Annotated in this window: 46 protein-coding genes and 2 riboswitches (1 of these 48 only partly in view); of the genes, 24 read left to right on the top strand and 22 right to left on the bottom strand. The window is 62.5% G+C overall.

The window, feature by feature from the left end:
• Nucleotides 1–1,198: the 3' portion of a hypothetical protein gene (locus JSS27_00960; protein MBS0207499.1), read on the top strand. 575 nt of this gene lie to the left of the window's left edge; only the last 1,198 of its 1,773 coding nucleotides appear in the window; its start codon lies beyond the left edge, outside the window; it ends in the stop codon at nt 1,196–1,198.
• Between the two features lie 69 nt (nt 1,199–1,267).
• Nucleotides 1,268–1,414 (top strand): hypothetical protein, encoded by a 147-nt coding sequence (locus JSS27_00955; protein MBS0207498.1) that lies wholly within the window; start codon nt 1,268–1,270, stop codon nt 1,412–1,414.
• Nucleotides 1,415–1,575: 161 nt separating this feature from the next.
• Here JSS27_00955 and JSS27_00950 read toward each other — a convergent pair whose 3' ends face one another.
• Nucleotides 1,576–2,079, bottom strand: a complete 504-nt coding sequence (locus tag JSS27_00950; GenBank protein MBS0207497.1) for a hypothetical protein — start codon at nt 2,077–2,079, stop codon at nt 1,576–1,578.
• A 131-nt stretch (nt 2,080–2,210) separates the two neighbouring features.
• Between JSS27_00950 and JSS27_00945 the strand changes: the two genes are divergently transcribed.
• On the top strand, nt 2,211–2,513 hold the full coding sequence (locus JSS27_00945) for a hypothetical protein (protein ID MBS0207496.1): 303 nt from the start codon (nt 2,211–2,213) through the stop codon (nt 2,511–2,513).
• Here JSS27_00945 and JSS27_00940 read toward each other — a convergent pair.
• The 9 genes from JSS27_00940 to JSS27_00900 all read right to left on the bottom strand — a co-directional run bounded on the left by JSS27_00940 (nt 2,506) and on the right by JSS27_00900 (nt 14,172).
• Nucleotides 2,506–3,348: a hypothetical protein gene (locus JSS27_00940; GenBank protein ID MBS0207495.1), complete on the bottom strand. Its 843-nt coding sequence runs from the start codon at nt 3,346–3,348 to the stop codon at nt 2,506–2,508. The genes JSS27_00945 and JSS27_00940 overlap by 8 nt on opposite strands.
• Nucleotides 3,349–3,605: 257 nt before the next feature.
• Entirely contained in the window at nt 3,606–4,769 is a 1,164-nt protein-coding gene (locus JSS27_00935) for a transporter (protein ID MBS0207494.1), read from the bottom strand.
• Nucleotides 4,770–4,940: 171 nt separating this feature from the next.
• Nucleotides 4,941–5,186 carry a hypothetical protein gene (locus tag JSS27_00930; GenBank protein ID MBS0207493.1) on the bottom strand — a complete coding sequence of 82 codons (246 nt, stop codon included), beginning with the start codon at nt 5,184–5,186 and terminating at the stop codon, nt 4,941–4,943.
• Nucleotides 5,187–5,245: 59 nt separating this feature from the next.
• Nucleotides 5,246–5,431 (bottom strand): Flp family type IVb pilin, encoded by a 186-nt coding sequence (locus tag JSS27_00925; protein MBS0207492.1) that lies wholly within the window; start codon nt 5,429–5,431, stop codon nt 5,246–5,248.
• Nucleotides 5,432–5,651: 220 nt separating this feature from the next.
• A riboswitch (cyclic di-GMP riboswitch) is annotated at nt 5,652–5,741 on the bottom strand.
• A 303-nt stretch (nt 5,742–6,044) separates the two neighbouring features.
• A complete protein-coding gene (locus JSS27_00920; protein ID MBS0207491.1) occupies nt 6,045–7,628 on the bottom strand; it encodes a hypothetical protein in 1,584 nt (527 codons plus the stop codon).
• Between the two features lie 15 nt (nt 7,629–7,643).
• Entirely contained in the window at nt 7,644–8,345 is a 702-nt protein-coding gene (locus tag JSS27_00915; GenBank protein ID MBS0207490.1) for a hypothetical protein, read from the bottom strand.
• Nucleotides 8,346–8,719: 374 nt separating this feature from the next.
• On the bottom strand, nt 8,720–10,093 hold the full coding sequence (locus tag JSS27_00910) for an FAD-binding oxidoreductase (GenBank protein MBS0207489.1): 1,374 nt from the start codon (nt 10,091–10,093) through the stop codon (nt 8,720–8,722).
• Between the two features lie 16 nt (nt 10,094–10,109).
• Nucleotides 10,110–11,012 (bottom strand): DMT family transporter, encoded by a 903-nt coding sequence (locus JSS27_00905; protein MBS0207488.1) that lies wholly within the window; start codon nt 11,010–11,012, stop codon nt 10,110–10,112.
• Nucleotides 11,013–11,124: 112 nt separating this feature from the next.
• The gene (locus tag JSS27_00900; protein ID MBS0207487.1) at nt 11,125–14,172 is read right to left on the bottom strand and encodes a serine/threonine protein kinase; all 3,048 of its coding nucleotides are present in this window, start codon (nt 14,170–14,172) and stop codon (nt 11,125–11,127) included.
• Between the two features lie 544 nt (nt 14,173–14,716).
• Between JSS27_00900 and JSS27_00895 the strand changes: the two genes are divergently transcribed.
• From JSS27_00895 to aroQ, 4 genes are all read left to right on the top strand, one after another.
• Nucleotides 14,717–16,528 (top strand): adenylate/guanylate cyclase domain-containing protein, encoded by a 1,812-nt coding sequence (locus tag JSS27_00895; protein ID MBS0207486.1) that lies wholly within the window; start codon nt 14,717–14,719, stop codon nt 16,526–16,528.
• Between the two features lie 97 nt (nt 16,529–16,625).
• Complete coding sequence (locus JSS27_00890) at nt 16,626–17,249, top strand: carbonic anhydrase (protein MBS0207485.1); 624 nt, start codon at nt 16,626–16,628, stop codon at nt 17,247–17,249.
• A 44-nt stretch (nt 17,250–17,293) separates the two neighbouring features.
• Nucleotides 17,294–18,796, top strand: coding sequence for a mechanosensitive ion channel (locus JSS27_00885; GenBank protein ID MBS0207484.1), 1,503 nt, complete (start codon nt 17,294–17,296; stop codon nt 18,794–18,796).
• A gap of 14 nt (nt 18,797–18,810) precedes the next feature.
• On the top strand, nt 18,811–19,404 hold the full coding sequence (gene aroQ, locus JSS27_00880) for a gamma subclass chorismate mutase AroQ (GenBank protein ID MBS0207483.1): 594 nt from the start codon (nt 18,811–18,813) through the stop codon (nt 19,402–19,404).
• 33 nt (nt 19,405–19,437) lie between these two features.
• Here aroQ and JSS27_00875 read toward each other — a convergent pair whose 3' ends face one another.
• The 3 genes from JSS27_00875 to JSS27_00865 all read right to left on the bottom strand — a co-directional run bounded on the left by JSS27_00875 (nt 19,438) and on the right by JSS27_00865 (nt 23,053).
• Complete coding sequence (locus tag JSS27_00875) at nt 19,438–20,739, bottom strand: HD domain-containing protein (protein ID MBS0207482.1); 1,302 nt, start codon at nt 20,737–20,739, stop codon at nt 19,438–19,440.
• A 311-nt stretch (nt 20,740–21,050) separates the two neighbouring features.
• A complete protein-coding gene (locus JSS27_00870) occupies nt 21,051–22,541 on the bottom strand; it encodes a hypothetical protein (GenBank protein ID MBS0207481.1) in 1,491 nt (496 codons plus the stop codon).
• Nucleotides 22,538–23,053, bottom strand: a complete 516-nt coding sequence (locus tag JSS27_00865) for a hypothetical protein (GenBank protein ID MBS0207480.1) — start codon at nt 23,051–23,053, stop codon at nt 22,538–22,540. The genes JSS27_00870 and JSS27_00865 overlap by 4 nt, the downstream gene beginning before the upstream one ends.
• 131 nt (nt 23,054–23,184) lie before the next feature.
• Here JSS27_00865 and JSS27_00860 point away from each other — a divergent pair, with 131 nt between their 5' ends.
• The 3 genes from JSS27_00860 (at nt 23,185) to JSS27_00850 (ending at nt 27,152) form a co-directional block, all read left to right on the top strand.
• Nucleotides 23,185–24,072 carry a radical SAM protein gene (locus JSS27_00860; protein ID MBS0207479.1) on the top strand — a complete coding sequence of 296 codons (888 nt, stop codon included), beginning with the start codon at nt 23,185–23,187 and terminating at the stop codon, nt 24,070–24,072.
• Between the two features lie 117 nt (nt 24,073–24,189).
• Nucleotides 24,190–25,299: an aminopeptidase P family protein gene (locus JSS27_00855; GenBank protein MBS0207478.1), complete on the top strand. Its 1,110-nt coding sequence runs from the start codon at nt 24,190–24,192 to the stop codon at nt 25,297–25,299.
• 182 nt (nt 25,300–25,481) lie between these two features.
• Nucleotides 25,482–27,152, top strand: a complete 1,671-nt coding sequence (locus JSS27_00850; protein ID MBS0207477.1) for a tetratricopeptide repeat protein — start codon at nt 25,482–25,484, stop codon at nt 27,150–27,152.
• A gap of 105 nt (nt 27,153–27,257) precedes the next feature.
• On the opposite strand, the gene JSS27_00845 is transcribed toward JSS27_00850, so the two are convergent.
• Nucleotides 27,258–28,277, bottom strand: a complete 1,020-nt coding sequence (locus JSS27_00845) for a peptidylprolyl isomerase (protein ID MBS0207476.1) — start codon at nt 28,275–28,277, stop codon at nt 27,258–27,260.
• Complete coding sequence (locus tag JSS27_00840; GenBank protein MBS0207475.1) at nt 28,274–29,539, bottom strand: hypothetical protein; 1,266 nt, start codon at nt 29,537–29,539, stop codon at nt 28,274–28,276. Before JSS27_00840 ends, JSS27_00845 begins: the two co-directional genes overlap by 4 nt.
• Nucleotides 29,540–30,420: 881 nt before the next feature.
• Here JSS27_00840 and JSS27_00835 point away from each other — a divergent pair.
• Together JSS27_00835 and JSS27_00830 are read left to right on the top strand one after the other, a co-directional pair.
• Nucleotides 30,421–31,053 carry a response regulator transcription factor gene (locus JSS27_00835; GenBank protein ID MBS0207474.1) on the top strand — a complete coding sequence of 211 codons (633 nt, stop codon included), beginning with the start codon at nt 30,421–30,423 and terminating at the stop codon, nt 31,051–31,053.
• A gap of 376 nt (nt 31,054–31,429) precedes the next feature.
• On the top strand, nt 31,430–31,927 hold the full coding sequence (locus JSS27_00830) for an acetolactate synthase (GenBank protein ID MBS0207473.1): 498 nt from the start codon (nt 31,430–31,432) through the stop codon (nt 31,925–31,927).
• Between the two features lie 45 nt (nt 31,928–31,972).
• Here JSS27_00830 and JSS27_00825 read toward each other — a convergent pair whose 3' ends face one another.
• A complete protein-coding gene (locus JSS27_00825; protein ID MBS0207472.1) occupies nt 31,973–32,773 on the bottom strand; it encodes a hypothetical protein in 801 nt (266 codons plus the stop codon).
• 358 nt (nt 32,774–33,131) lie between these two features.
• Here JSS27_00825 and JSS27_00820 point away from each other — a divergent pair, with 358 nt between their 5' ends.
• Nucleotides 33,132–33,821: a hypothetical protein gene (locus JSS27_00820; GenBank protein MBS0207471.1), complete on the top strand. Its 690-nt coding sequence runs from the start codon at nt 33,132–33,134 to the stop codon at nt 33,819–33,821.
• A gap of 26 nt (nt 33,822–33,847) precedes the next feature.
• On the opposite strand, the gene JSS27_00815 is transcribed toward JSS27_00820, so the two are convergent.
• Both JSS27_00815 and JSS27_00810 read right to left on the bottom strand, forming a co-directional pair.
• Entirely contained in the window at nt 33,848–34,915 is a 1,068-nt protein-coding gene (locus tag JSS27_00815) for a DUF362 domain-containing protein (protein MBS0207470.1), read from the bottom strand.
• Complete coding sequence (locus JSS27_00810; protein ID MBS0207469.1) at nt 34,916–35,797, bottom strand: hypothetical protein; 882 nt, start codon at nt 35,795–35,797, stop codon at nt 34,916–34,918.
• 322 nt (nt 35,798–36,119) lie between these two features.
• Nucleotides 36,120–36,207, top strand: a riboswitch (cyclic di-GMP riboswitch).
• A gap of 334 nt (nt 36,208–36,541) precedes the next feature.
• On the opposite strand from JSS27_00810, the gene JSS27_00805 reads away from it, so the two are divergent.
• The 9 genes from JSS27_00805 (at nt 36,542) to JSS27_00765 (ending at nt 46,954) form a co-directional block, all read left to right on the top strand.
• Nucleotides 36,542–36,727: a Flp family type IVb pilin gene (locus JSS27_00805; GenBank protein ID MBS0207468.1), complete on the top strand. Its 186-nt coding sequence runs from the start codon at nt 36,542–36,544 to the stop codon at nt 36,725–36,727.
• A gap of 379 nt (nt 36,728–37,106) precedes the next feature.
• Nucleotides 37,107–37,670, top strand: coding sequence for a prepilin peptidase (locus JSS27_00800; GenBank protein ID MBS0207467.1), 564 nt, complete (start codon nt 37,107–37,109; stop codon nt 37,668–37,670).
• 363 nt (nt 37,671–38,033) lie between these two features.
• The gene (gene cpaB, locus JSS27_00795) at nt 38,034–38,999 is read left to right on the top strand and encodes a Flp pilus assembly protein CpaB (GenBank protein MBS0207466.1); all 966 of its coding nucleotides are present in this window, start codon (nt 38,034–38,036) and stop codon (nt 38,997–38,999) included.
• A 106-nt stretch (nt 39,000–39,105) separates the two neighbouring features.
• On the top strand, nt 39,106–41,133 hold the full coding sequence (locus tag JSS27_00790) for a pilus assembly protein N-terminal domain-containing protein (GenBank protein MBS0207465.1): 2,028 nt from the start codon (nt 39,106–39,108) through the stop codon (nt 41,131–41,133).
• 131 nt (nt 41,134–41,264) lie between these two features.
• Nucleotides 41,265–42,494: a response regulator gene (locus JSS27_00785; protein MBS0207464.1), complete on the top strand. Its 1,230-nt coding sequence runs from the start codon at nt 41,265–41,267 to the stop codon at nt 42,492–42,494.
• A gap of 372 nt (nt 42,495–42,866) precedes the next feature.
• Entirely contained in the window at nt 42,867–44,174 is a 1,308-nt protein-coding gene (locus tag JSS27_00780; protein ID MBS0207463.1) for a CpaF family protein, read from the top strand.
• Between the two features lie 54 nt (nt 44,175–44,228).
• Complete coding sequence (locus JSS27_00775; protein ID MBS0207462.1) at nt 44,229–45,191, top strand: type II secretion system F family protein; 963 nt, start codon at nt 44,229–44,231, stop codon at nt 45,189–45,191.
• 31 nt (nt 45,192–45,222) lie between these two features.
• Nucleotides 45,223–46,176 carry a type II secretion system F family protein gene (locus tag JSS27_00770; GenBank protein ID MBS0207461.1) on the top strand — a complete coding sequence of 318 codons (954 nt, stop codon included), beginning with the start codon at nt 45,223–45,225 and terminating at the stop codon, nt 46,174–46,176.
• A 199-nt stretch (nt 46,177–46,375) separates the two neighbouring features.
• Entirely contained in the window at nt 46,376–46,954 is a 579-nt protein-coding gene (locus JSS27_00765; GenBank protein ID MBS0207460.1) for a hypothetical protein, read from the top strand.
• 127 nt (nt 46,955–47,081) lie between these two features.
• On the opposite strand, the gene JSS27_00760 is transcribed toward JSS27_00765, so the two are convergent.
• The 3 genes from JSS27_00760 to JSS27_00750 form a co-directional block, all read right to left on the bottom strand.
• Nucleotides 47,082–49,613: a DUF1553 domain-containing protein gene (locus JSS27_00760; protein ID MBS0207459.1), complete on the bottom strand. Its 2,532-nt coding sequence runs from the start codon at nt 49,611–49,613 to the stop codon at nt 47,082–47,084.
• Nucleotides 49,614–49,644: 31 nt separating this feature from the next.
• Entirely contained in the window at nt 49,645–52,020 is a 2,376-nt protein-coding gene (locus JSS27_00755; GenBank protein MBS0207458.1) for a PPC domain-containing protein, read from the bottom strand.
• 76 nt (nt 52,021–52,096) lie between these two features.
• Nucleotides 52,097–53,548 (bottom strand): DUF1501 domain-containing protein, encoded by a 1,452-nt coding sequence (locus tag JSS27_00750; GenBank protein ID MBS0207457.1) that lies wholly within the window; start codon nt 53,546–53,548, stop codon nt 52,097–52,099.
• Nucleotides 53,549–53,848: 300 nt separating this feature from the next.
• On the opposite strand from JSS27_00750, the gene JSS27_00745 reads away from it, so the two are divergent.
• Both JSS27_00745 and JSS27_00740 read left to right on the top strand, forming a co-directional pair.
• Nucleotides 53,849–55,348 carry a DUF1501 domain-containing protein gene (locus JSS27_00745; protein MBS0207456.1) on the top strand — a complete coding sequence of 500 codons (1,500 nt, stop codon included), beginning with the start codon at nt 53,849–53,851 and terminating at the stop codon, nt 55,346–55,348.
• A 474-nt stretch (nt 55,349–55,822) separates the two neighbouring features.
• Entirely contained in the window at nt 55,823–56,641 is an 819-nt protein-coding gene (locus JSS27_00740) for a hypothetical protein (protein MBS0207455.1), read from the top strand.
• A gap of 17 nt (nt 56,642–56,658) precedes the next feature.
• Here JSS27_00740 and JSS27_00735 read toward each other — a convergent pair whose 3' ends face one another.
• The gene (locus tag JSS27_00735; protein MBS0207454.1) at nt 56,659–57,648 is read right to left on the bottom strand and encodes an LOG family protein; all 990 of its coding nucleotides are present in this window, start codon (nt 57,646–57,648) and stop codon (nt 56,659–56,661) included.
• Nucleotides 57,649–57,671 lie beyond the last annotated feature (23 nt).

Genomic DNA, 57,671 nt, shown 5'->3' with positions numbered 1-57,671 from the left:
GGGCCTGCCGTCGCCGACGAGCGGCCAGGATGCCGCGACGAAGGCTTACGTCGACGCCAGCCTGACGAGCCTGCTTGACTTCAAGGGGAACGAAGACGCTTCGGCGAATCCGAGCTACCCGGCCGGCACAAAGGGCGACGCCTACTATGTCTCGGCAGCCGGCAAGGTCGGCGGCGCCAGCGGTAAGGCCGTCGAAATCGGCGACCTGCTGGTTTGCGCGGCGAACAATGCCGGCGGCGACGAGGCGACCGTAGGGACGAATTGGTTCGTACTCGCGCATCATGTGACCGGCGCGCTCGTCGCGAGCAACAATCTCTCCGACCTGGCGAGTGTCGCGACGGCCCGTAGCAATCTGGGGCTGGTCGCCTCGGCGACGACCGACACGACGAACGCGAGCAACATCACAAGCGGCACGCTTGGCGACGCGCGGCTCAGCACGACAGCCGTCACGCCAGGCAGTTACACCTCGGCGAATATCACGGTCGATGCGAACGGGCGAATCACGGCCGCGGCCAACGGCTCGGCGGGCGGAGGATCGCCCGGCGGTAGCAATCGCCAGCTTCAGTACAACAACGCTGGCGCATTTGGTGGAGATAGCGTCGCGACGACCGATGGCGCTGGCAATCTAGTCGTCAATACTCTTTCCGCATTGACATTTTCAAGTCCCGTCGGCGACCCATGTACCATCAACGCGGGGTCCGCCAACTCGGGCGGAAGCCAAGGCAACGACGTTAATGTCTACGCCTCTGCCGCTAATGGCGACGACAGCGGCAACCATAACGGCGGCAATCTCAGCTTCAATGCCGGCGCAGGAACAGGGCTAGGGGTCGCTGGGACGGTGACATTTGCTGGCTCTAGCTTCACGTTCAACCCAAGCTCCGCCGTAACAGGGAACGCAGGCGGCGCTTTTAACGTCTCTTCTCAAGTGGGCGGTGACGCCAGCGATGGGCTGTCGCTCGCCGCCGGCGCAGGCGGCAATTGCTACCTGGCGGCAAGTACCGGCGGCGCAGGAACAGGTACTCAAGTTAGCGGCAACGGCGGGAATCTTTATCTTAGCACCGGCGCTGCTGGTTTAGACGGCGGTGCAGGGGCTGGAACACCGGGCAATCTGTTCATCAACGGCAATGCTGGGTTCAGTGGCAGCGGTGTGTTTACTACGTTCACGTTTGTTAATGGAATTTGTGTGTCGGCTAGCTAGGAGCAAGCAATGGACGAATTGACTTCGGCGCATGTTGTCGTCGGACGGCAGACGATCAGGATTGCGGTTTTGGAACAGCAGCGCGACGCGCTCGCGAACCGCTGCGCGCAGCTTGAACGCGAGCTGTCGAAGCTGACCGGCGATTCGGAGCCGAAAGGCGATGGCGAAGAAAACGAGTCGCCGACAGTTCCGTTTGAATCGCCAGCGGTTCTCTAATGCTCGACGCGCTGCTGACCCTACTGGCTAGCGTCGGGCTGGCGATGATCGTTGTCGAGTCGTACCTGTTGCGACCGCTGCGCGACGCCCTCCCTGGCCCGCTGCGAACACTGGTCAAGTGTTACCAGTGTTCTGGTTTCTGGGCAGGCGTCGCCTGCGCGCTACTCGTCGTCAATATCGAACAGCCAGGCGTCGTCGTCGCCTACGGGCTCGCCGGCAGCTTCCTGACCGTGCTTGCGGCCAGCGTACTCGAAAGGCTCGCCCGCGGGCTGTGATTCGCAGTAGCGGGCGAAGTGCGCGGCCTGCGTGTTGAGCCGCCGGGCTTCCATGCGAAACACGTTCTTGACGACCTGCGTAATCCAGCCGAGCAGACTGCGCTTCCTGAAGCGGTCGTATTTGTGAATGTTGCGCACGACGTGCAGTACGGCCGTTTGCGTGAAGTCGTCGGCATGTTCGCGCAACTCTTCGCGAATGAACTTGCCGGCGACGCGATCGCAAACGGCGTAGACGGCGACGGCGAGCTGTGATTCCAGGTCGTCGACCTGTTTCGATAAGGCGGCAGCTTCAGCGTCGAAGCGATCGCGCGATGCTTTGCTTTTGAGCGATTCCTTGCGCTCGTTCGCCATTTGCCGCGCGATCTTGCAACCGCGAAGTTTCGCGATCACTTCCCCGACTGCGCGGCCGTCGAAATAAGACAAGCCGTTCCGTGGCTGCTAATTGAACCTTGCCCCCTGCTCGGCGTACTATACGGAGCGGCGGCAGGGTTCGTCAACTAAAAAAACTTGAAGGGGACACGATGAAGCGCTTCGCATTCGCGCTAACCGCGCTGGTCGTCATTGGTTGCGGCTCGGGAAAAAAGTTTGACGGCCGCAGCAAAGCGGCCGGCGAGAAGTCGACGCAAGCAATGACGGCCGATATGGCGCAGCCCGAGCGGGAGGCGTTCGGCAAAGACGTAATGATTATCGCAACGGGCGGCACGCCAGGCGGTCTAATGAAGATCGGCAAGGAACCTGACGCCATGTTCACGCCGCTGGACGGCATGACGCTGGAACAGATTCGCGCCAAGGCTGCCGAGCTGCGCAGCAGGCAGGCTAAATAAGCGATTCCTGCGCCGGCCGGGCTGACTCGACAATCGACAGGTCGAGATAATGCTTTTCAAAGACTGCTCGCGTGTTGCCTAGCAGTTCATGGCCGCGGCCAGGGTGGCGCAGTTCGTAATCAGTTCCCGTCGACGCGCGCAGCATTCCAATCGAGCCGCGCAAGCCCGCTAGCGCAATCAGCCTGGCGGCTTCGCGGCGCCATATTTCTCCCGACCCCCACAAGGGGAACACAAGTTCCCGACGCGGCGCCGACGCGCAGTCGATCGCGTGCATCGTCGTCGGCGTGAATTGCGCGACGATGCGCTTTCCCGTCTTATGCTGGACGACGACCGCCCGACCGTTCGAAGCGACGCCCGAGAACTTCAGCCGACGAAGATCGACGCCGCGTAGCGCACTATCCCAGGCGCAGAGAATCCAGGCGCGCCAGTAGTCGGCCCGAGCGACGCCCGTCGAATGCTGCCCTTTCAATCCCTGGCAGGCCGGCAAAAGCTGCTGTGTAACCTGCGCCCTGGTCCAAGCTGTTGTAACGCGATCGGCGACGCGACACGGCAGCAGCTTTCGTCGCCGCGGCGGCGCTATCAGTTCGTCGTCGGCGGCCGCATTCCACAACACAAGCAGATTCGTTTTCCGCCCCTTGCGATAGCTGTCGCTGTAATCGGCGGCGCGCAGTTCGGCTAAGTGCGCGTTCAGCGATTCGGCGCAGAGGTCGTCGAGCATGGCAGGCCGGCGCAGCGATTCACTGAACGCGCGCACGGCGACGGCGAGCTGGTGACGGTAGCCGGCCGAGCCTTCGACCCGCTGGCAGTATTCGTCGGCGAAACGCTGCAACTTCATGGTGGCTATCGAACCCCTTGCAAGGGCAACGGTAGTTCATCCATGCCGCACAAGCGGAGCGCATTTGCTGTTTGCGCGTTCGCCGCAATCCATCCCGCCCCGCTCGTTTATTTCAACCGCTACAGGCGGCCGCTCGCTGTTCAATACAGCATCGGTCTACGGAACCGAAGGTTACAGGTTCGAACCCTGTGGGGTGTACTTTCTCTTCGCTCGGACGGTCTCGTCCGAGCCGTCGCAGCCAGTTCAGCCCGCGAGCGCTACCGCTTCTTTTTAATCCCGCCGGTGCGGTACGAAATGCCCGCCCCGGTGAAGTATTCCTGCACGTCGCTCGGGAATCGCCAGCCAATGCGGGCGTCGAGCTGCAGATTGGGTGTGATGTAGTAGTACAGGCCGTAGTTGTGGTAATGGTCGGGCCGGTTGTCGGTCAGACCGCTGTGGAACAGCGCGAACCACTCGACATACATGCCCAGCCGCGGCGCAATCTGAAAGTACGACGAGATCGACTGAAAGCCTTGCACGTTGTACGTGCGCGAGTAACTGATGACCCCCTGCCCCGGATCGCCGAACACCGGGTTGGCCGAGGTCAGCCAGTCGCAGCCGGTGCTGCCACGGATGAACCACCATTTGCGGACTTGCCAGTTGTAGATGTACGTCACGCCCGGCTGCAGCGTGTTAGCCGTGTAAGCCGGCGAGCCGGTCGGCACGTCGGTGCGGAGGATCAGCGTTTGGAGGGGAACCCAGTTGTCCTGGTTCTTGACGATGTACTTGATGCCCAGCGTCGTGTCGGACATCCCTTCGACGTACTGCGATTGGCCCGTCGCGGCGTCCGAGTAACGGGTGTTCGTATAGCCGAGGTCGGTCTTGATGCGCAGCTCAAGCCGATCGCTGACGCCAACACGCAACAGCGACTCGGGCAGCGTGTTCCGCGCGTAGGTCGTGCTGGGGTCGACGTGATAGCGATAGGTCCAGCCGTTTTCCGATTGCACCACGCCGGTGCCGACCACAGTGGCCACGTCCGTAAAGTCGGGGCGGTCGGTGTTGATGATCTTCATCGCGTCCCAATCCTTGTCGACCGGCATGTTGAGGATATTGGGACGATTGGTGTACCAGAACCGGTTCGGGTTCCAGACGTCGGTCGAGTAGATGTGCGGGTACTCTTCGCGCCCGGGCGCCGTCTCGCGGCCAGCGGTCGACCATTCCAGATCGCCCAGCACCGGCTGATCGCTGAAGATACGGCCGGGTTGATTGGCGGGCTGCACCTGCACGCGGCGCGGCAGGGCGCTCGGTTCGCTGAGCGTCGGCACGTCGTCGTCAGCCAGCAAGTCGCCGCGCGACTCAGCGCCCCAGGCAGCCGATGACCACGCAGCGTGCCAGCCGGCGATGACCAGCAGCAGCAACGGAATGCGTCGAAGAGTCATCATGACATGTGCCCTAGGCAGTGCCCCGAGCAACTCAACGGCCACTCGGTGGTATCCTTACCAATGCGATCGCATGCTAGCACTTGCGCGGCCGCGCCGATCACCGCCTAGCGCTCTTTTCGTCGCTGGCGGTGTCGCCGCTCGAAATGTTAACTTTCAACCCTCAGGGCTTCGCTAATCGGCAGCCGGTAACCCGGCGCTGGGGCTTTCGACGGCGACCGTCGGTGCCGGCGTCCCCTGCTGGGACTTGGGCTTGGCGTTGGAGTTGCCGGGCAACACCAGCAGCAAGACGTAACCAATGAACGTAATGATGGCCGAGCCGCCTTTGGGAATCAGAATGTCTCTCGGCGGAATGAATAAAATGTAATTTGCAGCGCGGTGCTGGCACGAGAACCTGGCCGTGCCGGCGGCGGCGCACACCGCCGGTCGGCGGGCCGGTGCGCGAGCGGTTTGCCGAGCCTGGCGTAAAGTGTGGTGTTCTAGCTTGACGCCGATTGCAGTTGCGAGGCCACATTCTGGAACACCGCGTTGGCGTTCGTGCCGACGGTTTGGATCGCCGTCAAACAGACCACGACGATCAAGGCCAGCATCACCGCGTACTCGACGGCGGTGGGGCCGTCCTCCGAACCAAGAAACTTGCGCAGTTGGGCAGCGACACGACTCATGGGTTCATCCTTTCTGGCGCCGCGGGAGCCAGACGACGAACCCGTCGCGCTGGGCCGCAAGGCCAGCAATGTGCGCTCGTCGACGGCCGCGCGAACAATGCTTCTCTAGCCCGGCGCGGGCGGTGGCGATGGCAAGGTTGAAATCAATTGCCTCAACGCACTTCCTCGGATGAAGGGTGGCCGCCCCGCCCCACGCGAGCGACCCATCGAGCTACATCCCTTCGGTAACCAGGCTGCCGTGGCGATGGTTGACCGCCCCGGCCCTATGGCTTTGCGTCCCGGCCTTGCGACCGGTTTGCCCTTGTCGGAGGACGTAGAGGCAGCGGGCCAGAGTCTCCTCAAGAGAAGAAGGTGATCGGGAACAACGGCCGAGAGGCGGCAAGGGCCGGAACCGGCCAGAGAACGACGTAGAAAAGATGAGCGAACTAAAGATAATGTCGCGGCGAGCTCGTCAACTTCGCCATTGAAACCCTAGTTCAGAATCATCCTGGTGGCAAAACGAGCAGCGCGATTTGTAATCTGCCGGCGCAGTCCATGACAAAACAAAGCCACCTCGCCCCCCGTGAGGGGCGAGGTGGCGGGAATGGCACAGTTCGTCTTGGTGCGCCGCTTGCTATTGCTGTGCGACCAAATCGGTCGGCGGGGCTTCCTGTCGCACCAACTGCCACGCGGTGGCGCTCTTGGCGACCGGGTCATAGACATTGACCAGCGACGTCGACTGGCTCAGGTTGGGCACCGAGCTTTCAAACTGCAGCGAATCATCTCCCTCGGGGGCGAAAGCCAATCGCAGCGTCGACATGTCGATCGAGCCGTTGACTTGCTCTGCTTGGTCCGACGCGATCTCGATGATCGTGCCGCGGAGGATGCCGTAGCGCGTCGAGGCCAACTGTAACATGTACACCACGTCTTCGCTGTCGGGTGGAATCAGTCCGTAGACGCCCAACGGCTGCCACTTCTCATCATCCGTCAGCGAAATGTTCTGGCCGTTTTCAACCAGCGGTTGGACATCGGCCAATCCTTCGACATAAGAATTGCCAACGACGGTCGTCCCCACGTAATAGGGAACCGGGTCGACGTAGGTGCCCGAGTTGTACCAGCCGGCGCCGACCCACGAAGCCAAGCCAACGGCGCCAACCGTCCCCCAAACAAACCAGGGATTGTAGTTCCCCCACCAGTTATGGCAGCCATGCGATCCCCACCAGCTTCCGGTGCAAGGGGCACAGCCGCGATTCTTGCAATACGTGCCCGTGCAACCGGTCATTCGATCGAGAAGTTGCGCCCGGGTATGGCCATGCCACGTTCCGACGGTGGATGGGTGCCCGGTTCGGTTGCCGGCCATGGTAAGGCTGCCGGTTCCGCTGTGATTGACCGTGGTTGGCGTCCGGTGCTGGCCACCGGCGCCGGCATGCGAACCGGTGAAGGTGTGGTGGTGAGTGCCATTGGCCACCAGGCCGGCGTTGTTCCCGCCGTGCAGCCCAAAGCTATTGTGCGAACCGGTGGTGGTGTGCGATCCCGTACCGGTGTGGCTGGTGCCATGCATGCTACCCACGTGCGAGTTTGAATTGTTCATACCTGGCAGCCCCGTGTTCGAGTGCGAGCTTGTCGCGGTATGACTGCTGCCGTGCAGACCAGTGCTCGAGTGTGAACCGGTGCCAGTATGACTTGTGCTGCCAAGCCCGGGATTATGAGTGCCAGTGGCACTCCCATGCAGTCCGGACACATGCGAAGCAGAGTTCAAACCTGAGTTGCCAAAAGTCCCCGTGTGCGAGAATTGATTAGTACCTGAGCTGCCAGTAACCGGCGTATGGTGCAATCCGCTGACGCTGGTTCCCGAGTTCGAGTGCCCCGTATTCATTGACGACGAGGAAAAGCCATTGGACGAGGGGTGAAAGCCGCTGCCGCTCGAGCTGTGCAGACTGCTGGTCGAGTGCGACGTGTAATTGTGGTTGGAATACGACGGCGAGCTGACGCGAGATGCGCCGCCGCTCGACAGATGCGACGAGTTGCCCGAGTATGCGGGGCGCGACGACATGCCGCCGGTATGAACGGCCCCACCGCCTCCGCCATGATAGCCACCGCCACCTCCACCGCCGCCGCGCGAGCTGCCCCCCGTCTTAGCGCCAAAGGCGGCGACGGGCATCAGGTTGAACAAGGTCAGGTAAATGGCCAGGATCGATATGAAAGGACGAAGTCTCATGATGAGCTCACGTGGTTAGCGGTTTTTTTCGTAGCTGACGACTTCCAGGAACCCGACCAGTTTGCGGTCGATGTGCGAGCGTTGCAGAGCAGCCGGATCGACCGAGAAAAACTGATAGTTCTGGTGCAGTTCCAACGTCCCGTCGCCGTGGCGGCGCAGCGAGATGGTCTCGTCCTCGCTGATCGGCTCGCCACCCGGCGCTTCGTGGTACACGGCGTCCGAGAAATCGAGCACGGCGGTGTGCGGATCGCTCGAATGTTCGACGAACACGGCCGAGACCGCCCCGGTTGGATCGCCTTGCGAATCCTTGACGTGCCGCGCAAAGCCCACGAGGTGGCCGGTGTGCTTCTGCTCGGCCAGCTCAACGCGCCGCACCAGCGTGCGCGAGACGCTGCGTTCCTGGTTGTCGGCCGGCGTCGACGGCTTGTGGCTGTCGCTTGATGGAATGACGCGGTGCGTGCGGGTGCTCTTGGTGGTGATGTCGAACGTCAGCCCGCGCTCGGTCAGGCGCACGTTGGAAAAAGTGGTCACCTGTTCCAACTGCATTTCCCGGTTCTCTTGCCGAACGATTACGTCGCCGTGCGTGATAAAGGCCCTGTCCTGCAAGTGCGTGCGTAAGAAGTCGGCAAGTCTGGCGCGCTCGGAACGGGGCTCGTCGGCCCAACCTGATTGTGCGGCCAGCCAAAGCGCGGCCGCCGTGAAAATTAACCTTCGCATAGAGTCTCCTTGCTGTCGGACGCCAAAGGAAATCGCGCAAAACGCCTGGAATTCGTGCGATCGCGCTCGGGTAGCGCGGCTGCGATGTGGCACGTCAAGACCGCCAGCAGGAGTGAACGGCAACGAACGAAAACCTGGCGACGAGCGTTGGCTCGTCAAAGAACATGCCGCTCGGAGATCGGTGAAAAGCTGCCCGTGATTTGCCCTGCCTGAAGCTGCCCTGCCATTGCTGCCCGCAACGAGGCTCAACTCTAAAAGTGTTTGCTGGGCAATGCAAGAAAAAATCGGCCAGGTTGCGCAGCGTCACGAACGGTCGGACATCAAGCGTTAGTCCGGCCGTTCGGAATCGTTTGGCGCCGAACTGGTAATGCCACTCAAACGATTCCCACGCGCCGCGCTTGCGAAGAGCTGAACCGTTGATGAGGGTCAACTTGCCGCTTGATCGCTTGGAACTCGGCCAACCGTGGGTACATGGCCCGGAACGTCGCGGCGTCGGTCAGCGCGTCCTTGGCCAGGTACAAGCGACCGCCGTGACGGAGCAAGATGCGATCGAGTTCGCGCGTCAGTTGTCGTAAATCGTTGCCAGTATCGGCCAAATCGAGGGCCAGCGTATGGCCAGGGTACATATACGACAGCGGCCCCGGCGACGCCGGACCCGATCGTTTGAGCACGGCTAGGAATGGTGCGCGACCCGTGTGGGCAAGCTTTCCGAGTAGCTCGCTTAGCCCCTGGCGGGACGTCTCGGGCGGGAACAGCGCCTGGTATTGGACAAACCCGCGGCGGCCATAGGCACGATTCCAGTGTCGCACGCGATCGAGCGGATAGAAGAACGAGGCATAGGGTGCGACGATATGACGCGGTCGATGTCGCAAATAGTAGAGCGCATTGAACGCACGAACCGTCCAGCGATTGAGCGCCAGCGCAGGCAGATTCCACGGCAAATCAAACTCGCGGCGCGGCGACCAGGCATGCGGCTCGTGCCGAAACCGGCCGGGCAAATCGCCGATCGCCGCATCGTTGGCCAGCATGACGACCGAGCGCCCAAGTTTGCCGCCCCTGGCAAGGCAATCGACCCAAGCGACTGAATAGGCGTAATCGTTGTTCGTCGCATCGAAAAGGGTAAGCGTCTGGTCCAAGTCGGCCGTTCGCTCGTAGCGAACCTGGCAGAACGCGCTCGGCACGCGCTGCATCCGCAGGCTGGCGCTGACGATTACTCCCGTGAGCCCCATCCCCCCCAACGTGGCCCAGAACAGCTCGGCATGTCGCTCGGGCGAGCAGTCGAGCACCTCGCCGCTGGCGATTTGCAGTTGTAGGCCCGCCACGAAATGCGCGATTGACCCGACGCGATGATGGTTTTTGCCATGCACGTCGGCGGCCAGCGCGCCGCCGACGGTGACGAATCGTGTACCCGGCGTGACGGGCAGGAACCAGCCGCGCGGCAACAGTCCGCCGATGATCGTGTCGAACGAAATCGCTCCGTCACAATGCAGCAGGCCTTGCGACTCGTCGAACTCGAACATTCGCGGCAGCGCCAGCAAGTCGAGCACGCCGGCATCGCGGTTCAGCGCGCTGTCGCCATAGGCGCGTCCCAAGCCACGTGGCACGTAGCTGGCGCATGCTCCCGAGCGGATTGCCGTGGACAGCGCCTCGCCCGAAGCGGGCGAGACCACGCGGCAGGTCTCGACCGGCGAGCGGCCCCAGCCGCCGAGAACTTGCCAATGATGATCGAGTTGCGTCTGGTCGGCCATCGCTATCGACGGTCCATTAAATAATGCCGCACAGCAAGCCGAAGACCGATAATGCCAGGGCGGCAAAGTATCGGCTCATATCGACCGGTTCCGAGTGTCGAGCCCAACGGGGGCTGCGCTGTTGCAAGGCACGTTCGCCGACGGCGACCCAAACCGCCTGTGAAGTGCCAAAGGCGTTGACCAGGCTGACCGATCCCAGGCTGATGGCGTATTTTGTCAGAAAATCGGCCAGAGCGTCAAAGCCGTAACTGATTGCCAGCAGCCCGAGCACGCCCAGACGCAAGTCGGGTAGCTCGAACTTCAATTGTCGAAACGTGAGCGAGAATACCACCAAGGAAACCAGCGTGGCCCCCAACGCCATGAACATGATGATCGTGGAAAATCGGGCGTAATACCCCAGCAGCTTTTGTCCGACGGCGACCGTGGCCGAGAACATGCAGCCGGGCACGATCAGCCCCATGGCGCGCCCGAACGATCGCCACTGGTCCCCCAGCAACAAGGGAATCGTGCTGGCTACCATCGCCACGATGCCGATCCATTGCCAGCGGTTCAACTCTTCGTCAACCAACAGAACTGCCAGGCAGACGACGAACAACGGCTTGAAGTTGCACAGCAGGATCACCAGCGATGGGCTGCTGACCCTAATGGCATGAAAGTAGAGCCAATAGAAAACCAGTTGCAGCGCGCCCAGTCCCATCGCCGCCGCGGCAATCTGCCATCCCGGCCAGTGCAGCCCCGTGGCGGCCAGTGCGAGCCAGCCTGGAATCGCCAGAATCAGCCCGGTGGGCAACAACATGGCCAACGGCGAAAGATAGTCTCGATCCATCAACGATCGATCGGCCAGGTTGGTGCTCGCCCACAACAGGGGCGCCAGCAGCGCGGGAACCACCCACCAAAGCGAATCTTGCGCCAAATCCATTCATGCCTTTCGCGAGATCAAGCCGTGTTTGCCGTGAAGAACCTAGCAAATCGCCGGTGGCCCCGGAACGTCGATTTTCACATGGCGGCGATCAGCGTCGCGGGTTGCGGCGCTAGTTCGCCGCGGCGCTGCTGCTTTTGATGTAATTGACCAGATCGTTGAAGCTGGCGGAGCTGCGCAGCATTTTGAACGCGCGATCGCGAGCCAGCAGGTCGAGATCAGCGAACCGCTGCCGGCTGGCGCGCTGCAACAACAAGGCGGCTTCCTTGAGCAATGTTTCCGAGTCGGCGCTCAGCTCCGCGCGCATGGCTTTGGCCTGGGCCAATAAATACAGCTCTTCCCCTTCGCCGGCGCTGCGCTTGGTTGAGTTCGACGCTGAGTTTTGTGTAAGGTCCGCTTCGGCCGTTGCCAGGTGCTTGCGGGCCTGTTCAAGGTGGGCGTCGACATTGCCGGCCGGGGTGTCGGGCTGGTCCTTGGCCAGCGCCAAGTCGCACTTAGCCAGGTTGATCGCCGATCGAGCGCGGCCGCGGCGAAAGTCAGGCACTTCGGCGTCCCCTTGCACCAGTCGGTTGTAGATCTCGAACGCCTTGCGCGAGGCGTCGAGCCCTTCGGTCAGGTCGCCCGTGTCGATGCACAACGAGCCGTACATGGCATAGGTGTAGCCCAGGTCGTCGCCGTACCAGCGGTTGGCCGGCTTTTGCTCGCGCAGCGTCAATTGCAATGCGATGGCCTTCTGAAAGTGTTCCTTGGCCAGGGCGAAATTTTGGACGGCCTCCTGGTCCTGGCGATGTGACCGGCAATGCAGGAAGGCCATGTTGCGTTCCGCGCGCGCCAGTTGGAACTTGGCCTCGAGATCGTCCTTGTTTCGCTCCACCACGTCGGCGCGGAGCAGCTTGGAATCGAGATAGGCTTGCTGCGCCTTGTTCCACTGGTTGGCGTCGAGGTAGTAGTCGCCGATGTAGCCCCAACTGGCCGCCAACGCCAGCACGTTTTCGCGGCTGTCTCGGTTCAGGTTGTAAAGTTGTTGTCGGAGCTTTCGGCCATTTTCATAGGCTTCGATAATCCGCTGCTGGGTCGTGCTTTGCTCGGTGTTCGAGAGCACGATGCCCAGATTGTGCCAGGCCTCGGCCAGCAGGGACTTGAGCGACAAATCGCTGGGACGCTCATCACTCAGCCGCTTCAACTCATCGCGGGCTTTGGTCAATTGTTCTTCCGCCTGGGAGTATTCTCCCAGTTCATACATCACGTTCCCTTGCTGGATGGCGATGTTCGCCAGGTCACGCTTGCGGGCCGCGTCGTCCGGGGCCGCTCGCAACATTCGCTCGTAAACTTTCTGCGCCTTGGCGTAATAGTCAAACGCCTCGTTCTTGGTTTCCGTGGCGCGGGCGATCTTGGCCATTCGCATCTGGGCGTCGGCATATTCTTGCAACAGCGTCGAGTCGTCTCCGACCAGCCCGGCGTGGTGCTTGTAGTATTCCAACAGCGTGATGCGAATCGATTGCAACGAGGGCTCGTCAAGCAGCTCGTCGGTGCTGACGTTGTCGAAGACGCGGTTCACCGTTTTCATGGCGATTTCCGCTTCGTCGCGCACGGCCTGGGCGTGCGTCCGCTGGTTCCACATCAGTCCGCCCGAAATGGCGACCGCCGCCAGCAGCATCGTGGTCGCCAAGGCAACGCCGCGGTGCCGGCGCACCTTGCGCCCGGCGCGGACCCAAAATGACTCGGGAAGTGCCAAGATCGGCTCATCAGCCAGCCAGTGTTCCACGTCGTCGGCCAGCGCCTCGGCCGAGGTGTAGCGGTCTTCGGGGGCCTGGGCCATCGCCTTCAGGACAATCGCTTCCAGCGCCGTCGAGACCGCGCGGTTCAGTTCGCGAGGGCGCTTAAAGTGGCCGCGGCGCACATCCTCGATCATCCGCTCGACAGAATCACGCCCATCGAAGGGGGACTTGCCGACCAGCAGGGTAAATAGCACCGCCCCCAGGCTATAGATGTCCGTCGCCGGGCCCAGCTTGTCGTTCCGTCCTTGGGCTTGTTCGGGGCTCATGTACTGCGGAGTGCCGACGACGTTTCCCAACCGGGTATGGCCCGAGCTGGAGCTTCCCGTCATGGTCACGATGCGCGAATGGGAATGCCGCGTGGGTTCGGCCTGGTCCAGCCGTTTGGCCAGCCCCCAATCGACGACCAGGGTTTCACCAAAGTCCCCCAGCATGATGTTGCTGGGCTTGAGATCGCGATGGATAATCCCCTGGCTGTGGGCATATTCCACGGCTTCGCAGACCGTGATGAACCGGCTGAGCAGCTTACGCAGCTCGAGACCTCGGCTCCCTTCGCTGCGGCCTTGCGATTCATTGGCTTCGTGAAACCGTTCAATGGCCTCTTGTAACGTCTGACCTTCGATAAACCGCATGGCGTAATAAGGCCGGCCATCCGGATACTGACCCAGGCTATAGACCGGCACGATCGCCGGGTGTTCGAGACTGCCGGTGATCTCCGCCTCGTTGACGAATCGTTCCCGGCTTGACAGCTCGTCGGCGTGGACGGGCTTGATTTGCTTGAGCGCCACTTCGCGGCGCAACTCTTCATCGACCGCTAGGTAGACCTCGGCCAACCCACCGGAACGATGCAGGCGGACGATGTGATAGCGGTCGGGGCTTCCCTGTGGCTCGGCCTCGCCGATCATTCGCGTGGCCAGGGCGTCGTTCGGGTCGGGCGCCGGTTCGGCTTGATAATTCTGAGTAGCCTGGTCGCGCTGGGACAATGGCGCCACGTGCTGGGGGGCCGCGCCGGCGCGAAGCGAAGGTTCCGGCTGCGGCGCATCGAACGTGGCGCGTGCGGCTCGCGAGACGTGCGGCGCGGGAATAGGCGGCGCCGGCAGCGGCAAACCATTCGCGGCGGGCTCAAGGGTGGCTGGCCCGTCACCAAGTTCCGGAATCGCGTTCTTGGCGTGGGGCGACTCCGTCACCTTGCCAACCAGCCGTTCGAGCGCCTGGCGGTCGGGTGCCTGCAATCGCTTCTGCTCGACAAGAATCTCGCCCAGCGATCGGCTTTTGTTCAAGGTCCAGACGTGCGCGGCGGCGATCAGCTCGTCGCGCGTGATCAGCTCGAGCTGCAGCGCGAGCACGCCGAACAGTAGATTGCGATCCGAGAAACTACCGGCCATCGTTCGCCCCCAGCGTCGGCGCTGACCGACGTGGAGAGCGCAGCGAGGCTGACATTCTTGCCCTGCGTTTGGCGCAGCGGCAATGAGCCATCACGCGCGGATGGCGGTTGCCGAGTCCTCGTTCGCCGTGCCCGATCGTTCACGTCAGCAGGCCTGCCCTTGACCTTGGCCAGTATAGTCAGCCGGGACGGGGAAAACATCCGTTTCCGCGGGGGGTAACGCTCACTTCCCCAAGGCGACGATCTGTCGCGGCCGATGCCATCGTCAAGTCGATTCAGGAGTTTCCTTCACGAGTTGATTGTTTGACTTCGCATGCAGGACAGCTATGTTGATTGCCGTACCGCGCGTGCCGCGACCGACTGGCTTTGGTCGCCGCCGACCGCGGAGGGCATCTTGGTTGGGCAGCTCGTCAACCAGTCGCGCTAGCGTTCCAGAAGGGCCGCTTGCTTAGCGTCGTGGTGCTCGAAGCGCAGATTGACGGTGTCTCAAGTCTGGGTTCGAGTTCGGAGAAGTTCCGATGCCGGGGTTGCAGTTGAAGGTGTACATGCACCAACGACTTGTCTACTCGGACACGCTTGACCAGGCGCTCGAAGCCGGCCGTCAGCGCAGCGTTGACGAGCCGATGTTTCAGAAGCTGGTGGGCTCGGCTTCGGGGGCCGGTTGCGAACGGTTGAACGTGGCGCCTCTTTCCAATCTGGAAATGCCGCGCAAGCTGATCCGCTTCCTTCCCGGCCCGCAGGGACAACTCCAGGTCATCAATCCGCACGACAGCGCGCAATTGAAGATCGACACGTCGACGACGCTGGCGCCCAACGGGGCGTGCAACGCGCCGCTGCCGTTCCTGTTCTCAAAGGGCGAATTGACCATTCGCGTCGAGGCCGGCGAAGCGACGCCGGCGTTTGAAAGCCTGGGACAACAGACGCTCGCCCCGGGGAGTTGGGGACAGCACCGGGCGGCCCCGCTGGTCTCGCAGCTTGCTTCGCCGGCGACGATTCAGGTCACATCGACCGATGACGTGCTGGCCTGGTTCCAGACCATTTCCTTGGTGCTGGAGCAAGCGACCAGTTCGAGCGAGTTCTTCAACGCGGCGGCCTTGGCCCTGGTTGATCTGATCAAGCTCGATGCCGGCGCGGTCGTCCTGTTCGACGAAGGACGGACCAGTGTGGCCGCCAAGCACCTCAGCCCGCTGTTGGGGGAAGGCATTGATGAATGGCGCCCCAGTCAACAGATTTTGACCGCCGTGCGGCAAAAGAAGGAAACCATCTGGCAACTGCCGGCCGCGGGGAACAACTATGGCAGCATCGACCAGTTGCAGGCGCTGGTCGCCTCGCCGATTTTGAATCGCAGCGGAGAAGTGATCGGCGCCTTGTACGGGGACCGCAAGCGCTCGACCGTCGGCAGATCCATTGCGATCAACAAGCTCGAAGCGCAACTGGTTGAGATGTTGGCCCGCGGTGTCGCGGCCGGCGTCGCGCGGCTGAAAGAGGAACGCACCGCCCTGGCGGCCCAGGTACAGTTTGAACAGTTTTTCGGCGCTGAGCTGGCCCGGTCGCTGAACGAAGATCCCCACTTGCTGTCTGGCCGCGATGCGGAAGTGACGGTGCTGTTCTGCGACATTCGCGGCTTCAGTCGCATCAGCGAGCGGCTGGGGCCGGTCAAGACCTTTGAATGGATTGGCGAGACGATGCAGGTGTTGTCCGACTGCATCGTGCGCCATCACGGCGTGCTAGTCGACTACATCGGTGACGAGTTGCTGGCCATGTGGGGCGCGCCCAAGCCCGAGCGCGATCATGCCGCGCTGGCTAGTGCCGCGGCCAAGGACATGATCCGTTCGTTGCCCGAGCTTTCCGCGCGCTGGCAGGCGGTATTGCAAGAACCGATCCGAGTGGGGGTCGGCGTCAACACCGGCACGGCCCGGGTCGGCAACACCGGCTCGCTGAGCAAATTCAAATACGGCCCGCTGGGGCCGATGGTCAATTTGGCCAGTCGGGTGCAAGGGATGAACAAGTACCTGCGCACCGAACTGCTGGTCACCGCGGAGACGCGCCGCCTGTTGCCGGCGGACGTCCCGTCGCGGCGATTGTGCTCGGTGCAGGTGGTGAACATTTCGCAACCTGTCGAGTTGTTCGAGCTGCCAAGCGAGCCGACCGAGAGTTGGCACAGCCTGAAGTCGCGCTACGAACAAGCGCTGCAGATGTTCGAGGAACGTCGCTATCGCGCGGCGGCTCGATTGCTGGCCGAGATCATGGACGAGCTGCCGGACGACGGGCCGACGATGCTGCTGTTGGGACGCTGCGTCGAAGCGCTCACGTCCAACGAGCCCTGTCCCTCGTATTGGGTGCCGCCGGGAAAGTAACGTCCCCGCCATCCTTTCGACGAGCCAAAGTTTTGAATTACATTCACGCCGCCGAGTCGCTGGGCAACATGACAACTTTTTTATCTTGGAGGGCACTATGTCATTGGAAGAATTCCTCGCGCGTAACGAACAATGGGCTACCGAGCAGTTGGCCCGGGACAAAGACTTCTTCGCGCGACACGCCGAGGGGCAGAAGCCACGGCTGTTGTGGATCGGCTGCTCGGACTCGCGCGTCCCAGCCGAGCAATTGTTGAAGTGCGGCCCGGGCGAGCTGTTCATCCATCGCAACGTAGCCAACGTCGTGGCCTACAACGACATCAACATCGCGGCGGTCATCGAGTACGCCGTCGACGCGCTGCACATCGAGGACGTCGTTATCTGTGGACATTACAAATGTGGCGGCGTGGCGGCGGCGTGCGCCGACAATATCCGCACCGGCTATATCGGCGATTGGCTGATGATCATCTCCTGGGCCAAGAAGTGGGTCGACCAGCGCCTGGGCCTGCGCAAGCAAGAACTGAACCAGGATGAGTACCTGCGTCTGGTCGTCGAGGAAAACGTGCGACTCCAGGTCAAGCATCTCAGCCACCTGAGCGTGATTCGCTCGGCCTGGATCAAGAGCGCCAAGGTGCCGCGTTTGCACGGCTGGGTCTATGACATCGCCACGGGGCGCGTCCGCGTGCTGGTCGACGGCGTGACCGGCGAAAACCCGTTGCAATAGCGAGGTTCCGCTGGTGATTTGCCTACTGATTTGCGAGGTCCGCGATGGACGATAGTATGTTCGCGTTGCTCGAAAGCCGCGGCTGGCCGATTGCCGTGGCCCTGTTGGCCGCCAACGCGGTGCTGCTGCCGGCTCGCGATCGCAAGCGGCTCTTGTTGCCAGGAGTTGTCCTGCTATTGGCGACACTGTGCTTGACGCCGTGGCATGTCCAGGCCTTGGCCGGGCTGCGAACCGCCGCGCTGCAGTATGTTGTCTTGTGCTTGTTGTTGTATTGTCTCTGCCGGCTCGGCTTCTTGTTGCTGGTCTCGGCGCGGCCGCAACGGGCCCTGTTTGCCAGCACGCCGAAGATCATTCTTGATCTTTGTCAGGCGATCATTTTGGCCACAGGATTCTTCTTTGCTTTGCACCTGATGGGGGTCGAGGCGTCGTCGCTCGTCACCGGCTCGGCCATGCTGACGGTGGTCATCGGCTTGATGACCAAGGACATGCTGGCCAATGTTTTCTCCGGGCTGGCGATCCAGGCGGAACGGCCCTTCGGCATTGGCGACTGGATTCAATACGACGCCGAGAAGTCGCACATGGGCAAGGTGCTGGAGATCAACTGGCGCGCGACCAAGCTGCTCACCTTGGACCAGGCTGCCATCACGGTCCCCAACGGCCTATTGGCCCAGACGGCCATCGTGGTTTATACGCGGCCGACCCCCATCTCGCGCCGGTCGATCTATTTCGCCGCGCCTTACCACGTGGCTCCGCAAGAGGTGCATCGCATTGTCATGGAAGCCATCGCCGACATGCCGATGATCGTCAAGACGCCGGTGCCCAACATCGTGACCTTCGATTTCAGCGAACGCGGCATTCAATACTGGCTGCGGATCTTTACCACCGAGTTGGACATTCGCGACCGGGTCGATGGCGAGGCGCGCGACCGCATTTGGTACGCCTTCCAGCGTCACGGCATCACCATGCCGCGCTTGCAGCACAGCGTCCGGCTCGATCATGTCGACACGCGCCAGCCCACGCATCATCGTTCGCGCCGCCTGCGGGCTTGTGTGCGGGCGCTGCAGTCGGTCGACTTCTTCCGCCAACTACCTCAGCCGGCCCTGGGGCAATTGGCCTCGCGCGTGCGTCGCAAACTGTACGCCGCCGGCGAGCTATTGATGCGGGAAGGAGAAACGGGCAGCGAATTGTTCATCGTGAAGGCCGGCCAACTCGCCATCGTCAAGAAGACACCCGCCGGCGAGACGATCGAAATCGATCGTGTCTCGTCCCCCGGGTTTGTGGGGGAGATGTCGCTGCTCACCGGCGCGCCGCGCTCGGCTTCGGTCAAGGCGATCCAGCCGACCCGGTGCTATGTCGTCGACAAGGAAGCGCTGTCGCGGGTGTTGAACGAGTCGCCTGAATTGGCCGCGGCCATCAGCGAAGTGATCGCCCAGCGACATCAGCACCAGGCCGATACGATGGTGGCGGCTTCGGCAGCGGCCAGTAACGGCGAGCCAGGCGATTTGCTCGACCGCATTCGCGACTTCTTCCGCTTGAGGCTCCTTTGAACGAGGTTTTTTCATTGCGGCGCAAGCTGGCTCGCTACGGCGTGCTCCTGGCGATTGCCGTCATGGGGCTGGGCTGTGCTCCGGCCGCGCCCCCTGAGACCGAGGCGACGCTCGACGCGCCGCTGCCAGCGCACGCCGAGCGAGATGTTGACGCGCTGTTGGTCGTCTTGCGCGATCGTTTACGATTGATGCATGACGTGGCCGAGTTCAAACGCCGCGCCGAGCTACCAGTGACCGACACGGCGCGCGAGCGGCAAGTGCTCGACCAGACCGCCGAGGCGGGGCGCTGGCGCGGCCTCGATGCGGACTGGACCGTGGCCGTCGTCCGCGCCCAGATCGATGCCGGCAAGCTGATTCAAGAGCGTGATCTCAGCCGACCTTCAGTTATCTTGCCCCAGCCAGTTCAAGCCCCCGACTTAGCCACGACCATCCGGCCCCAGATTGACGCCTTGGGCGAACGATTGCTCGATGCCTTGTTGCCGGTTCAGCGCTGGCGCGACGACCACCGCTGGCGTCAGTTGTTGCGCGAACGTGCCCCCCAAGTGCTGGAAGGGGACGGCATCGACGACGAAGTGCGCCGCATTGCGATCAAGCCGCTGATCGAATAACGACTTGTGAAGGTGCTGAACGGTTAAAGCCTGCTACGTGGCTTCGTTCAGCGACTGCATGGCCCGGACGATCTTGATGTCCTGCTCGGCGGTCAGATCGATGATATCGCGCTGGACCGCGCGACCGTCCTTGCGGCAGACTTCGACCACGGGCCGGTCATACGTCTTGCCATTGCTGCGAATCACCTGGCCGGCGCGGCCGTCGCTTAACAACACGAACGATCCTAGCGGAAACAATGATACGGTGTGTAACAGGGCCCGGACCACGGCTGGGTCGAACAACCCCTGCCTCGTGTCACGCAGCAGTCGCTCGATGGCGAAGTATGGCATCAGGCCGGGGCGATGTGGCCGCGACGACACCAAGGCGATGTACACGTCGGAGACGGCGGCGATCTTGGCCAGTTGGTGAATCGAATCGGCGGTGCGCGCCCGTGGGTACCCGCTGCCGTCGCAGCGCTCGTGCAATTGATAGGCCACGGCGCGCGTTCCGGTGGACAGCGCGCCCATGTGGGGGCTCAAGATGTCGAGCGTGTAGATCGGGTGTTTCAGGATCGGCAGGAACTCATCATGTTCCAGTACCCTGGGGCGGGCGTACAGCGCGTCTTCCAGCTTCAGCATCCCGACATCGTGAATCAGGCAGCCTAGACCAAGATCGACCAGCGTTTGCCCGTCGAAGCCCATGTGGGCCGCAATGCTCATGGCCAGCATGCCCGAGTGCAAGCTGTGCCGTGGCAGGGCGTCGGTGCCCGGGCGATTCAGCCCGAGCGTGACGAACAGATCGATGTCATCAGCCGCACGGGTCAAGGCGTCTTCGGCCAGGATCGGCAGCTTGTTCAGTTCCGGCGACTTGCACAGCGAGATTCGCTTGAACATATCCTCGACGGCCGCGGCGGTGGCGTCGATTTGTTGGACCATCACGTGGGCCAGCCGAGCATCAAAGGGTTCGGCGCCGCGCGACTGGTTCGAGTTCTTGAGGAACGCCTCGCCTTGGAGTTCGTGAATCAACCCCGCGCCTGAGGTGATCTCGGCGTCGAACTCGCGCGAATCGGAAGTCTGAAAAGGGCAGACCAGGCGTTTGCGAGTTGGCAACGCCTCTTGGGCCGTCCCCTTCGGCACATAGCGACTCAGGCTCAACGTCGAGTCAGCCACTGGCGGCTTGGCCGCCGGCCGGGCATTGCGCAGCACGTGGACGGGCGCCGTCGCGTCGAACACCGCTGACATTGTGGAGCCGCACTCGGCACAGGTCCAATCGCCGGCCTGCTCGTCGTGCCGCGCCAGGCGGAGCGGCAGCACGGTTGTACAGACCGCGCAGCGCAACAGCGTATTGCAAGGCACTGCGAGTGTCGCGATGGCCGTCATGCCGTGACCGGTTTGCGGGGGCCAGAGGGTGGTGGAAAGCCACAAAGACTACTTCCAACTGAAGCATAGCCCGAAAACCTGGGCCGGGTCGTCACCCCCCTGGCTCGAAAGTATTGGGAGGGACATGGGGCCTTTTCCCGCCAGTATGTCGCCCGTGTCCCAATCGCGTGATGCACGGTCTGTTGCCAAAGGGCATCATGCCTGCTGGGACGTCCACGGATTCACCCCAGTTGGGGCTGATCGTGAGGGATGCGCCGGCAGCGGTTGTGCCAGGGGAAACTGAAGGTTCAACCGGCGCGCCGATAGAATGGGCCTGTGCCCGCTGCATGTCCCTGGGGCTGCGCTCGGTCAAAGTCTGGCCGAAGCGATGGGATGTATTTCCCTTGCTCGAGCAAATGTTCCGGCGCGGCTAGCCAGCAGGCCGCTGCCCAGATCGCGATCGGGAACAACTGACTAATCAACCGATCGACCGAGGTATTGACGTGCCATTGCAAATCATTGGGCGTCGTGATCAGCACCAGGGCAAAGCCCGCCGACATTAATGCCAAGACGGCCACTGCCAGCATCGCCGCAGGTCGCAACGAGCGGTCCTTGCTCGGTCCCAGCGCCATTGCGGCCAGCGGCAACAACACCACGGCGGCCTTCAGAACCGTAGCGGTGATCCGCCCCGCCCCGCCCAGCACGACACTCCATCGCGATAGATCAGTCAGCCGCTGCCACGTATCGCTCAGGTTTTGTCCCGCGACCAGATCGTTGTCGACCTGGACTGATAATTTATAGAGCGCGACCAGCAGTAAGACGGCGATGCCTCCGGCGAGCCAAGCCCTCGTATTCTCGAAGGCGCCGCGCCAGCCTGCGTACCAGGCGCTGCTGATGACGATCGTTAGCCCGGCGACGGCGACGAACATGATTCCTTCGTTCTTGGTCCAAGCCGCCAACGCCGCCAACAAACCGCTCAGTGCGTACCCTGCCACGCGCGGAGCCGTTTTGGTGGCCGCCAGCCCCGCGGCGATGACGGCCGCGGCAAAGTAAAACTGCAGCGCGGTTTCGGCATATTGCGTGACCGCGAGCTGAGCGATGCGCACGTCGGCCAACAATGCCAATAGCGCCAAATGCCCCATCGAGCGCGTCGTCACCAAGGCAACGCCACCGTAAATCACAGCACACAGCGCGCCCATGAACAACGATTGCACCAGCCACGGTCCCCAGCGGGTTTCGCCTCCGTATGCCCATAGCCGCGCCGAGCAAGCCGGCGCCAAGAGCGGATAATCGGCGTGGGGCGCTTCGGCCGTGAGGAACGACTGCCACGCATCCCCGCCCCGATGCAACACCCGCGCGCGGTGATTCCAAATGCACCAAGCGTCGCTCGATCCCATCGGCTCGTCCCGGTAGCCCAACACCAGCGCGGCCGCGGTAAGCAACAAGGTCGCCCAACTTGCCCATGGGAGCCAGCGCAGGATGCCGGATACCGGCGCAACTGATTCAACGTGAACTGGTAGTGCGCCCCGTTGATTGGCCAGGTGCCGCTGCCGGGCGAACAATCCTACAACGAGCAGCGCGATCGACTCACAAGCCAGGTAACGCCAATCGGGCGCACCCACCGCGACGCGCCAGAGTAAATAGCTACAAGCCGTCAGGCCCAAACCCAACCCAAGTGCCAAGCCAAGCACCAGTGGAAGCCGGCCGGACTTTCCATTCGTAATGACCAGGCCAGCGCCGACGACGTGATACATCGCCCAAGTCGGCAGCGCGATGGCGAGGAATAGTGCCGTAATCATCGTCCCACCCGCGCCGCGCGCAATCGATTCCACTCGTCAACCTGCGTGGCGCGCGCCTGGCTGGCGTGAACGCCCAACTCCGTGCGGTACAACTTCATTCCAGCGCCGCCTTGGGCCACGAGCAACCAGCTTCCAGTGCGCGCTTGGGCTGGTTCCACTTGCGGATCGTCCGCGTCGAACAGAATCAATTCCTGCTCGGCGGCCGGCTCGACCCGGCACGGCAGCAAGTCATAGCCGATCAGCGACTGGCGATAGGCGTTGACCAACTCGTCGGTCGTAGGATCGGGCTGGGCGAGGTAGCCAATCGTGCCGTCGGTCGGCAGATGGGCACGTAGCGGATCAAGCCGCGCGGTAAACGCCGCATAGCGACTGGTGTAACCCTCGCGGTGGTGTCTGAGGCCGCGTTCGGCATAGCGCGCGCTGCTGAGCCCCGCCGCCGCGACCAGGGCCACGGCGAGCGCCACGCGCACGCGCGGCTTGAGCAACGATTTGAGCGAGAATCTGGCGATCATGGCCGTCCCTTGTACGGCCCCATCGGTTTCCGGACAACGCCAGTTAAGTCGCCCGGTTGCTAGCTGCCCTGCCCGGCCGGTTGTGTGTATAAATAGGTAGGAAATCGTCGCCTTTCAGAACTTCCATCTCAATGCCGCTCCCCACGAACCAGACCGATGCCCTCCCCTTGTTTTCGGCCCATCCGCGCCGATTCGAGGCCAACCGGTTTGTCTACCCGGTCCTCAGTCGCCGGTCGGGGGGCGTGTCGATCGGGATCAACCTGAACCCGGACAAAGTTTGCAACTTCGACTGCATCTACTGTCAGGTAAACCGGGTCGAAAAGGGAGAGACCGACTTCGTTGACCTGCCGGCGCTGTTGGCCGAGTTGGACGAAATGCTTGATCTCGTGACGAGCGGTGCCTTGTTCGCCGAGGGGAAATGGGCCGCCACGCCGGCGCCGTTGCGGCGCTTGAACGACATCGCTTTCAGCGGCGACGGCGAGCCGACCACGCACCGCAACTTTGACGAGGTGGTCGCCGCCGTGGCCGAGCGGAAGCGCACACGCGGCCTCGATCAGGTGAAACTAGTGCTGATTACCAACGCCAGTATGTTTCATCGGCCGGCCGTCCAGCGTGGCCTGGCGATCCTGGACGCGAACCAAGGTGAAATCTGGGCCAAGCTCGACGCCGGCACCGAGTCCTATTACCGACAGATCGAGCGGACGAGCATTCCGTTCCAGCAAATCTTGGATAACATCACCGCTGCGGCCCGGGTGCGGCCGCTGGTGATTCAAGCCCTGTTCATGCGGATCGACGGGCATGGTCCGTCGGCCGCCGAGCAGCAGGCGTTCTGCGATCGCTTGAACGAGGTCATCGCGGCCGGCGGCAAGCTGAGCCTGGTTCAGGTCTACACCGTGGCCCGACCGCCGGCCGAGCGCAACGTCTCGTCCTTGAGCGATGCCGAGGTCGACGAGTTGTCGGCCCTGGTGAGGCGGCAAACCGGGCTGCCCGTAGCCGCCTTTTATGGGCGAAGCGAATAAGAAGCCCCAATGACCAAGTTCCAATGACCAATTCGCGAATGGAATGGTCATTCGGGAACATTCCTCGTCCTTGGTCATTGAGATTTAGACATTGGTCATTATCTCGGAGTTGATCGAATGAGCGAATACGACATCTCGATTCCCTTCAGCCGCGGGCGGCAGCAGCGCTTGTTGGCGGTGATGCAGGAGCTGAAGCTCGACTTGGTGATCGTCAACCGGATCGAGCATGTGCAATACCTGGCCGGGCCGCGGTTCGCCTGGACGTTCGAGCCGGCGGTCGCCCTGTGGGCCGACGGACATTGCACGCTGGTCGCGCCGAACCAGGCGCCGGCGGTCGCGGCGGCCGACGAGGTGGTGACCTATGCCGCCCAGTGGCATTCGACGCTGCGAAACGACCAGCGGCACGCCTCGAGCCAGGCCTTGCTGGCGGCCTTGGCCCAGAAGCCCAAGCCCCGCCGCGTGGGCGTCGAATTCTCGGTCTGCGGGCCCCACATTACTCAGGAACTGTCGGCCGAACTGGTCGATATCGAACCAGCACTGTTCAAACTACGGCGGAAAAAGGATCCCGACGAGCTGGCTCGGATCAAGAAAGCCATCGCCGGCACGGGGGCCATGTACGCCGCCGCTCGCGAGATGATCGAGCCGGGCGTCTCGGAACTTGACGTGTTCAACACCCTGCAAGGGGTCGCCGTCCGCGAGTTTGGCGAGATGCTGACCGGCACCGGCAACGACTATGCCTGTGGCGTGCCGGGCGGCGCGCCCCGGCCCCGCGCGGCCCGGGACGGCGAGCTATACATTCTGGACCTGGGGCCGGCGTTTCGGGGCTACTTTGCCGACAATTGCCGGGCCTTTGCCGTTAATCGCCGACCGACCGACGACCAGCACCAGGCCTGGGAGCGGATCGCCGAGGTGTTCACCATCGTCCAGCGGTTCGTCAAGCCGGGGGCCTCGTGCCGGCAGCTTTTTGAGTTGGTCAACGAGCACTTGGTCGGCAGCCATTTGGGCAAGTTCGAACATCACTTGGGGCACGGCATCGGGCTGTTCCCGCACGAAGCGCCCCACCTGAACCCGCACTGGGACGACACGTTCGAGGTCGGCGAAGTGTTCACGGCCGAGCCGGGCTTGTATGGGCCGACGCTACACGGCGGGATTCGGCTGGAAAATGACTACCTGGTCACACCGACCGGCGTGGAACTGCTGAGCGACTTCCCGCTGAAGCTGGCTTAGACCACGGGTGGCTGCCAAGGCGTCACTTCCCGCGTGCGGCCGAATCGCCAGCTAGCAAAATCTGGCAACTGCGAGGAAAACTCGCATAGCTCCATTTCCGGGGGCGGCGCATAATGGTCCACGCTGAGCGCCCGCCAGGATGGCGGCTGCGCTGCCGGTTCAACCCAGAAAGGATTGTCGCCATGAGGTTTGGCGTAGTTTGTTTCGCGGCCCTGATTTTGGTGGCGCCGCTAGCGTTTGCCGCTCCCAAGAAGGGTGAGGACACGGGCGAAGCGCGGGGGCAAGCCGACCTCGACGCCGCGGTGTCGGCGAAGTTGTCGATTGAATCGCTCGACGATTTGAACAACGTCATCGAGTTGATCGAACGTGCGATCGACCTGGGGCTGAACGAAGAGAACAACGAGTTCGCGCGCTACCTGCTGGCTTCGTCGCTGTATCAACGCGCCCAGGCTATCACCTCGGCCATCTTTGCTCCCGAGCAGCCCGACCCGCGCTGGCCGCAGTTGCGCGAGGCCGCCCGTCGCGACGCGCGCAAGTCACTGGAGAACGATCCCGAGCAAGCGCCGACGCACTTGCTGCTGGTGCGGCTGAACAGCCTGCCCGGCGGCGATCGCGCCGAACTGAAGCGCTCGTTGGAGCGGGCTTTGGAGTTGGGCAAAGACGAGCCCGAGATGCACTACGAAGTGCTGATGATCCGCTCGAACACGCGCGAGACGCCGGAGCAGCGAATCGAAGACCTGACCGCCGCACACAAGGTCAAGCCGACCGAGCCGGCGCCGTTGCGTACGCGCGGGGCGATCTATCTGGCGGAAGACAAGTTCGACGAGGCGCTGGCCGACTTTGACAAGGCGATTGAATTGGAGCCAGGCGACGCCGCCACGCACGAAGTGCGCGGCGTGACGTTGGCCATGCTCAAGCGAATGGACGAAGCTCGCGTGGAGTTCGACAAGGCCACGGAGTTGGCCCCCAAGTCGATTGCCGCCTGGCTGCAAAAAGCGCAAATGGAGTTCATGGCCGAGGACTACCAGGCCGTCGCCCAATCGGTGGCCAAGGTGCTGAAGTTGGACGAAGACAATGCCACGGCGCTGCTACTGCGGGCCCAGTCACTGGCGCATTTGAAGCAGTACGAAGGCGCGCTGGCCGACGTGCGCCGTGTCTTGAAACTGCAACCCAAGCATGTGCCGTCGCTGAAAATCCTAGCCACGACGCTGACCCTGAGCGGCCAGCCCGAGGAAGCGATCGCCGAAATCAAGCAGGCGGTCGAGAACGAGCCGCGGGAGTTGGAGTTGCAAATGCAGTTGGCGGTGCTCTATCGGCAGCAGCATCGTTACGGCGAAGCGGTGAAGGTGCTCGACGCCGCGATTGCCATCGACCCTCAGCAGTGGCTGTTGCGCTATGTCCGCGGCGATACGCTGTTGGGTATGGGGCGTCACCGCGACGCGGTCGCCGACTATAACGAGGCCGTCAAGCAGGCCCCGCGCGAGAGCGGCTTGCTAAACAACCTGGCCTGGGTGCTGTCCACTTCACCCGACGACAAGGTCCGCGATGGCAAGCGGGCCATCGAGTTAGCCAAGATCGCCTGCGAAGTGACCGACTACAAGCAATCGAATCTGCTCAGCACCCTGGGAGCCGCGTACGCCGAGGCCGGCGATATCGGAGAGGCGAAGAAGTGGTCGAAGAAGGCCATGGACGAAGCCACCGATGACGCCACGCGCGAGAACCTGAAAAAGGAAATCGCCAACTACGAACGGGGCCAGCCGGTTCGCGAAGAGCTGCACGACGACGCCGAAGCTGTGGCCGAGAAGCCCGTAGCCAGTTCGGGTGATGCAACCAGCGGCAAGCCGCGCCGGTAAGTCCGGCGTACGAGTACTTTGCTCGCAACAAAAAACGCCCACGTGATGCACGTGGGCGTTTTTATTGGTCTGGCGGAAGAACGCTGGAAACCGACGAGCGTTCGTTCACTTCTTAGGCAGCACCAACTGCTTGGTAGCCGGATCAAGATGCGGCCCCTGGCCGGTGTACTCGATCTTGGTCTTGGAGCGCATTTCACTCGTAATCGTTTGGAACAAGTCGTCGGTCACCGCCCGCACTAGCTCGTCGCGCGAATCTTGCCAGGGCTTGGCCCCCTGGCGGATGTCGGTGCATTGAATCACGTGTACTCCAAACGTGGTGACGACCGGCGGGCTGATTTCCCCCTTCTTCAATTTGAAAGCCGCGGCGGCGAAGGGCTCGACCATCCGATCGTGCCGCGGGAAGTAGCCCACATCACCGTCCTGGGCCCGGCTGGGACCGGCCGAATAGCGCTGGGCCGCTTCGGCAAAGGTCATCTTGCCGATCGTGATCTCGTCGCGCAGCAAGGCGGCCCGCTTGACCAGGGCTTCGATCGCCTGGGGGCTCTGATCGGCCATCGGCCGCAACAGCACATGGCTGGCGCGGACTTCGGTGCCGTCGTAGTCGGCGCGATGAGCCTTGAACCAGCTTTCGAGCTTTGTGTCAGTGGCTTGTGACAAGCTGTACCGCGTCCAGTTCAAATCCCAGGCGATTTCCTGCTTCAACTCGTCGAGCGTCCGACCTTGCTTGGCCAGTTGCGCTTCGAGCGTCGTGTTGTGACCGGCCGCTTCGTTCGTCAATGTTTGCAAGCGGGCTTCGATCTCGGCCGGCGTGACGTCTTGCTTCTTTTGACCGAGATACTTGGTTGTCAGTCGGCGGCCGATCAATTGTTCGAGCGCTTGCGCCTCGGCCAGCGGTTCGATTTCGGCGGCGATCTTGCGCCCGTGCAGCGCCCCGGCCAGCAAGGCTTGCACTTCCTTGGCCCGAATGGGCTGGCCGTCGATCGCGGCCACGACCGCGTCACCCGGGGCTGGCGCGCTCGTCGGCGCCGGTTGTGCCGATGCTCGGAAAGAGGTGCTAATGAATGCGGCCACCAGGCAAACTAGCCGAGCAACACGCAGCAACTTGGGACGCGAACTTCCTGTCATGGCAACTCCAAACCTTTCAGCTCGAACGGGACGACCACGTCGATAATGGCCGTGGGCGTGCGGTACACCAGCGTGCAATTGTCCAAACCTTGCTCGCGTTGAAAAGTGAACGACACGCCGAATTCGCGGTCGCTTTGCCGCGTGGTGGTCTGGGCCAGCGGGTCGAGCCGCTGGCCGTCGGGTGTTTCGATCCAAAGCGGATTGTCATCAGTCCAGTTGCGATGCGATTCGAGCGCTTGGCCGGCCTTGTCGAACGTGACGCGCAGCGAAACTTCCCACGGCCGCAGCGCTGGCTGGCCGCCGGCTGGCCGCACGACGGGCTTGGCGACGACACTTTCGAGCGCCACGGTCACGCCGGCCTGGCGTTGTTCCAGGCTGCGCTCCCCCGCCAGGTTTTTGAAGCGGAAGTCCGCCTCGCGCCCGGGAATTTGCAACTGAAATTCCCCCTTCAGCGAGGATATCCTCCGGCTGCCGTGGGGCGGAATGGGAAGCCAGACGTCGAACTCATAGGCCTTGGCGCGCGAGCCGATGGCGGGTTCGAGCACCGTGCGATCGGTGGCCGAGCGCTCGGCCTGGTCGTCGTATTGCACGCGCACGTCGCGCCGCGGCAGCTTGACCACCACCGGTCGGAATCGCGGCTCCCAACTCAACTCGATCAATGTGCGAAAGTGGTCGCGGCTGGGGTCGCGCAAGTCGCGGCGCGAGGTCAGATCGACCGCCTCGATGCGAAACGCCCCCCAGTAGACCGCTCGGCCGGCGCGCGGCAGCATGTTCGGCGCGCGGTTCACCAGCGCCAACGCTCGCGTGTCGGCGTAGGGATAGGTCGTCATCATCGCCTGGTCCAACAAGCGATCGAGCACCGGCCAGAATGGCGCGTCTTGCACGTCGAGCGTGATGGCAACCGGGCCGGGCAGTTGGCCGAACTTCTGTCGGTGATCGACCAGCGGGTTGCCGGTCTGGCGCTCGATTTCAGCCAAGGCTTGGTCGAGAGGCATCTGGTCGGCGTGCAGCGTGACGGCGCGCGCGGCGGGAAACTGTTCGACTTCCAATTGCTCGAACTGTTTGCGAATCCGCTTTAAGCGGAGCGCGGCCTCGGCGCTGACCGGCGCATCGTCCGCCGGCAAATAAACCATCGCGGCCGCCCCCAGCTTGACCAGGCCTTGCTCGGCGGCGTCGCGGTCGGCCTTGCTCGCGGCGTCAAGCTGCTTGACCAGTGGCGCAACCCGATCGGCAAGTTTGCCGTCTTCGACGGCAACGGGCATGAGCAGCGCAAGACTAGCTAGCAGCGTGGCGACCAAGATGCAGCTTTCGAGTCGTAAGCGGCGCGAGAGGTCCGACGTATTAGAGCGCCTCTCGATTCACTGTAGCGTGCGTATCCACCAAGCCGGTGGCTTTGCCACCGAAATTGGCGGCAGAGCCGCCGACTTGGGTAAGCAAGCGATCCATGCTTCTGAGAATTGCTCTAGAAGATAACGCTGGCTGAACCATTCCAGAATCTGACCGAGCCGGTAGTTTCGCGGTCTGCCCAGCACCACGAAATTGTATGTCGACCTGGCGGGTTTAAAGGTCGTAACTATGAGATTAAGAGGGAGACCCATCCCCCCCGGTTATGACGATTTTGCTAAGAGTACCGCGACTCCGCTGGCGGATGAGTGAAAATTCATTGATTGATTGTGAATATCCATAAGGTATTTGCAAGTAATTGTTTGCGTGTTTTGTTTTCGATGATGTGCCGCTCGTCGATCTGCCAATTTGAATCAACGGGGGATGTCATTCAGGGGGTTCGTAGTATGATTCACCTAGTTTGAGGCTCGGCTTTTCTCTTCGCCGGCGTTTTACTCGCTGAATTCTGGCTGCATGCGTTGCGGCGTGTTGTCAATCGTGCAGCGAGAAACACCTGCTATTCTTCGCAGCTACCGCTGTTGACTGAAGTCTGAATTCAGTTTGGGTTTGCTGTTGAGTTGTTGAGATCCGACCTGCGGTCGGTGTCGCGGTCTGTCACAAATGACGTTCCGGGACGAATCGCCGAGCTTGGTTTGCGCACAGGAATGAACCGTTTGGACAGCGAGCAGGAACCGCTTGCCTGGGGCTTGTGATGTACCAGTTCAATACGCCCGGTAATGAGGGTAGCGGAGTGATTGCCATGTCCGTGCAGATTCTCGTGGCAGACGACCACCAGGTAGTCCGCTCCGGTCTGCGGAGCCTGCTGGAAGGGACCGAGTTTCAAATCTCGGCCGAAGCCATCAACGGTGAAGAAGCCGTTCGGATGGCGGCCCGGCAGAAGCCTGATATCGTCTTGCTTGATATACGTATGCCCGACGTCGACGGGCTGGCGGCATTGGGGCAATTGCGCTCCGCGCATCCCGATCTGCCGATCATCATGCTATCGACATACGACAACCCGACGTATGTGGCCCGTGCCGTCGCCCTGGGGGCGAACGGGTACATGCTCAAGGGGTTCAGTCGCGAAGAGTTGATCAACACCTTGCGCAAGGTGTCGAGTGGCGAAGATGCGTGGACGCGCGACGAGCTGCGGCGGATCACCGGTGCGCTGGCCACGCCCCGCATGGCCGGCGAGGTCGATGTGCCCCTGACCCAGCGCGAAAGCGAAGTGCTGCGTCAACTGGCGCTGGGCCTGACCAACAAGGAAATCGGCAAGGCGCTGGGGATCAGCTATGAAACCGTGAAGGAACACGTGCAGCACATCTTGCGCAAAATCGGTGTCACCGATCGCACCCAAGCGGCGGTGTGGGCCGTCCGCAAGGGATTGGTCTGATCGCCGCCGCCAACGCAATGACTGTCGTGTGATTCTACAAGCCCAGGGGGTTCCGCCCCTGGGCTTTTTTATTGCGCAGATTCACGTCTTGACCTGAGGTGGCCGCACCTTCCGTTTCAACTTGCAATACGGCACTGCGTTTACCCTGACGCCCCGCACTTGCCGTCATTCCCGCGCAGGCTGGAATCCAGAGTTGACGGCTCGCGATCTAGATTCCCGCCTGCGCGGGAATGACGGAGTGCATGTTGAAAGGGATGATGTGAGCAGTTCTGATGCTTCACAGTCCTTTGCTGACGCCAGCTTGTCGGCCCACCCGAATTACGGTTCCGACGCCGACCATTGACCGGAACTGTGGCCCCGGCTTATAGTTTCGGCCATGAGTACCGGAGAAGGCAGCGGCGCTGGGGTGGGTTTTGCCACGGCGCGCGGCCGTAATTACCCTTCGATTCGCCAGTTCACGGTCTTTCTCGAGAACCGTGTCGGCCAACTGTTGGAAGTGGTCCGCCGCTTCGAGGGGAGCAAAGTCAAGATTGTCGCGCTGTCGATCTCGGATTCGTCCGAGTGCGCGTTTTGCCGCTTTTTGCTTAGTCATCCGGAGCAGGGGCGCGAGATCCTCGAACGTGCCGGCCTGGCGCTGATTGAAAGCGATCTGATCGCCGTCGAACTGCCCGAAGGGCCCCAGCCGTTGTTGCGCGTCTGCACGGCTCTGCTACAGGCCGAGGTGAACATCATCCAGGCCTATCCCCTACTGGTGCGCCCGCGCGGCAAGCCGATCGTGGCCCTAATGGTCGATAACATCGACATCGGGCTCGAAACGCTGGCCAGCAAAGGCTTTCACATGATCACCGAGGGTGATCTGTCCGACGAGGATTAGGCGTTAGTTGACATTCCGTTTCTCGATGCGTCCACGCTACGAGAATCAAGGAATGCTGAAAACCTTCGGCGGCGGCTCGGACAGGCCGCGGACCACGACGTGGGTCACCGACTTCCAGGCCACGATCGCCACGGCAAACGACTGGTCTTCTTCTTCGATCAGGAACACCCCTTCCGCCTGACGCGAGAGGTTCGCCGCATAGCCGTGCGGCGTGAGGACCGTCCCGCCGGCCAGGTAGACTTCGATTTCGGCGTTGTGCTCCTTGTAACCCCACAACCGTTCGAAGTACTGGGCCATCAACGGCCGCGCCTCGGGGGCCGGCCCGAACGGAGTCGACGCTGGCATTAACGAAGCAGGATCGATCGCCAGCGGATTAAACACGTCAACCGGCTCTTCGACCTGTTGCAGTTCTTCCTCGGTTGGCACCAGGAACTTGACGCCACACTCGGGGCACTTGCCCGGTTCACCCCCTAGCGAGACGCTGCCAGCCAGGTGGTGTCCGTTAGGGCACAGGAAGGCAATCTCTCCGTCGGCCGGCGACTCGCCTTCGGCACAAACGTGAATTGGGTTCGCAGGTTCTTCGTGTGCTTCCGGCGTTTCAGCCGCGGCCGAGACGTTCGACGGGGACGAGCCAGCAGCCGGCCCGACGACAATGGGAACGGGGGCCGACGGTGCCGAGCCGGCGCCGGTATCGATCTTGATGCCCGAGTTACCGGGTGACGAGCCTGTTTTGATTTCGGGGACGCGGAAGATCGCGCCGCACTGCGGGCACTTGCCGCGCTTACCGGCCTGGCTTTCGGGGCAGACAAGCTTGTGCCCGTTGGGGCACAACAAGGTGATGGTCATGGTCGTGCAATGCCGTGGCCAGGGGTGTCAACTCAATCGGAGCGGGCGAGCCCGACGTGCCTGTTCCTCAAAAGCATGATCCAGCCACCGGTAAAGCGGCCGTGGGCCAGCCCAGCCGGGAACTGCGGTCAGTGTACAATCGTAGCTTGGAGTCCCGAGCTTGGGTACGCGGAAGTAGCGATTGCACCGGCTTTATCGCAAGTTTTTGGCCCGAATCAAGCGTGCCGCGCCCCGCGCCGGCGAACGCCGCCATGCCCGCGCGTCTCGGCGGCCCGCAAATCGGTTGAACGCTTGACTTAGCGGGCCTGGGGGCCAAAACTAAGCCGTTTCGAGTGCCCACGCCGTCGAGCTATCGCGCATGCCCATCCAGGTCTCTTGTCCCAGTTGCAAGGCCGTCTTTTCGGTTCCCGAGAAGTTCGCCGGCAAGCAGGGCCCGTGCCCCAAGTGCAAGACGGTCATCACCGTTCCCAAGCCGGCGGCGGAAGTCAAAATCCACGCGCCGGAAGGGGCCGAAGGGGGCAAGGATACCAAGCGCTCGCTGGTCACCAAGCCCATCTTGCGCGAAGAGACCAAGCTCAATATTCCGCTGGTGGCCATCGGCGCCATCGTGGTCATTGGCGTGTTCGTGGGGGCGTACTTCCTGCGCACGACGCTGCAAGGAATTGATCTGGCGGCCTTGGCGATGCGCGCGGCGGGATTGCTGGTCATCGCTTTCCCGGCGACGATTCTGGGCTATGCCGTGCTGCGCGATCAGGAACTCGAACCCTATCGTGGTCGGGCCATGTTGGTGCGCACGACGCTCTGTTCGTTCCTCTACGCCGGGCTCTGGGTGGCGTTCTATCACCTGCCGAGCGACTTCTTGAACTCGATCTACACCCTGCTGATCGTGGCGGCATTGTTGATCGCCGGCGGAGCGGCCGTGGCTTTTGTCAGCTATGATCTCGACTTCGGCAATGGGCTATTCCACTACATCTTCTATCTGCTGGTGTCGCTCGCGCTGGCCTGGGTGGCCGGAGTGAACATGCCGTGGGGAATGCTGCGTTCGTAGCTCGACAGCGATGAGAACGCAGCCGACTACGACGTGAAGATGCTCGGGCGCATGCTGCGCAAGTGGGGCGCGTCGAGGATCTCGAACGGCGACGCCACCGATTGCCACGGCTCGCCGAGTTGGCGTATCTGGTGATCGGCCAACGGACCAAGCACGCCGCCGGCCAGTTGCAGGTAAGGAATCCGCTGCGGCGCCAGGCCGATAATTCGTGCGCAGGTGGCGTCGACCGCCGTCAGGTTCGTGCCCACGACAACCAGCCCCATTTGCTTGGCGCTTCCCAGAATCGGCCCGTCACCTTCCATGCAAGTGATGCCGTCCACGACGGTGATCGTGCGCGGTAATGAAGCGTTAATGTCGATCACGGTCTCGGGAATGCCGGCGTGGTGCAGCACGTTCTTGGGCCAGCCATATTTGCAGCCTGGCAGCGAACCGTACATGTTCTTCAGCGCCGCGGTCATGCCCATCCAATGGTGCGTTTTGAGCTTGGGCATCGACACGACCAGGTCGGCTTCGACGACGGCCTGGGGGAAGTAGAAACCTTTGAGCACCGAGCGCCGGCCCGCGTTGTGGGCCCAGCGGACGTCTTGATAGTTCAGATCGGCGAACTCGATCTTGCCGTCGTCGAGCGCCTCGCCGAGGCGCGATTCCTCGAGCGCCATCTCGGTGTCGCGCACGTGGCCGGGCGCTTCCCCCACTCGCACTTCGGCGCCCCAGCCGCGAAACACGTTGGCCACGGCCACGACCATGGCTGGGTGAGTGGTCATCTGCGGCGACAAGCGCATGGGCTCGACCATGTTGGGCTTTAGCAGCACGCGCAGTCCACGCATCGTTTCCGCCACGATTCCCGATGCGATCAGGCCGTCGCGAATCGTTTGTTCCAGTGGCCCGTCGTAGCGCTGATTGCGGGCCACAAACACGCCAGCTTGCGTGGAGCCGCCAAAGATTCGGTGCAACTTGCCTCGCCACCACGCCACGCCCAAGAGGCCGGCCGCCGCGGCGCCGCCGCCGACGATCAGCGCGCGACGATCGACGCGCTCCGACGCCGGCGGCAGGATCAGCTTACTGGAGTCGGGCTGTTTTTCGGCGTCGCTCACTTAGCCGGCTCCTTCCTGGGCAATCTGCACCAGCGGGGCCGCCGCGCCGCGAGCGGCTTGCGCCAACATGGCCAGTCGCGGCAACGCGCCAGGCCGGCGTCGCGTCCGCTCGGCGGCAGCGGCTAGCCAGGCGTCGGCCTCGGCCGGAGTGCGCTGCCAGGCCGCCAGCCCCAACAGCGCGTACGACAGGGATGCCGCCGTGGTGTGGGATGAAATCGTTTGCACCTCGTAGTCGACCGTTCGGGTGAGGCGGCCACTGGCGTCCGCTTCGTTGCGCAAGGCCAGTAGCACGAGCCCCGTGGGCTCGACATGTGGACGTAGTTCCTGACCCAACACGAATGTATTGCCGTAGTTCGTACCACCCTCGGGTAGCAATCGATCAACCAGCAGTTCCACCGCTTCGCGCGTGCGCGCGTGATCGTGCAGGCCCGCGGCCTTCAAGGCCAACACGGCGAACGCAGTGGGCTCGACCCAGGAGTGGGTTCCCTCGACCCAGGCCCAACCGATCAGCCGCGTGTTGTGCCCCAGGAACTCGGCCTGATCCAGCGACTTGCCATGCGCGACGAGCAGCCAAGCCTGCGCGCGATCGATCAGTGGCTGAAATTCTTCGGCGGCGTGGCGTTTGAGGGCGTGCCAGGCGCACATGGCCATGGGCGTCGGCCAATACGGATTGTTCTGGTCGGCGCTGATGCCCACGCTGCCATCGACGTTTTGCAGCCGCGCGAGTTGCCGCGCAGCGCGTAACGCCGCGTCGGTGCGGTCGTGCGCCGCCAGTGCCAGTGCCGCCCAGGCCGCTGGCTCGGCCGACGCCACGCCGCCAGGGGTATAGCTGAACTCTTCAACGTGGGCGAGTTCGTCGAGCGTGTTGGTGAGCCAAGTCATGCGGAGTGTGGTGGGGTTGGCGTGGTCATTAAGTAATCATCGGCAGCGGCTTGACACGTACCTGGGCGCTCAAATCGTCACAATCGATACCCCCGGATCAGTCTACGGAATTTTGCAATTTTTACACACCGCGATTTGACTAGGAACCTGGCTGACCTAGGGTTTCAGTGCAGGAGCAAAGTGCGTGAGCACGAGGCTGCTGCGAGGTTGGTTCTGCGACCGGCCTCGAAGTTGACTGGGGGCGAACGGCTGGCGACGGTAACCCGCGTGGTGTTGCTTCGCGTCAGTTGGACTCTCGCGGTCAGCTTCAATACCTCTGCATCTTCGAAAAAGGCAAACCGGCCGCGAGGTCGGGGCGCAAAGCCAAGGGCCTGAATAGCGAACGCTGTCCAGGCAGCCAGGCTGCCGAAGGATGTGAGTCGAACGCGCGTCGCTCGGGTGTGAATCCGACCGGCGGCTTTCGGCTGGCGACTTCGGACGTGGTGCAAGCGATTGTCCTGCCGGCAATCCTTGAAACGCGTCCCTCGGGCTGACTGGATCAGAGGTGCTGAACCAATAACGTGAGACGCTTTGGACACGCAGCAGGCCGTCGTCGAATTGTTTTTGCGACGGTGTGTGCGGAGTGGTCTCGAATATCGTTAGTCGGGCCGGCGGTAGCCACCGGCCGGTCGATCGGCACGAGAGAACTGGCGAACACGCCCGCTTCCGCTACGGCCGAACGCACATCTGAGGAGACCCACAGCCATGATTCGTTTCGCCACCAAGATCAAGAAGTTTTTGAAGTCGGAAGACGGCCCCACCGCGGTTGAATACGCCGTGATGCTGGCGTTGATCGTCATCGTCTGCTTGACGGCCATCCAGTCGATTGGCACGAACGCCAACGCGACGTTCCAGAAGGTCGCCACCCAGCTCCAGACTTCGTCGAGCTAATACCCGCGAACCAGCTTTGGTTCGATCCTCAGTCCCCGCGGTTCCGTCCAGGAACCGCGGGGATTTTTTTGTTGATCGCCGTGTTGGACGCCCGTGGTCAAATCGCCTGCACACGGCGATTTGCGACCTATAGTTGCTGGTAGGCAGCGCGCCCGAGCGCGCGCCCACGCCCGGGCAGTAAACCACAATTCCAGGTGACCACCATGCCGATCCTTCCCGTTGATTTGGCCGGAATGGCGCCGTTGGTATTCACCGCGTTTGTGGCCGTTACGCTCGTGGCTCGCCTGATGATCTTTCGCGCCTAACATCCGCCTGACGCGGCGAACGGTTGCCGCGCGACTCCCACCCACACTGCACCCACCTGCCAGGATGAACTGACATGTTTGAAAAAGACTTTGCCGCTGCCCTGTTCAACAATTGGCACGTTTGGTTCGTGACCGTCACGCTGGTGGTTGCGGCCGTGATCGACGGCTGGCAGTTGAAAGTGCCGAACTGGATCACTTTCCCGATGATTGTCGGGGGTTGGGTCTACGGGTTCTGTGTCGGCGGTTGGGAAGGCCTGGGCTTCAGCTTGCTGGCCACCGGGGTCGGCCTGGCCCTGTTGATGCCGGCTTATGCCATCGGCGGCATGGGCGCTGGCGATGTCAAGTTGCTGGCCGGTGTCGGCGCCTGGGTCGGCAGCGTGGTGACCTTTTATGCCTTTTGCTATTCGGCCATCCTGGGTGGCGTGATAGCGGTGATGATGGTCCTGTACCGCCGGGTCTGGACCAAGCATCGCCAGCAGTTCCAGCACATCGTCAACGAGATTGTGACCGTTCGCGACCCGAACCAACTGGCGGCGATTGCCGCCGACCGGAAGAAGACCATGATGCTGCTGCCCTATGGGATCCCCATTGCGATGGGGACGATCCTGTACTTCTTCATGCATGGCATGCTGGGCTAAATCCCTCGCTTGGGTTGGTTGCTAGCGAAGTTTGCCTGAAAAAGCCGTTTGAGAAGCTGTTCAAACTGCACAAACATTGCCGGTTATGCCGACAAGAGTAGAGGCGTAATCTTTTCCGCGCACGGATCGATTCATGCCAGCAGCCTGCGAAAAGGTCGTTGGCAAACTTTACCGGTCGTTCCGCGTGTGCCGGAAATGCCGGTGATTCCGGCCAGGCGAAGCGTGCCGCCAAGAGGCGCTGTTATCAAGTCTGCGGGCGGTAACAGCCAATCAACTATGAAGGGTTTTAACAGTTCTTCGCGGCGTGCCGCCTTCGACGCTTGCACCGGCTGCGACGGTTAAAACGCGACCACAGGTGAATCGATGCGTCCGAAAACGATGATGCTGCTCGTTGTCGCCTTGGGGTGTGGATTGGTGGCCGCCATCGGCATCAACCAGACCTTGGCCAACCGTGAAGTCGTCGCGGCCCCAGCCGGCGAGATGGTGCCGGTGATCATGGCGCTCAGCAATATTGGCACCGGCGACCCGCTGAAGCCCGAGAACATCAAGCTCGAAGAGTTCCCCAAGGACCGCATGCCGCCCAATGCGGTGAGTGATTGGGAGAACGCCATCGGCCGTCGGGCCCGGCACCCGATTCTGCCTGGCTTGCCGATCGTCGAGGAGATGTTGCTCTCCAAAGGGGACAACGGCGAGGATCTGTCGGGCATGATCGCCAAGGGGATGCGCGTCGTCTCGGTGCGCGTCGACGCGGTCAGCGGCATGGCCGGCCTGCTCAAGCCTGGCGATCGCGTCGACATGGTGGTCCATTTGCACCCGAACCCGACCTACGGCATCAGCATGCCCAGCGCGCGGACGTTTTTGCAGAACGTAAAGATCATCGCCGTCGACGACGTCTTCCGTCGCGACAACGACGGCCAGCAAGCGGTCGTGGCCAAGACGGTCTCGGTGCTGGTCACGCCGGCACAAGCCGAATTGGTGACCCTGGCGACTGAACTAGGGACGCTGCGGCTGATCATGCGGCCGGCCGACGACGACGGTAAGTCCGAGACGGACGGCGCCAGCCCCGAAGAGTTGCTGGGTGTAAAGCACAGCAGCAGCGAACCAAAGCCCGAGCCGGATTTGCTCGGACTCTTGAATCAACAGAAGCCCCCGATGCCGGCCGAGCAAGTGCCGACGCCGGACATCGTGAAGAAGGATGTGTGGCGGATGCGAATCTTCGATGGTTCGTCGCCGCGTGAAGTGGAATTCGAAGATGGCGTGCCCCGCACGCTGTCAGGCAACTCGGCCGGCGACAACGGCGTCCCGCCGACGCCCGAGACCAAGCCCTAAGCAGTGCCGCGGTTCAAGGATGAATGGTTAGCTGCCAGTTGACGCCAAGCGGTGTGCATGCCACCCCGCGTCGCTGGTGTAACGCAGGATATCAGGGATGATTACGATGCGCTGTTTTCAAGCGTCGTCAATTCGCAAAGCGATGACGGTCCTGGCCGTGTGGATGGCCATCGCGCCCACGCTGGCAATGGCCGAGCAACCGGGCGCGCGTCCGACGTTGCGCCTGGCCTGGCAGCAGCCGCCCGTCCAGACGCCGCCGCCGGCCGCTCCGTCAATGACGGGCCCTCAGCCGGTCATGCACAAAGTGCAAGCGGCCAGCGAGCGCGTGACCATGATCGCCAATTCGAGCCGCATCCTGACCCTGGAACAGCGGATTCCCGAGGCCACGGTCAACAATCCCGAACTGGTCGACGTCATTCCGCTGTCGCCGAACCAATTGCAGATTTACGCCAAGAAGCCCGGCGTGACGCAAATCAATCTCTGGACCGAGAACAAGGCCGAGGTGTTCACCGTCGAATTGCTTATTTACGCCGACGCGCGCGAGCTAACCGCGCTCTTGCAGGCCCAGTTCCCCAAGTCGGCTTTGCAAGTCATTCCGCTCCCCAATTCGGTCATCATCGGCGGCTATGTCGATGATCCGACGCAAGTGAACCGGATTATTTCAATCGCCGAACAGTTTCACCCCACCGTGATCAACAACATTCAAGTTGGCGGCGCCCAGCAAGTGGTGCTGAAGGTCCGCGTGATGGAAGTCTCGCGCACCAAGCTTCGCCAACTGGGCATCGACTTTGCCGAGATCACCAGTTCAGGTAGCTATGTCGGCAGCGCCGGCGCTGGCTTGCTGAAGCCCAACGCGCTGCTGTCCCAGACCGTGCAAAGCACTTCGTCGGCGACCGGCGTTTCGGTGTTGCCCGGCCAGATCAACACGGCTGGCACGCAATCGTTTGCCTTTGGCATCGTCGACAACTATCAGTCGTTCAGTATGTTCATGCAGGCTCTGCGGCAGGACAACCTGGCCAAGGTGTTGAGCGAACCGGACATTGTCACGGTCAGCGGCCGCCCAGCCTATTTCAACGCCGGTGGCGAATTCCCGATTCTGGTGCCGAACAGCTTGGGCACCGTGGCCGTGCAGTACCGCCCCTACGGCACGCAAGTCGACTTTGTGCCCATCGTACTGGGCAACGGCGCCATTCGCCTGGAAGTGCGCCCGCGCGTGAGCGAAATCGACAACACCACGGGCACCACGCTCAACGGCATTACGGTGCCGGGCTTGAAGGTCCGCGAAATCGACACCGGCGTCGAGATGCGGGCCGGGCAGACGTTGGCGATTGCCGGGTTGGTCAATTACCGCGAAGAGGCGGCCAAATCAGGTCTGCCAATCCTAAGTGAGTTGCCCTTTATTGGCCCGTTCTTCGGCACCAATAAGTCGATCTTCAACGAAGTTGAATTGTTGATCATGGTCACTCCCCACTGGGTCGAAGCCATGGACTGCGATCAAGTTCCCAACTGCGGGCCGGGCATGGACACCACCTTCCCGACCGACTTCCAGATGTACGTCAAGGGACATGTTGAAGTGCCGAAGCTGGTGGCCCCGAACGTGGCGCCGGGAGACATGCCGATGAACTACCCGAATGATGTGCCGCCAGGTGAAGTGGTTCCGGCCAACTCGCCGACTCCGCCGGTTCCGGCGCCCGATGCAACGGGCAAGTCGAAAGTCTCGGGGTTGATCCGTCCAGCGGCCCTGATCGCGCCGGGTTCGCGGTCGACGACGCCGAGCAACTCGGGCCAAGGGACAACACCTCCGAACGTGACGCTGCCAGCAACGGGCACTTCTGCGGCCGGTTCGGCAGCCTTGGTGCGGACAGCGCCGGTGGTAACGGCTGTGCCGACGATTCCGAATGCGCCGGCCGGGGCTGCTAGCCCGGTTCGGCTCCCTCAGACCTCGGTGCCAACGCCCCAGAACGTCTCGGCACCCGTACGTGGGCCGGCCCTCAGTTCGCCGATCGCCTTGCCGACCCCTCGGAATAATCCGAACGACCGGTCTGTCTCGCATCCTGCGACACAGGCGATCCGCCAGGGAGCCAAGCCAGCGCCAGGATTTATCGGCCCGCTGGGATACGACGACCTAAAGTAGTCGTGTGAATTGACCCCCCAGGTGGTATTGGGCGGGGCAATAGGCGGCTACACGTGCGCCGTTCGTAACCTAGTGTTACTGCGGACAGTGTACCCGGTTGGTCGTATTTCTGGGATTCGAGTGGTCACGCCATGAGCAACGTTCTCCGTCTAGCCGTCGTTGATCCAAACGACGCCTCGCGCGAAGCGTTGAAGGGCATGCTGCTCGGCATGGACATTGTCTGGCTCGAAGCGGAATGTTCGCGCTACGAGTTCTTTGCCGACGTGGTCGGTCAAACCCACCCGGACATCGGCATTGTCTCGCTCGATTCCGACGCCGATAAGGCGCTGGACCTGGTGGCTCGGCTCAGCGAGTTGTCCCCCGACTGCAATATCCTGGTGGTCAGCTCGTCGACCGACGGCAAGTTGATCCTCCGCGCCATGCGGGCCGGAGCCAAGGAATACCTGACCCAACCGCTCAAGCTGCAAGATCTGTTCGACGCCATCGGCCGTATTGCCGAGCGGCGGTTCGGCCGCGGCGAAACCAAGAGCCGAGCCTCGACGGTCATTGCCGTCTGCGGCGCCACCGGCGGCGTGGGCACCACGAGCATCAGCGTCAACCTGGGCTGCATCTTGGCCAAGGAGCCGAAGAACTCGGCGGTCCTGGTCGACATGGATTTGTGCCTGGGCGATGCCGACGTGTTCTTGGACACGATTCCTGATTATTCGATTGTCGACGTGGCGCAGAACGTGTCGCGTTTGGACTTTACTCTGTTGCGACGGTCGCTAACCAAACACTCGTCGGGGCTGTTCTTGCTGCCTCGGCCAGTGAATATGGAAGACATGGGGCTGGTCCAGCCCGACGATTTGCAACGCGTGATCGGCCTGTTAAAGGCGACGTTCTCGCACGTGGTGCTCGACTTGTCCAAGTCGTACACCCCGTTGGACATGGTCGCGTTGCAAATGGCGACGCACATCCTGCTGGTCACCCAGTTGGACTTGCCCTGCTTGCGAAACGTGGTCCGATTGCTCACTTCGTTCAACGAGATGGAAGGCATGGGCGAGAAGGTCAAGGTGGTCTGCAACCGTGTCGGTCTGAACGACAGCACGATCAGCTTGAAGAAAGCCCAGGAAACGATCGGCCGCGAGATCTTTGCCCAGGTGCCGAACGAGTTCCGCACGATGGTCGAAGTGCGCAACAACGGCGTGCCGTTGATCGAGCAAGCTCCCAAGGCGCCCGTCACTCAATCGCTCATTCGCCTGGCCGAGCAGCTTTCGGCCGGGCCGGCCGAGGCCGCCGGCGAAGCAGCCGCTGCCCCGGCCGAACAGGCCAAGCCGGGCAAGTCAGGGCTGTTCAGCATGTTCGGCGGGAAGAAGAAGTAGTCGCAAAGCCCAGGGGTTTCATCCTCTGGGTTCTTGTGTCCACTTCTATCCTTATCCCAGGGGGTGAGACCCTGGGCTTATTGAAACCTTCGCCGTGTGTCGCGTTTTCGCCCTCTCGGGCCCCGGCACGTCTTAACCGTAACCTAGACTTGCTAGGTGGAACTATCGGCGCTGGTGACAAAAGGCACCCACGCCGGACTTGGCAACGGACTTCCGCGGCCGCAGCGTTCCATCGCCGGTTACCTCCCGCCTATTACCTGCCACCGCGACGGTGACGCCTGATGACGTTGGCCGAGTGCCGCGTGTTTCAAGCCGCCTGAATCAGAATCAGGATACGAATCAATCATGTCTGCTCCCAACAAGCCCCTGCCGATGGTCGGTCGTCCTGGCGAGAAGTCGGGCGATTCGGAATTCGAAGGACTCAAGCGCAAGATTCACGGCAAGCTGGTCGACAAGCTCGACCTGAACCGGGTGGGCGACTTGCAAGGTGATGTGCTGCGCCGCGAGATTCGCATGGTCGTCGAGCATCTGTGCGATGCCGAAGACATCATGCTCAATCGCGGCGAGCGCGACCGGCTGATTGACGAGGTGCTGGACGAGACGTTCGGCCTGGGGCCGTTGGAGTTGCTGCTCAAGGACGCGACGATCAGCGATATTCTGATCAACGGCCCCAAGCACATCTTTGTCGAACGCAAAGGGCGGATGGAACGCTCGAACGTGACGTTCCGCGACAACGCCCACCTGCTGCAGATTATCGACCGCATCGTGTCCAAGGTTGGTCGCCGCGTCGACGAGGTCTGTCCGATGGTCGACGCCCGCTTGCAAGACGGCTCACGCGTCAACGCGATCATTCCGCCGTTGGCCCTGGACGGCGCGGCCGTCTCGATTCGCCGTTTCGGCTCGAACCCGTTGAAGCTGGAAGACCTGTTGAACTACAAGGCCTTCACGCCCGAGATGGTGATGCTACTGGAAGGGGCGATCAAGGCTCGACTCAACGTCGTGATCTCCGGCGGTACTGGCTCGGGCAAGACGACGCTGTTGAACACCTTGTCGAGCTTTATCGGCAACACCGACCGCATTGTCACGATCGAGGACGCCGCCGAACTTCAATTGCAGCAAGAACACGTGGTGCGATTGGAAACCCGCCCACCCAATATCGAAGGCAAAGGGGCGATCACGGCCACCGACCTAGTGCGCAACGCCCTGCGTATGCGGCCCGAACGAATCATCATCGGCGAATGCCGCGGCGCCGAAACCTTGGACATGCTCCAGGCCATGAACACCGGCCACGAAGGTTCGATGACCACGCTGCACGCCAACACCCCGCGCGACGCCCTGTCTCGTATGGAAACGATGATCACGATGTCGGGCTTCGAACTGCCGTTGAAGGCCATGCGGCAGCAAATGGCCAGCGGCGTCAACCTGATCATCCAGGCCAGCCGTCTGCAAGGCGGTCCGCGCAAGATCACCTACATCACCGAGATCGTTGGCATGGAAGGAGACACGATCGTGATGCAAGACATTTTCCGGTTCATCCAGGAGGGGATCGACGAGAATTCCAAAGCCTTTGGCCGCTTCGAGGCGACCGGCATTCGACCGAAATGCATGGACCGCATCGAGCAAGCGGGCATCCGCTTGCCGGCCAGCGCCTTCCGCCAACGTGTGATGTTGAAGTGCTAATGCCGTTGTCCGCGGTCTTTCCTAGTCCCTAGCCCCTAATCCCTAGCGCCTCTCATGTCACCACTGCTGATTTCAATCACTGCGTTCGCCGCTGTTGCCGCCATGGCCTGGGCCGTGATGCAGATGTTCGGTGACAAGGACGACGACAAGCTGTCCGACCGGCTCGACATGTTGGCCGGCAAGGGCGCGACCAGCAAGGAGCCGTCGCTCAAAGAGACGTTGCTGATCCAGCCGCTTGACGCCGCGCCAGGCCTGATCGAAGCCCTGCTCAACCGGTTCGGCAAGTCGCGGCTACTGTTCCAGCAGGCCGACACCAAGCTGACCCCGTCGCAATTCGGCATGATGAGCGGCGGCCTGGCGTTCTTGGGGATGATGGTGTGCGTGGTGGCTCGGCTGCCTGTCTGGATGGTTCCGGTCGTGGCCCTGAGTGCCGGCGTGATGCCGCTGATGTACTTGTCGATGAAGCGCAAACGCCGGCTCAAGTTATTCGGCGCCCAATTGCCCGAAGCGCTCGACCTGATGGGTCGCGCGCTCCGTTCCGGGCACAGCCTGGCGGCGTCGTTCGAGTTGGTGCAGTCGGAGCTTAACGCGCCGATCGCCACCGAGTTTGGCCGCGTGTTTGAAGAACAGAACCTGGGGCTGCCCATCGAAGAAGCCCTCGAAGGCCTGACCGAGCGCGTGCCGAACATGGACTTGCAGTTCTTCTGCACGGCCGTCGTGTTGCAGCGGACCACCGGTGGCGATCTGGCGGAAATCCTCGACAAGATCGGCCACCTGGTTCGCGAGCGATTCAAGATCTACGGCCAAGTCCAGGCGCTGACCGGCGAAGGGCGGCTGTCGGGTATTGTGCTGTTGGCCTTACCGCCGGTGTTGTTCCTGGCCGTGTACCGGCTGAATCCCAATTACATCATGCTGCTGTTCGACGACCCAATGGGCACCAAGATGCTCGCCGGCGCGGTGATCATGCAAGTGCTCGGCGCGCTCGTCATTCGCAAAATCATCAACATCAAGGTTTAAGACTGCCGTGTTTGTCTTTCAAGGCTTCAGCATGATAACGGTGGTTCCCTTCGCGGTCTTCGGCGCGATCGCCATGGCCGTGTGGGCGGTCATGAATATGTTGACCGCCGAAAAGCCGCGCTCGGCCGAACGGCTGGACGAGATTCGCAACCCGACGCTGCGCAAGAAGCGGCTCGAAAGCGAAGCCGCCATCAAGAAACAAGGCGCGGTCACCCAGATGATCGTCAAGGCGACTCCCGCCTTGGCCAAGCCGCTGCAACCGACCAACGAGTTGGAAGCCAACAAGCTGAAGCTGCGCCTGGCCAACGCCGGGTTCCGCGCTGAAACCGCGCCCACGGTCTTTCTGGGCTTGAAGTTCATGTGCCTGGTGTTGGGGCTAATGTTCAGCGGCGTCACGATGACGGCGCTGGCCCGCTTTGATCAACAGGCGATCATGATGGCCGTTTCGGTGGCCGGCGTGATGTTCTATCTGCCCGGCCTGGTTCTGGCGTTCATGATCTCGCGGCGCAAGGAAGGCATCTTTCTCGGCCTGCCCGACGCGCTGGACCTGATGGTGGTCTGCGTCGAAGCGGGCCTGGGCCTGGACCAGGCCATGCGCAAAGTCTCGGAAGAGATGAAGAAGTCCTACCCGGTGGTCGCCGAGGAATTCGCCCTGGCCAACTTCCAGATGCAAGTCGGCCGCACACGCAGCGAAGTGTTGCACGAGTTGGGCACACGTTCGGGCGTGGACGACTTGAAGGCTCTGGCGTCGATCTTGATCCAGGCCGACAAGTTCGGCTCGAGCGTCGCCCAGGCCCTGCGTGTCCAGAGCGACAGCATGCGCACTCGCCGCCGCCAGATGGCCGAGGAAAAGGCCGCCAAGACAGCGGTCAAGCTGATCTTCCCGCTGGTGATCTTCATCTTCCCAGGCATCTTCGTGATCCTGGTCGGGCCGGCGGCCATCACGATGGTCCGCGAAATGTTCCCGATGATGAGCGGCAAGTAAGCGGCTATTTCAATAAAATGCGTTGCTAGCTTGACAGGCGTTGTGGTGACCCCTGCCAGCACGCCGCGATTCTCGCCTTGGGCTGCATTCGTCCCCCCGTTCGATCCGATATTACCGTTAGAAGCGTTGCGATCTGCGCGCACCGCGTGCTGGCGGCCCAAGCCGTCGCCAGCGTCGGTCGAACCCGGGAGCCGTTGTCATGCGAAAGTCTTGGAAACTCTGCGTGTTGGCCGTCGTGTCCTCGCTGTTCGGCGCCGCCATCGTCCAGGCCGAAGGTTTTCTCGAGCGCCCGTTCCGCGCCTTCAAGCGGGACGCCCAACGCAACAACGCCTGGCCCGAGGCTTTTATCCCGTCCGACCGGGCTCGCGTGCGAGCCCCGATGCAACTCTGCATCGAGAACGGCTATCGCTTTCAGAACACGTTGGGGGATGATTACTTCGAACCGGACACCGGCCGTCTGAAGGAAGCCGGCATGAACAAGGTTTACACCATCCTGACCGAGTCGCAGATGCAGTATCGCTGCATCTACGTGGTGACGGCCGAATCGCCCGAATTGACCGCGGCACGGATCATGTCGGTGCAGCAGGCGGCCGACAAGATGGTGGCCCCGGGCGAGTTGGCCCAGGTCGCCGAAACCCGCGTCAAGCCGCGCGCCACGCCGGCCTTCTACGTTGACGCCATCGATCGGGCCTGGCGTGAATCGCGCCCGGCGCCGACCTTGCCGCCGGCAACCGGCCGCGGTTCATCGAGCGGTGGCGCTTCAGCCGCCGGCTCGTAAGACGCCAATGCGAGAAAAGAATCAAACAAGCCCAGGGGGCTCACCCCTAGGGCTTATTGCTTGAATGGCACGCCAGAACAGCATCCAGGCCGCGCCCGCTGCGTTTCAATCGAGTCAGCCACCGCGTCTAGTGCTGGAACAAGAACTCGTTGCTGTTCAACAGCGCCCAACTCACGTCTTCGAGCCCGCGGGCCATGTCGCCATTGGCGCTCACATAGGTCAACGCCGCCTTCAGCTCGTTGGCGTTCGGCGCTCGGCAACAAGCCGCCAGATACAGCTCGCGAACGATCTGTTCGGGCGACTTGCCCGCGGTGAGCAACTTCTTGGCCCGGCTGTCGCCGTCGCGCAGCTTGTTGTGCAGCAGCGCGCCGTTGATCATCTGCAACGCTTGCGACAGGTTCGTCTCGCCCGAGCGTTCGCATGCGCACGGCGTTTCACGGGCTGGTTTGCCGAACACTTTCAGGAACTCATGGTCGCTGTCGGTGCCGGGCATTTGCACGGCGCGCGTGCCAGCGGGTAGGCCGGCGTACTTCTCGGGCACGTCGGTCACTTGGCAAATGGCGTCGAGCAGCACTTCGGCCGGCAGGATGCGAGTGTGGTAGTGCGAGAAGTATTTCGCGTCGTCACGGTTGAACTCGTTGCTCCGCGAACTGAGTTGATAGATCTGGCTATTGAGGATCACCCGCAGGACATGCTTGCGGTCAAAGCCGTGCGAAATGAAGTCGCGGGCCAACTCGTCGAGCAAGGCCGGATGAGCCGCTGGGTTCGAGTCGCGGAAATCGTCGATCGGCTCGACAATGCCGCGCCCCATCACCTGGGCCCAAATGCGATTAACCTCGACGCGCGCGAATCGCGGATTGTCCGCCGCGGTCAGCCACTCGGCCAACAGCAAGCGGCGATCCGACTCGCCCGTCATCGGCACCGTGCCGCGAACCGGCATCCAGGGCTGCATTTGCTTGCCCGTGCGCGGTTGCGTCACCTCGCCCGAGCGGGCCACCCACACGACCAGATCATTGTCGTCGGCGCTCTTCTTGCGCTGAATGCGGGTAAAAAAGGCGCTAATCCCGTAGTAGTTATCTTGCGTCCAGCGCTCGAACGGATGGTTGTGGCACTTGGCGCATTGGATGCGCGCGCCCAGAAATATCTGCGAGACCGTCTCGGTGCAATCGTTGGTCTCGGCCGCGGCGCGGAAGAAGTTGGCCGCGGGGTTTTGCAGCGTGCTTCCCTGGGCGGTCAGCAATTGCCGGGCGAACTGATCGTACGGCATGTTCGAGCGCAGGGCTTGGACCAGCCAGTGGTGGAACTTGAACACGCCTGGCTCCGACACCGCGGTCTTGCGCACGCGCAGCAGGTCGGCCCACTTCAGCGCCCAGTATTCGGCGTATTCTGGCGCTTCGATCAACTGGTCGATCAACTTGGCTCGCTTGTTCGGATCCTTGTCGGCTAGGAACTGCTCGGTCTCAGCCACCTTGGGCAAGCGCCCGATCACGTCCAGGTAAAGACGCCGCACGAACTCTTCATCGCCGGCGGGTTGCGACGGGACGATTTGCAACTGCTTGAGCTTGGTAAAGACCAGCTTGTCGATGTAATTCTTTTCGGCCGGCGCGGCCCATTTCAGGTTCGGCCGCTGCTCCAGGAACACTAGCGGAATCGTTTCCATCTGTTCCAGGTAACGGACCAGAATCGTCGATTCGCCGTTCTGCTCGCCGCGGACCAGCCCTTCGGTGTCGACCGAGGCGACGGCCTGGTCGCTGCTGCTAAAGTCGGCCAAGCGCGTGATGTCGCGGATCGAACCGTCCGAGAAGTGCCCCGTGACCATCAACTGTTGATCGGCGGGTAAGTAGTAGAGCCGCTGCTTGGGATAGACCTCGATCTTCACGCAATGAATATTCGGATCCTTGTCCAACTGACAGCCTTGGGCGATCCAGTCGCGCAATAACGCGTAGGCTTCATCGGTTTTGCCCAGTCGCTTGCCGCCGACGTGCGGCACTTCCATTAGCGGCTTGCGGATGATCAAGCTGGCCAGCGGGTCGGCGAGATTCACCCGGCGGTTGAACGATTCGCGAATCAGCGTCTCGGTATCGAGCACGGGGTCGTACGCTCGCAACGACAGGCGGAACCCCCCCTTCCCGCTCGGCGAACCGTGACAAGCCCCTTGATTGCACCCTTGCTTGGTCAACGAAGCCTGCACGTCGAGCAGGAACGACACCGGCCGCGGCTGGTCGAGCGCGCCAACTTCGATGGCAACTTCCTTTTGCAGCGTGCCCGAGCGAACCGTCAGTTTGGCGCTCCCCTGCCCCACCGGCGACAGCCGATGGTTCTTGATCTTGACGACCTTCTCGTTGTCGATCGTCAGTTGCGCCGTGTTGGTCAAGTCGCGCACTAGGCCCGCGGCGTCGTAGCCCGAGATGATGACACGAGCATAGTCGCGTGGATCACTGAGCTTGATCCGCTCAGGATGAACTTCCATCCGCACAATCGGCGCTGGCACGCTCGCGGCTGCTGGCGCCGGAGCGTTCGTCGTATTGGCCGCCGCCACGGTGTTCGCGGCAGGTTGGGCGTCGGCCGCATGAGCGTTCGCGCCGAGCCACGCCCAGGCACTCGCCACGGCCAAGGCCCCGATCGTGCGTCGTAGCGATACCAAGGTTTTCCGGTCCATAGATCACCTGCTGCCCGTGAGGGCAAATAGTTTAAGGCTGGGTTTGTGCCACCGGCGTTTCGGCCGCTGGCTTGTTATTAGCGGGCTTATCGTTGGCGGGTGCCATCACGTCGAGCGCGATTGTGCCGACGTCAAATGTTACTTTTCGCCCTTCGATCGTCGTGGTGGCGCGCAGCAACGCCGTCGCCGAGCCGCGCGCGGCCGATGCCTGGGCCAGCAGTTCCGCTTTCGCGACCGGCTTGTCCCCTTCCAGTTTTAACGGCGCGGCAAGCGTCACCCCGGCCGGCAATCCTGCGACGCTCAACTCGACGGGAGTCTTGGCGTCGATGTTCCGTACCAGCGTCAGCGTCAAGAGGAGCTTGCCCCCCGAGGGTACGCTAACGGTCGCCTGGGCCGGATCAATTTCAATCGGCGGCGCGACGCGCAGCTTCACCCCCGACAGGGTTGCCGACCGCGGCTGGTTCTGGAACTCGCCCGAGCCGACGACTTGAAGCTCTTGCTCGCGCACGCTGGCGGTCGCCGGCCCAGTCAACTCGACCGCGAGCTCGTTCTTGCCTTTATCAATCGTCACGGCCTTGCCCGCCGCGAAACCCGCCGGCAAGTTGGGGAAAGCCAGCGTCACCGGCCCGTCGAACTTGTTAAGCCGTTCGACTTTCACGGTCAGCGTGGCCTTGCCCGCGTATTGCGGAAACACGACCACGGGCTTTGACGCGGCCAGCTTAAAAAAGTCGACCATCGGCGCGCCGACGCTCACCAGCGTCAGCCCGTCGAGCGACGCTGGCGGCCAAGGCAGACCGCTGAGCGACTTGCGCAGCTCGGGCAGGTTGCTGGCCACGGCGCGGAACTTCTTCTTGCCGTCGGTTCCTTCGCCGACCACGCGCATCGACAACAGCGTTCCCGGCGTGTAGCTGGCCGGCAGCGTGCCGGTCAACGTGGTGATCAGCTTGCCAGTGGCGATCGTCTCGCCCGAAAGTGTGGCCCCCGAGATCCCTTCGAGCGCCAACGTGATCGGCTGGGTAAAGTCGCGGCGCACGGCGGTCACTTTGACCTTGAACACGCCCCCTTGTGGCACGTCGAGCTTGTCGGCGTCGACCACCAGGGTGAAGCCTGGCTCGGCCAACGCCGCTTCGATTCGATAGACAAAGCCTGGCCCGCCGCGACCGAGCAGTTCTTCGACCTGCAAAATGTACGGGCCATCGGCGGCTGGCGTGTATTCGAGCACCCCTTCCTCGCTCCCCGAGTCGTCGGACTCGGCGAGTTGCTTCCCCTGGGCGTCGAGCAATCGCAGGTAGAGGTCCGTCGGCGCGCCGAGTCGGCGCGTCGCTCCGGTGAACCGCACCTTCTCACCTTTCTTGGCCGTGAAGGTGAAATAGTCCTTGTCGCCGGCGCGATCGAAGCGACCGTTCATTGCGCCGCCGATTGTCAGCGGGGCGGCCGTCGCGACTTCGTCGTTCGGTTCCCATTCGATTTGTTCTTGCCGCGAGCCGACGACCACGCCGGCCCAACTGGCCGCGCCGCCCGCCGTGTACCGCAAGGGGACGTTCACTTGCGTGGCGTCGCGCGGCTGAGCGGCAACCGCCACCGCCGGCAACATTGAACCATCGCGGGCCACACCGGTCACGCTGCTGGCCGCGCCGGCCGGAATGCCCAACGGATAAACCGCCGCGGGTAATGGGAAGTCGCCGATCCGCAAGCGGTAAAAATGCCGGTCGCTCCCTTGATAGCGCACGTCGCGCAGCTCGAGCAGGTAGTCCCCTTCGCGCTCAAAGCGATAGGTCAGCCGGCTGTCGGCGCCGGCCACCTCGTCATCGTCGGCGTAGGCCAACTCGCGGCCGGTCGCATCGAGCAGCCTCAGCACGGGGTCGAGCGGCGAGCCCAGCCGTCGGGCAAAGACATCGAACGACAGCCGCTGCCCCGCCTGGGCATGGAACTTAACGTATTCATATTGTCCCGCGGCGCAGAGACCTTCGACGGCCACGGGCGCTTCGACGGGCAGCGCGCGATCGGGGGCTTGATGCGAATTGCCAGCCGCCAAGGTCGGCAAGTCGTCGACCACGATCAGTTGCAGATTCGACAGGCCTTGCACCGTCGCCATTCGCACGGCGTACACGCCCGGCATCGCCTCGTCGGTCACCACGACTCGGACGCCGGTTCGCTCGGCGCTGTTTTGTTTGTCGGCGCCGGCTTCGGCCGGCTCGAAGCGCAACGGCCCGTTCGTCCACCACCGCGTCGGCTTCGCCAGATTCGCACCCAGAAACACCAACTCGTGCGTGCCACCGGGGCGAACCGCCCGCGGCCAAAGCTGATTCACCGTCGGCGCTTGTGCTGCGGCCAACGAGCAGAGCGCCGCCCAAGCTGGGATCAGCAAACAAGCAATCAGCCGGGCTCGTCTCAGGCAGTGATTCATGGCGGGCGCTTCTTCGATGCGTTCAAAAGGCGGGCGGGTGCGGCGGGGCAACAAGCGGCAAAGAGCAGGCGGGCTTTTAGAATAACTCAGAAATGACCTGACCGGTACTAATTGGTAGTGGACGCCCCAAACGGTCGTGGATGATCGTTTCGGCCGGCAGCCCCAAACTGTGGAATATCGTGGCACTTAGGTCGCCTGGCCCGGTCGGCCGCGAGGCGGGGTATGCCGCCAGTTTGTCCGACGCCCCAATGGCCCGGCCCCCCCGTACACCCCCACCGGCCAGGGCCACTGAGAAAGCGTGTCCCCAGTGGTCGCGACCCGCATTCCGGTTGATCTTGGGCGTCCGGCCGAATTCAGCCATGCAGACCACCAACGTCTCGTCGAGCAGCCCGCGGTCGCGCAGGTCTTCGAGCAAAGCTGAATAGGCCTGGTCCAGCGGTGGCACGAGGGCCGTCTTCAATCGGTTCTCATTCCCCCGATGGGTGTCCCACATCGGGCTTTCGACCGGGTCGTCATCCTGCCGGGCCCAGTTGACCTGGATCAGCGACACGCCGGCTTCGACCAAGCGTCGGGTCAGGAGCACGCTCTGCCCAAACCGTGTTCGGCCGTACCGGTCGCGCATCGCCGACGACTCATCATCCAAACGAAAGGCGCGAGCCGAACGCCCGGAACCGATCAGATCGAATGCCTGTTGCCGTAGCTGCGACCAGCGCTCCGAAACGGGTGGTTGAGTGCTTGTCGAGGTTGACGAAGCGATTTCATGCAGCAGTTGTCGCCGGCGATCGAACTCGATCGCCGTGTTTCCTTCCAGCAGTGACAGTCCGGGCACGTCGAATTGCACATCGTTTGGATTGCAGTTCAACAGCCACGGGTCGGTTGCCCGGCCCAAGAAGCCGGCGTCCTGACCGGGCCACAGGATACGGCCGTTGTTCCAGATTTCGGTCGGCAAGCGGACGGCGGCCGGCAAGGCGGTTTGTTGATTGGGCTGCTGAGCGCGAAACTTTTGGACAATCGCGCCCATCACCGGCCAGTCATTCGGCGCGCCGGGCTTCTGGTCCTCGGCGTTCATCGGCGCGTGGGGCGCGCCGGTCAGCATGGCGTAACCGCTCGACGAGTGGGCGTTATCGCGCGTGGTCATCGACCGTACGACCGTCCAATGTTCGCTCAGCGCGGCCGTCTGCGGCAGCAGTTCACCAATCGCCAGTCCCGGGCTCTTGGTGGCAATCGGCTTCAGCGAGCCGCGCACCTCGGCCGGCGCGTCGGGCTTGGGATCCCACAGTTCAAGCTGCGAGGGGCCCCCGCTGAGAAACAGAATGATGCACGACTTGGCGCGACCGAAGCCGGGCGAGAACTTTTCGCCGGCCGCTTGCACCGATCGGGCGGACCAAAGTTCTGGCAACGAGAGCCCCGCCGCCGCGAGCCCGCCGATGTGCAACCAGGCGCGACGATTCAGGCCCGAGCTGCGCGGCGTGCCCGAACTTGTCGACACCGGGCCATTCTCGGCGGGCCGATCGGCAAAGGTGAGCATCGGTCAGCGTCCCTCGGGCCTATCGAAACCAGGGTACCGAACTCGGTATGCCGCGCTCATAGCTGCGGCTGGCGCAAGCACTTAACGCTGGGGGTGGGAATCTGGGGCGGGAAAATTAGCTTTGCACCAAGCTAGCGATTCTTTAGTATATAAACTCCGCCCGATCAATAAATACCTTCCTGCCCGCAGTCCGAAGAGATAAGACGCCGGCCGTGTGTTGAACGCCGTCGCCACACGTCCGCCGTGACCCGTTGGGTCGCGCCCCACCTGACCTCGTACTCTGTTCCCAAGAGGCCGGCAATGTTCACCGTGCTTGGTTCGCGACGAACGGTGTGTGGCAATCTAACGCGACGCGAGATGCTGCGCGTCGGTGGGCTGGGGCTCGCGGGGCTCGGGCTGGCTGACATGCTGCGCCTGCAAGAGGCCGCCGCCAGCGAAGGGGCCGCGCGGCCACGATCGTTTGGCCAGGCCAAGAACGTCATCTTGATTCACCTGTACGGCGCGCCGAGCCAGCTCGAGACGTTCGATCCCAAGCCCGACGCCCCCGTCGAGGTGCGCGGCGAGTTGGATTCGATCGAGTCCAGCCTGCCGGGCTGCCGTGTTGGCGAGTTGCTGCCCAACGCGGCCAAGGCGATGGATCGCTGCACGGTCGTCCGCTCGATGAGCCATCCGTTCCCAATTCACGGCGCGGCCTACGCGCTGAGTGGCGTGCCGGTCGTGACGGTTCCGATGGAGTTGAATCCACGCGACGCGGGGCATTGGCCTTTCTTTGGCTCGGTGGTCGATTTCATCGACGCTAAGCGCAAGACCGAACGCCCGCGCGACCTGCCCAACAATATCGCCCTGCCCTTCCAGTTCAGCTCGCGCCGCGTGGGCGAAGTGCCCCGGGCCGGCCCGTACGCCGCGTTCCTGGGGGCCGAGTACGACCCGGTGTGGGGCGAATTCCGTGGCACAGCCACGCGCGGCATTGAGAAGACGCTGCGCGAGATGGTCTACACCGAAAACGACCCGTACATGGGCGTCTCGCCCGACAGCCACTTTGAAGTGCCGGCGGTTACGAGCCTGCAGGGTGATCTGACGCTCGACCGGTTGAACCGCCGACGATCGCTGGTGGCTCAGCTTGAGCAACAACGGGCCGATCTGGCCGAAGCCCCGGTCGGTCATCAGTTCGACCGGTATCGGGCTATGACGTACGATCTGCTTCAGTCCGATCGCTTGCGCAAGGCGCTCGACACGCGGCTGGAATCGGAACCGTCGCGAGCATTATACGGCAACACCCTGTTTGGCCATTCCTGCTTGACGGCCCGACGATTGGTCGAAGCTGGCGCGCGGGTGGTCACCATTTTCTGGGATGAGTACGGCGTGGCCGGCAGCGCTTGGGACACGCACTGGAACCACTACCCGCGGATGAAGGAAGAGTTGTGCCCCGGGTTTGACGTGGGCTGGTACGGGCTAATTACCGATCTGGATCAGCGCGGCCTGCTGGACGACACGCTAGTGGTCCTAACCAGCGAACACGGGCGCACGCCGCGGATCAGCACCGCGCGCGGTGGCGGCCGCGACCATTGGTCGCGCGCCTACTGCAACGTGGTGGCGGGCGGCGGTACGGCGCGCGGCCGTCTGGTCGGCGCCACCGACAAGCAAGCCGGCGACGTGGTCAGCCGACCCGTCAGCCCCAAGGACATGCTGGCGACAATGTATCACTTGATGGGCATCGACCATCACACAATGGTCCGCGATGCGCTGGGTCGCCCCTTGCCGCTGGTCGAAGGGAACGTCGTCAGCGACGTGCTAGCGTAGGCGAATCGCCGGCAGCAATGACTGCTGGCTATCATTGCACTTGCTGGCATTCGTAGGGTGCTCTGGGAGCACCATCTTATCCCGCTCACGACCTTTGGCTTTTGCGCCGAGCTTTTTGGCTGGCGATGTGATGTTTTGGTGCTCGCAGAGCACCCTACGGCCTTTAGGCAAGCTTTGCCGATCACATGGGCGCAATGCGTTTCGCGCAATGACGTTCGCACGCGAACTTCCGCTGCCGCGCTTGCGTACAGATAGAACGTCGATGCGGTGCGGAGTCACCGCTCAGCAGCCCTGGCCACGTCCGTCCGAGTGTTCGCGTCTGTCGCGGCATCTACACGGGGACGTGTCATGACAAGGAGGTTTTTGTCAGTCGATCTCGCATGAAGCGGTCGGCTCGATGGTGTCAGGTTTTCCGGAACTCTAGCGGGAGACTACGCTATGCGCGTCGCGCTTGTTTTGTCCACGTTTCGTCCCATGTTCTCGTCACTCGTCCTGTTGGCCGCGCTGGCCATGCCGTCGTTCGCCCACGCGGCGCCGCCGCGGGTGCGGTTCGATACCGACGCCACGGCGGTCGCCACCGACGTCACGACCGACGAGCAGTTGAAGACCAATCCCCAGACCCGCGTGCTGGCCGTCGAGCTGCGAGTGTCGATGTTGTTGGAAGCGGGGAGCGAAGACGACCTGAAAGAGGTGTTGATCACCGTTGACAGCCCCGAGCAGCGGGCGCGCGTGGTCGACTTTTTCCCGCGCACCGAAATGAGCAGCGACGCCGCCGGCCCGATCGCCCGGCAGGAAACGACCGAGCTGCAGCACACGCTGGACGTGTCGGGCAATCTGCTGCCGAGCCTGCGCGTCGGCCCGGCCGAGGTGCAAACTTCCCCCGGCGTTGGCAACCACTGGACCGAAAAGAAGACGGCGCTCGAAACCTATCAGCGCTTGGCCCCCAAGAAGCTCCTGCGGGCCAGCGGCACGTTGCACGCCGGTCATGGTGTGTTCTTCAAGCTCCATCCATCGAACCAGGAGAGCTTGCAGGGAACCCACATGTTCCGCTTGCAATTGGCCGTGCCGGCCGAGTGGCGCTACGATCGGCTGGTTGTGACCTGCCAGGCTCGGGGCGTTTCAAAGGTGTTGTTCGTCAAGCAGGAAGAGACCGCGGGCCAAGGGCGCATGACCGTTGGGCTGTACCTGTCGGGGGACGCCGCGGCCCAGCGAGCGGCGAACCGTCTCGCAAATGCGTACCTGATCGACCTGCACGCACGACAAAATGGCGAAGCCCGCGGAGCGAAACGCTAAGAGTGTTCCTCTTCGAATCACGCCGGCAGCGTGACTTCGCGATTCAACAGGTCGATCAACTGACGCAGTCGGCCCAGGCTGCGGCGATTGAAGCGGAATACCAGCCGCGGCAGCTTGGCCAGCGTCGTCTCTTCGGCTTCTTCGGGCAGCGCGGCCGCGACTTTGAATTGACCTTCGACCAGAATGTCGCTGTAGTCGGCGTTGATCCGCGCCAGCAACTCGGCACTCGGCGCGGCTTGCAATCGCAACACGAGCTTGTTGCGGACATAACGCATACTGTGATAGACGCGATAGAAGTTGACGATCTCGTTGACCGCTTCGTCGATACTGTCGGTTAGCTTGAATAGCGCCAGGTCGTCGGGCGAGATCATGCCGTGTCCCAGCAGCCGGTGCGTGATAAATGCCTGGAAGTCGCTCCAGAATTTGCCGCCGGGCTCGTCGACCAGCACGACCGGCACCATGTCGCGCTTGCCGGTTTGCAGCAACGTCAGCACTTCGAGCCCTTCGTCCAAGGTGCCAAACCCGCCGGGCAGCAGGCAGACCGCGTCGCATTCCTTTACGAACAGCAATTTGCGCGTGAAGAAGTACTTCATGTGTACAAGTTTGGGATCGCCGTTGATGACCGGATTGGCTTCCTGCTCGAAGGGCAACATGATGTTGATGCCCATCGAGTGGTCGCGGCCGGCCCCCTGGTGTCCCGCTTCCATGATGCCGCTGGCCGCGCCGGTGACGACGAGCCAGTTCTTTTCGGCCATGGCGCGGCCGAGGGCTATCGCCTGGTGAAAGGTCGGGTGGCTGGGCAACGTCCGGGCCGAGCCAAAGATCGTGACCTTGCGCCGCCCGCGATACGGAGCGAACACCTTGAAGGCGTAACGCAATTCGCGCAGGGCGCGTTCCAGAATCTTGATATCGCCGCGGCTGGTGTGATCGCGGACCAGCTTGTCAGCCGACTCCTTGATCATGTCGATCAAGTCCTGCGACGGCTCGGCCTCGCCGGCCCCTTCCATCAGCCGATCGCCGGGCAAGGACG

The sequence above is a fragment of the Planctomycetota bacterium genome, from assembly GCA_018242585.1.
Lineage (GTDB): Bacteria > Planctomycetota > Planctomycetia > Pirellulales > PNKZ01 > JAFEBQ01.
The sequence above is the reverse complement of the archived record's forward strand: the minus strand, read 5'-3'. Positions and strand labels throughout refer to the sequence as shown.

What these genes read in the sequence shown, in the direction of transcription:
- JSS27_00945 (MBS0207496.1), top strand. Translation starts at nt 2,211, where the DNA reads ATGAAGCGCTTCGCATTCGCGCTAACCGCGCTGGTCGTCATTGGTTGC.
- JSS27_00940 (MBS0207495.1), bottom strand. Translation starts at nt 3,348, where the DNA reads ATGAAGTTGCAGCGTTTCGCCGACGAATACTGCCAGCGGGTCGAAGGC.
- JSS27_00935 (MBS0207494.1), bottom strand. Translation starts at nt 4,769, where the DNA reads ATGATGACTCTTCGACGCATTCCGTTGCTGCTGCTGGTCATCGCCGGC.
- JSS27_00925 (MBS0207492.1), bottom strand. Translation starts at nt 5,431, where the DNA reads ATGAGTCGTGTCGCTGCCCAACTGCGCAAGTTTCTTGGTTCGGAGGAC.
- JSS27_00920 (MBS0207491.1), bottom strand. Translation starts at nt 7,628, where the DNA reads ATGAGACTTCGTCCTTTCATATCGATCCTGGCCATTTACCTGACCTTG.
- JSS27_00915 (MBS0207490.1), bottom strand. Translation starts at nt 8,345, where the DNA reads ATGCGAAGGTTAATTTTCACGGCGGCCGCGCTTTGGCTGGCCGCACAA.
- JSS27_00910 (MBS0207489.1), bottom strand. Translation starts at nt 10,093, where the DNA reads ATGGCCGACCAGACGCAACTCGATCATCATTGGCAAGTTCTCGGCGGC.
- JSS27_00905 (MBS0207488.1), bottom strand. Translation starts at nt 11,012, where the DNA reads ATGGATTTGGCGCAAGATTCGCTTTGGTGGGTGGTTCCCGCGCTGCTG.
- JSS27_00900 (MBS0207487.1), bottom strand. Translation starts at nt 14,172, where the DNA reads ATGGCCGGTAGTTTCTCGGATCGCAATCTACTGTTCGGCGTGCTCGCG.
- JSS27_00895 (MBS0207486.1), top strand. Translation starts at nt 14,717, where the DNA reads ATGCACCAACGACTTGTCTACTCGGACACGCTTGACCAGGCGCTCGAA.
- JSS27_00890 (MBS0207485.1), top strand. Translation starts at nt 16,626, where the DNA reads ATGTCATTGGAAGAATTCCTCGCGCGTAACGAACAATGGGCTACCGAG.
- JSS27_00885 (MBS0207484.1), top strand. Translation starts at nt 17,294, where the DNA reads ATGGACGATAGTATGTTCGCGTTGCTCGAAAGCCGCGGCTGGCCGATT.
- JSS27_00870 (MBS0207481.1), bottom strand. Translation starts at nt 22,541, where the DNA reads ATGATTACGGCACTATTCCTCGCCATCGCGCTGCCGACTTGGGCGATG.
- JSS27_00865 (MBS0207480.1), bottom strand. Translation starts at nt 23,053, where the DNA reads ATGATCGCCAGATTCTCGCTCAAATCGTTGCTCAAGCCGCGCGTGCGC.
- JSS27_00860 (MBS0207479.1), top strand. Translation starts at nt 23,185, where the DNA reads ATGCCGCTCCCCACGAACCAGACCGATGCCCTCCCCTTGTTTTCGGCC.
- JSS27_00855 (MBS0207478.1), top strand. Translation starts at nt 24,190, where the DNA reads ATGAGCGAATACGACATCTCGATTCCCTTCAGCCGCGGGCGGCAGCAG.
- JSS27_00850 (MBS0207477.1), top strand. Translation starts at nt 25,482, where the DNA reads ATGAGGTTTGGCGTAGTTTGTTTCGCGGCCCTGATTTTGGTGGCGCCG.
- JSS27_00845 (MBS0207476.1), bottom strand. Translation starts at nt 28,277, where the DNA reads ATGACAGGAAGTTCGCGTCCCAAGTTGCTGCGTGTTGCTCGGCTAGTT.
- JSS27_00840 (MBS0207475.1), bottom strand. Translation starts at nt 29,539, where the DNA reads ATGCCCGTTGCCGTCGAAGACGGCAAACTTGCCGATCGGGTTGCGCCA.
- JSS27_00835 (MBS0207474.1), top strand. Translation starts at nt 30,421, where the DNA reads ATGTCCGTGCAGATTCTCGTGGCAGACGACCACCAGGTAGTCCGCTCC.
- JSS27_00830 (MBS0207473.1), top strand. Translation starts at nt 31,430, where the DNA reads ATGAGTACCGGAGAAGGCAGCGGCGCTGGGGTGGGTTTTGCCACGGCG.
- JSS27_00825 (MBS0207472.1), bottom strand. Translation starts at nt 32,773, where the DNA reads ATGACCATCACCTTGTTGTGCCCCAACGGGCACAAGCTTGTCTGCCCC.
- JSS27_00820 (MBS0207471.1), top strand. Translation starts at nt 33,132, where the DNA reads ATGCCCATCCAGGTCTCTTGTCCCAGTTGCAAGGCCGTCTTTTCGGTT.
- JSS27_00810 (MBS0207469.1), bottom strand. Translation starts at nt 35,797, where the DNA reads ATGACTTGGCTCACCAACACGCTCGACGAACTCGCCCACGTTGAAGAG.
- JSS27_00805 (MBS0207468.1), top strand. Translation starts at nt 36,542, where the DNA reads ATGATTCGTTTCGCCACCAAGATCAAGAAGTTTTTGAAGTCGGAAGAC.
- JSS27_00800 (MBS0207467.1), top strand. Translation starts at nt 37,107, where the DNA reads ATGTTTGAAAAAGACTTTGCCGCTGCCCTGTTCAACAATTGGCACGTT.
- cpaB (MBS0207466.1), top strand. Translation starts at nt 38,034, where the DNA reads ATGCGTCCGAAAACGATGATGCTGCTCGTTGTCGCCTTGGGGTGTGGA.
- JSS27_00790 (MBS0207465.1), top strand. Translation starts at nt 39,106, where the DNA reads ATGCGCTGTTTTCAAGCGTCGTCAATTCGCAAAGCGATGACGGTCCTG.
- JSS27_00785 (MBS0207464.1), top strand. Translation starts at nt 41,265, where the DNA reads ATGAGCAACGTTCTCCGTCTAGCCGTCGTTGATCCAAACGACGCCTCG.
- JSS27_00780 (MBS0207463.1), top strand. Translation starts at nt 42,867, where the DNA reads ATGGTCGGTCGTCCTGGCGAGAAGTCGGGCGATTCGGAATTCGAAGGA.
- JSS27_00775 (MBS0207462.1), top strand. Translation starts at nt 44,229, where the DNA reads ATGTCACCACTGCTGATTTCAATCACTGCGTTCGCCGCTGTTGCCGCC.
- JSS27_00770 (MBS0207461.1), top strand. Translation starts at nt 45,223, where the DNA reads ATGATAACGGTGGTTCCCTTCGCGGTCTTCGGCGCGATCGCCATGGCC.
- JSS27_00765 (MBS0207460.1), top strand. Translation starts at nt 46,376, where the DNA reads ATGCGAAAGTCTTGGAAACTCTGCGTGTTGGCCGTCGTGTCCTCGCTG.
- JSS27_00760 (MBS0207459.1), bottom strand. Translation starts at nt 49,613, where the DNA reads ATGGACCGGAAAACCTTGGTATCGCTACGACGCACGATCGGGGCCTTG.
- JSS27_00755 (MBS0207458.1), bottom strand. Translation starts at nt 52,020, where the DNA reads ATGAATCACTGCCTGAGACGAGCCCGGCTGATTGCTTGTTTGCTGATC.
- JSS27_00750 (MBS0207457.1), bottom strand. Translation starts at nt 53,548, where the DNA reads ATGCTCACCTTTGCCGATCGGCCCGCCGAGAATGGCCCGGTGTCGACA.
- JSS27_00745 (MBS0207456.1), top strand. Translation starts at nt 53,849, where the DNA reads ATGTTCACCGTGCTTGGTTCGCGACGAACGGTGTGTGGCAATCTAACG.
- JSS27_00740 (MBS0207455.1), top strand. Translation starts at nt 55,823, where the DNA reads ATGTTCTCGTCACTCGTCCTGTTGGCCGCGCTGGCCATGCCGTCGTTC.
- JSS27_00735 (MBS0207454.1), bottom strand. Translation starts at nt 57,648, where the DNA reads ATGGAAGGGGCCGGCGAGGCCGAGCCGTCGCAGGACTTGATCGACATG.